The organism is Maribacter sp. 2-571, assembly GCF_050589625.1.
In the GTDB taxonomy this organism is placed as follows: domain Bacteria; phylum Bacteroidota; class Bacteroidia; order Flavobacteriales; family Flavobacteriaceae; genus Pelagihabitans.
In genome coordinates, this window is sequence record NZ_JBNGOP010000010.1 from 57,672 (window position 1) to 115,342 (window position 57,671).

A 57,671-nucleotide genomic window follows, 5' to 3' on the forward strand; every position below is an offset into this window, starting at 1 on the left:
AGCCATATTTTCTACAATCAGTCCAATTTCTATGCTTTCCCTCGCCAACGTTAACATAGTAAAGTCCGTTTTTAAAGTCAAAATGAGCTAAATCCAAATGCAAAGTGTCGTGTGGTCGAAATTTTTCGGCAAAATGACCAGACGATTGATTGGTCAGATTTTTTCCTAATTTCCAGATTAGGGTTTTTTCTATTAGGAAAGCTTCTCTTTCAGTCAGCTCTTTTGCAATTACTTTTATTATTGGGCTTAAGCCAGCTTTAAAAATGGCCTTAATTCGTTTTGATTTTTCAGAGTCCGAGTCGTCTTTCAGGTGAGCGTCTTTTCTGTTCGCCTTTCCTTTCCCATAATAAAATTCCTCAAAATTTCTCGGGTCAATATAAACGTAAACGTAATATTCGGCTGTACTTTCCTTCAATCGATAATGTTTCTTTAGGTTGCATATAACTTGTTTATATAGCTGTAAAATATATCCGTATACACCCATTTTGACACTAAACCAACAAAAACATATCTCCTTTATTTTTTCCTTTTCAACTAGGTATTGCAAAAGGCATGTTCCCGTACTTGTTGCAAGAGTTTCCAAAAGGGTACCCCACAGTCTTTTGCAATTACGCCGCCCTTCAATTGCCAGTTAGTTATAAAGCGTTGGTTTGAATTTCGTTTCGGCCTGTTTCATGTTAGCTACAATGGGTAAAAGGATACGCTTTGTACAAAGATGTAACGAATATAGCTTTTTGTTTGAAAACTTTATTAAGACCCTTCTTACGAATTCATTGAATTCCCCTTCTTGTTGTACTGTTAAGATTGGCTGTGGTCCGTTCAATGATCATATCCGTTTTTCAATCGCGCCAAGATTGTAAACATGTTTACCGTAAACTTGAAAGGAGCCTTAGTGTCCGTGGTATTCAAAAAAGGCCGGTTGTTTATGACCGTTTTGCAATCAAATATTCCGTATAAAGTGATGGCCTAAAGCAATATTTGTTCAAATACGAACCGTTTTGCGAAGCTGTTCTGCTAACGATCAAGTGCGTACAACACTATCCCTTTTCGGTACTTGGTTTCACCAGAATTCGGCCACTTGCACATTTTGATCGTTGAACTACACGAATATGCTGAAATGGCGTCATCTAAGACCGAATTTCCTCCCGTATATATCAGGAGTAGGAAAAAGATTATAGTCAATACGTTTTTTACGTTATCCATACGATGATGCGTACGGTTTGATCGACGATGCTTCGTTAAAGGGAAGCCCAACTGAAAACCAATACGCATCGGTTGTTAAGAAACCATTGACTGGTCCGATGCCAATAAACGATAAAGGAAACTTCTAAATTTAAATACATATTCCATGAAATCATCGAAACCGAATGAGCACAGTTTAAGGAAGGGGAACAGCTTTAATTTTGGCGTTGGCGACTGTAAAGGGGAAATACGTTTTGTACCCTCGGCCGACAATTTTGGCCGGTTCGAACTCACGTTTAACGGGGAACTGCTAAAGTCGACCAAAACACTTAGACCGGTAGAACGGAAAATGATTTTACTGTTGGAGGAACATAGGGTGCACCGTCCCATCGAAATTCCGATCAATTATAGTCCCGAAGATATCAAAACGATTCAGCTCGGGCATCAGAAAATTGTAATGGAACTGGAAAGGCTGCTCCAAACCAAAGAGATGGAAGAAGAAATGCTTTCCGTTTAAAACGTTTTTTATAGGGTAACCCATTTCAAAATTAAAACGGTATTTGTTCTGGTTTGACAGGACTATCTCCTTAGGTTTTTAAACGACGACCGGTCCGCCCGTTTGGCATGCGTTTATGCTTGCTCGGCAAGGCGTTTGAAATTTGCCATTACCTCGGGCAAAACGGCCTTAAAACCCCCGCCCAATAGCAGTCCGAATAGCCACTTTAAAGCCCCGGTAAATTTAATATCGTCCGTGAATGCTATTTGGTTTCCCTTGCGTTCAAGTGTCCGTTTTATTTCCAAGGTTCCCACCGGCATTTTTGTTTGGAAGGTGTACGATTCAAGAGGTGTTAACGCACTGATTTTAAATTCTAACTTAGGGCCTTTTTTTGGTGTAAGTATGCCCTTGGCGCCCAAGGCGAACGGTTCCGTAAGCGTTGCACTTTTAAGCTCGGTGTCCCAATCTTTCCATCGGTCTACATCGGTTAAAAAATCCCAAACCTTTTGGCGGGAGTTGTTTACCAAGATCGAATACTGAAAATGATGGTTCTTTTGTTTGTGTAATGGAATCATCCTGTGGTTTTAGCTGCAAAATTCCAAAACCACCTTTGGAATCCAATGAACCTATGGTAACTTCCGTGCTGTTTCATCCAAAAATTGTGGCACGACCTCAAAAAAATGTAAAATTCGAAATGCTTTGTCTGTCGTTTTGGTGTCCAACGTTTACACTTCTTTCTCGGCTTGAATCCCCGTCAACGATTGCGATCGGGCTATTTTAGTGATTCTTGGCTGTAGGTACCATATGTGAATGGGGCAATACCATTTCAACCTTTAAGTTACCCATTAAAAATTCCCCTTTTCTATTGATACTTCAAGTAGTTGTTTACACTTTTTGGATTGAAGCGATTCCGATGCTTGCGGACATGTTTTTTTGCCCTTTTAAAGCCTTTTTCGAGTTGTATAGCAGGGCTACGGAAGGGAAAAAAATCAAAAAAAGTGTGAAAAAGCATCATTTTTAGCCTCCCGATGGTTCGGGAGAAATAGTATAAACCATTCCAAAATAAAAAACGACCGTAGCTACTTACTATGCTTGGTTTTTCTTCACCATTTAAAGGGCTTCCGATTTTAAATTCTCCGAAAAAAGTGGGAAACCTTCAGGTATACGCTGAAGAACAAGGCTTATGGGTAGTGTTACAATAACGGTATCATTCACGAAGAGGTCGGCGTATCCTGTTTTTAAGATAGGGATCGATCAAGGAAGCGACCAACAGCCCCACCATAAACGATAGCAACAGGCATACGATTTGGTCGTCAAAATCGAAGCCGGGCACGCCCCAAAACCGAACGGTCATGACAAGGGCGCAAACAATCGTTAGCAATGACCAATACCACAGGTTGTTTTTCACTTTAGCTACCGGCCGGCCCGTGGGCAAGGATGCTATGTATTTTAGAATGCATAGGGCACCAACAAGACTAAAGGCATATTGGAGGATATCGTACAAGGGCAGGCCCCAAGCGTTCCTTTCCAATACGGGCCAATGGATGACAAAAAAACCGTCGAAATGGGTGAACGCGTCCCATAGCAAATGGGCAAGGTTTCCGATCAACACCGAAAGGACTACGGTCCAAAAATGTGCTTTAAAATAGGAAAGCCAGTCAAATTTTGTAAAGATCCGAAAACGACGTTCAAAATAGCTTGGCAGGTTCCGAATGAGCGCGTTCCGCACCATTAGGTGATAAAGACAGATAAAACCGAGCGCCAAGGGAATGTTTAGCCAAAACATGCCCCAAAAACCATGTCCGTACGGACCATGGGCCTCCATTCGTAGAAAAAATTCAAAATCGGGCACCATGCTGCCCATGATCAGACCGGAGGCGGAAACCCATCGCTTTTTCAGCAGGGGAAGTATCAGGGCCGGATGTGAGGCGGTGAACGGCATTGCGCGAGGATGGGTTTTTACAAGGACTACTCCTATCAAACGGAAAAAGTTGGTGCTTTGGTATTCCCTACAAGGCGCTTCTGGTGATTTTAAGCTTCCGTAATGGGTGTATTTTTCAAACAGTCCTAACCAATGGGCCGGACGTAATAGGGGCGCGCTTTTGTCCTACAGATCCATCAAGCGTATAAAGGGACCAAAAAAGAGGGCAACACAAGCAACTGTACAAGGGGTGTCCCGATGCCCTTTCCGTCTAAGGTTCTTTGCAGCGGTTTAGCGGTTATTCCAATGATTCCGACGATTGTTCGTGAAATGCGCCAAGGATACTGTTTTCCCTGCCATTTAATGCATATTTTTAATAGCTAAATGAATTTTATGCAGCGTGTTCGGGTAAAGGCAACACTTTTTTTGACGCTTCTCCTTTCAATAGTGTCGGGTGCCCTAAGGGGCCAAAAAAACGATACACCGATCATGCAGGTCGAAAAGGCGCTGGCGACTTCCAAACAATATGCGTTGACCGATCGGGATAGCGCCATGCATTATGCATTACAGGCCGAAAAACGGAATTTATCGCTTAACGATCATCGGCTTAAAATCGCGATAAAAAACCAAAAAGCGATCATCCACATTTATAAGGGAGCGTTTGACGAGGCCGAAAAACTATTACGGCAGAATATAGCCGAAACGGAGATCGATGGGGCCGCCCTGGCAACGGCATACCAAAATTTAGGAACCGTTTTCAACTACGGACAACGTTTTGAACAAGCCGTCGAATATTACCTGAAAGCCCTGGACCTTGGTGAAAAAAATAAGGATACCAGCAGTTTGGGCAAAATATACTCCAACCTGGGAGGCATTCATGCCCGCTTGGGAAATACCGATAAGGCCAGTCGTTTTTTGAATAGCGCGCTACTTTTCCTCAAGGACGAGGAACCGCAAAAAATGCAAGTTGTTACCAATTTGGCGGGAGTAGCCTTTAACAATGGTCAACTGGATGAAGCGATCTCCCTTACCCTGGAAGCGGAGCAATTGGCCGTCAACAATAAGATCCCTATTTTTTTGGGAACCATATATTCCAATCTCTGTAATTTTTATTTGGAGAAAAAGGAGTTCGATACCTCCATCGCCTATGGAGAAAAAGGACTTGAAAACAAAAAACGGTTTGGAAAAAATACCGATGTGGTCGTCAACAACATTGCATATGCCTATTTGCAACAGGGCAGGCCCGATGCCGCAATTGCCTATTTAGAGACCATACCCAAAAATGCACAGGCCGATGTACGCGTGTTGGCTTACAATAATTTACGAGAGGCCTATGAATTGCAAAACAAGCCTACAACGGCACTTCGCTATGCCAATTTGTATGCCAGCTTAAAGGATTCAATCGTGAACGCCTCGCAAGCAAAGCAAGTTGCAGAGCTGAGCGAAAAGTACGAATCCGAAAAAAAAGAACAACAAATAGAGGTGCTTCGTACAAAGGACGCTTTGAACAATAGCAAGATAAAGACCCAACGGGCGTATTTTTTGACTACCGCCATTCTAGGATTATTGCTCTTGATTTCCGTTTTTTTCTGGTATCGCGAGCAACGGACAAAACAGTCGTTGAAAACGGCCCAAATTCGCCACAGATTATTACAAACGCAGCTGAACCCACATTTTTTGTTCCATGCGCTGAATAGCATCCAGAGTTTTATTTTCAAGGGGAAGAAAGAAGAGTCGGTCGGTTATTTGGGAAGCTTTAGCAAGCTGATGCGATCAATTTTGGAAAGCTCCGATCAGGACTTTATAACCATTGAAGAAGACATAAAGGCCTTACGGGCCTATTTGGAACTACAAAAACTCAATACCAACGATGCATGGGGTTTTGAAATCGATGTTGCCGATAGTGTGAAGGACGAAATGCTGCTTATTCCCCCAATGTTTACCCAGCCCTATGTGGAAAATGCCGTTTTACATGGGTTGAAAGGTACCGCGGACGGTATGGTAACCGTGCGCTATGGATTGAAGCAAAACCGATTGGAGATCGAAGTTTCCGACAATGGTAAAGGCCCCCGACCGGAGCAGAAAAATGCCAATCAGCTGCATCGGTCCATGAGCACCAAAATCCTGGATAACCGTATCGAAAATCTTAAAAAAACACATCGCTTTCATTGCAAGGTGAAAACGACATATGCCGATAACGGAACCAAGGTGTATCTTAGTTTTCCAATGAAATACGACATCTAATGGCCGATCCACCGTACTTTTGAGTTATGGAGAAACCGCTTTCATGCATTATTATCGAGGACGATACCTTTGCGGCCGAAATGGCCGAGGACATCATTTTGGGCCATTTCAAAAATGTAGCGATTACCGATATCATTTCCGACGTAGCCACGGCACTGCTACGTTTACAGGAAAAGCAACCCGATTTTGTGATACTCGATGTCAACCTAAAGGACGGCAATGCCTTCGAGTTATTGAAGGGGTTGCCCCAAATTAACTTCAAGATTATTTTCACCACTTCTTTTGATAAGTATGCCGTATGGGCCTTTCGTTTCAGTGCATTGGATTATCTGCTCAAACCCTACCTGCCTTCCGATCTGGTGCAAGCCGTGGAAAAAGTGATTTCGGCTTTGGACCATGCCGTGTATACGGAACAATGGAGTGCTTTTTATCATAATCTCGACACTTCGGATGCCGACAGGAAACTGGTATTGAAAAATTTGGACGCTATTCATATCGTAGCGGTCAAAGACATCGTTTATATTGCATCGGACAATAACTATTCCCAGTTTTATTTGAAGGACGATAGAAAACTGCTCGCCTCAAAAACATTGAAAACGTATGAGGAGCAACTCAAGGACAGTGGTTTTTTGAGGGTACACCAACGTTTTTTGATCAACATGGACCATATCAGATCTTACCATAAAAAGAACGATATGTTGCTTCTTTCCGGAAACAGGGAAGTTCCGGTCTCCCAAAGCCGAAAAGCGGTTCTGACCCGTTTTCTCGATCGTCTTTAAAAAATTCTCGATCGGAATTATCAAATTCTAAACCATCGGTATCAAACGCTCATTGGGCACCGTAACGGCTTTGTTATGGCCTATATTTAGTATGGTTTTTGTACTACAATAAGAAAACGACAATGGGGAACGGCATATCAAAATTACTATTGGCACTACTGGTTTTAGGGGTTACACATACCTCTGAGGCACAGCTTTGGAAGAAGATCAAACAAAAAGCATCGGAAAAGGTTGAAGAACAGGTGGATCGAAAGATCGACGACGTATTGGAGGGTGAAAAGAAACCCCAAAAAAAGAAGGATACGGAAAAGGACACCGATAAAGAACGATCGGATTCCGATAGGCCCGAAAACGCAAAAACGGAAACGGGTACAACTAAAAATGAAGTTGAGGTTTGGCGCAACTATAAATTTGTTCCGGGCGAAAAGGTGGTGTTTTATGATGATTTAAAGCGGGAAGAAGTGGGTGAATTCCCCTCGAGATGGGATTTGGTCTCCGGAAGTGCGGAGGTGGTCCGTTTAAATGATGACAACACGATCATGGGGCTGGCAACGTATAACAACAGGGTAACCCCCTTGTTCGAAAAAAGCGGCTACCTATCGGATGAGTTCACTATTGAATTCGATGTCTTCATCGATGATTTGAGCAGGGAAAACAATAATTCATGGGCCTATTACAACTTGTATTTTGGTGAAGATAATTACCGGGAACCTAACGAATACCCGAATGTGAATTTGGCTTTTAGGAGTGGAAAAACGGAAGGGCATGTCGGGGATTATACATTCCCGCTAGAAGAAGTTTCCTTGGGAGAATTGAATGGGTGGCACCACATCTCCCTTTCCTATTACAAGGGAAAATTTAAACTCTATTATGACGAAAAAAGAATTGCCAACCTACCCAAGATCAATGTTGTGCCAAAAGCATTTGCTATTGATTTTGAAGGACATGCATCGGCCGGTTTGGATGACGTTAAAATCGCCATTAAAAATATACGCATCGCCCATGGTGGGGGCGAAATGTACAAACGTATCGTATCGGACGGCAGCTATGTGACCAATGGTATTTTGTTCGATTCGGGAAAGGCAACGTTGAAAAAAGAGTCACTGGGCGTGCTGAACAAACTGACCAGCCTGATGAAAGACAATAGCGATTGGAATTTTCTGGTAGTGGGCCATACCGACGCTGATGGCGATGAAGCGGACAACATGAAATTATCAAAGGCCAGGGCGGCCGCGGTAAAAGCGCAAATGATCCAAAATGGGGTCGCGGCGGAAAGGATTACCACCGAAGGCAAAGGAGAGGGCGAATTGTTGAACGGCAATACCACACCAGAGGAAAAGGCGACCAACCGCAGGGTGGAATTTATCCTAAAAAAATAATAAGATGACAAACAGTAAAATTCTGGTAGGTATCGCCTTGCTATGCGCGACAGTGGCCATAAGTGCCCAAGAATGCAAATCGGCCGTGTTTTTTAAGGAAGGTTCGGTACTTACCTATACCCAGTACACCAAAAAGGGCAAGGTGCAGGGGACCAACTCGCACGAAACCCTAAAAGTGGAGCAGATTGACGGCGGTATGGAAGCGGAGTTCAAGACCGTAGTGTACGACAAAAAGGGCAAGGAAACGTTCAGCGCAAATTATGGTGCCGGGTGCAAAAATGGGCTGTTTACAATTGATATGATGCGTTTTGTGGATATGGGAAAATTGTCCGAGCACAATGCCGATGACGTGGAACTAAAAGTAGATGGGTCCGTGCTATCCTTCCACACGAACGTAAGCCCGGGCGATATGCTGGAAGATGGGGACATTTCCATAAAAGTGAACAAGAGCGGTTTTACTTTGGTGACCATGACGTTCAATGTTTTTAATAGAAAGATACACGAGAAGGAGCAATTGACGACCCCGGCCGGAACCTTTGATTGCCAGGTGGTCACCTTTGATTTTGAATCTAAGATCGGGATCATAAAAATAAAGGGCACCGGTAAGGAATGGTATTTGGACGATAGGGCGGTGGTACGTTCCGAGTCATACAATAAAAATGGAAAGCTTATCGATTATTACGAACTGTCGGAAATCCGGTAACATGGCCTTCTCGGGTAACCTTCCGCGGGTAAAAGGTGTTTGGCCCTTTGTTGGCAAAGGAACGCTTAAATACCCCGTTCCAATGAAAATAGGTGCCAAAACCGCCCGCTAACCACAATAACTTCTTAAATTTGCGCCTTAAAATCGCACTGCCATGTACAGAAGCCATAATTGTGGGGAGTTAAGGGAATCGGACATTGAAAAAGAGGTGACCCTCTCCGGATGGGTACAAAAAACCAGGGACAAAGGTTTTGTCGCTTGGGTAGACCTCCGCGATCGTTACGGCATAACCCAATTGGTATTCGACCAGGACCGTACTTCCGAAACATTATTGGAGCAGGCCCGAAATTTGGGCAGGGAGTTTGTGATCCAAGTAAAAGGACAGGTCATTGAACGGGCATCAAAAAACCCGAATTTGCCCACTGGAAATATAGAAGTACTGGTCACGGCACTCACGGTACTGAACCAAAGCGAAACACCGCCCTTTACCATCGAAAACGAGACCGATGGGGGCGAAGATCTTCGAATGAAGTTCCGTTATTTGGACATCCGTAGAAATCCCGTAAAAGAGAACCTCATTTTTCGCAGTAAGGTGGCCATGGAGGTCCGAAAATACCTTTCCGATGCCGGTTTTATAGAAGTAGAGACCCCTTATTTGATCAAATCCACCCCGGAGGGCGCCCGCGATTTTGTAGTGCCGAGCCGTATGAACGAAGGACAGTTTTACGCGCTGCCACAATCGCCACAGACCTTCAAACAACTACTGATGGTCGGTGGTCTGGACAAGTATTTCCAGATCGTAAAGTGTTTTCGGGACGAAGATCTACGGGCCGATAGACAACCGGAATTTACCCAGATCGATTGCGAAATGGCCTTTGTGGAACAAGAAGATATTTTGGATGCCTTTGAAGGGCTTACCAAATACCTCTTAAAGGAAATCAACGGTGTGGACATCGAGAAATTTCCAAGAATGACCTACGATGCCGCCATGAAAAAATACGGTAACGACAAGCCGGACATTCGATTCGGAATGGAATTTGGCGAGCTCAACAGTGTTGCCCAACACAAAGCGTTCAACGTGTTCAACAACGCCGAGCTCGTGGTGGGTATTGCCGTTCCCGGTGCCAATAGCTATACCCGAAAAGAGATCGATAAACTTACCGATTGGGTAAAACGCCCGCAGGTAGGGGCTTTGGGCATGGTGTATTGCCGTTGTAATGACGACGGCGGTTACAAATCGTCCGTAGACAAGTTTTATGATCAGGACGATCTGGCGCAATGGGCACAGGTAACGGGAGCAAAACCCGGAGATTTGATCTGCGTGCTTTCTGGGGATACCAATAAAGTACGGGCACAATTGAGCGCCCTGCGTATGGAACTGGCCGAACGTTTGGGCCTTAGGGACCCAAAAGAGTTCGCCCCGTTATGGGTAATCGATTTTCCCCTGTTGGAATTGGACGAGGAAACCGGCCATTACCATGCCATGCACCACCCGTTTACCGCTCCAAAACCAGGGCAATTAAGCCTATTGGAAACGGATCCCGGTGCCGTACGGGCCAATGCCTATGATCTGGTATTGAACGGAAACGAGATCGGTGGGGGATCCATTCGTATCCACGACAAACAAATGCAGGCCGTAATGTTCAAGCACCTAGGGTTTACGCCCGAAGCCGCCAAGGCGCAGTTTGGGTTTTTAATGGATGCCTTTCAATATGGGGCGCCACCACACGGGGGCATTGCCTTTGGCTTGGATCGGTTGGTCGCCATTTTGGGCGGACAGGAAACCATCCGCGATTTTATCGCTTTCCCCAAGAACAACAGTGGTCGCGATGTGATGATCGATGCTCCGGCAACCATAGATGACGCGCAGTTGACAGAGCTCGGCCTTCGGTTGAACGTGCCGTTGGAATAGCCAAATGTACCGTTCGTACCTTTTTTGGTATGGAGTGCGGTAACGGGACGAAAAGCGTTTGGTTTTATGCTTATTTTTAAGCATGGGAAAAAAAAGAATCCTAAAACTGGGGCTGTTCATCGGTCTAGGGCTGTTGTTCATAGCCGTGTCCGGGTTTGGACTCCTGTACTATCAGGTGCAGGGAAAGTTTGATTTGGATACCGAAAAATATCCGCACCATATCGGGTATCTCTCTCCCGAAAACCCCGACTTTTCAAAGGATTTTAAGCGCTGTAGCGATCGGTTACCGATCGGTTTTTATCACAGTACCGCACCCCATATTTACAAGAACGGCAAGCCCACGTTTCGAAAGTACGTTCAAGAACGGTATAACAGCGAGGGTTTTACCGATAGCGGTTACCTAAACCTAAGGTTTTTGATCGATTGCGAAGGCGATTTGGGCGATTTGGAAGTGAACGAACTGGACAACGATATGCAAGTGATCGATCTGGACGATGCCATGGTGGAGCAGTTGGTCGGTTTGACGATGCAACCTGAAAATTGGGCAAACTTGGAAAGAAAAGAACCAAGGGACCTGTATATGTATATCATCTTCAAATTGGAACATGGAAAAGTTGTGGAAATATTGCCTTAGTATCGGTTTGGTCGTATGGGTCGTTTCCTGTGGCGAAAATAGTACGGTAAAAACCGCGGCCGTTCAGGACAAAGCGCTTGCCGAGCAGGTGTACGAGGAGGGATCCCACTTGTTGCAGGGCTCCCCGGAAAGCATGACCAGGATCGAAAAGGCGATCGCTTTGGATACCACCTATGCCGAGGCCATTCGGGAACTTTCCGTAGCCTATTTAAAACGGGGCATGCCCCATAAGTGGAAGCCTATTTTCGATAAGGCCGTGGAACATGATGCCGCAACCTGGCAACCATGGCGGGGTTATTTGTACCTCTGGTTTTATCGCGACTATAAAAAAGCCATTGCCGATTTTAATGCCTCCGATACCCTTACCCCTAATTTTATCGACCAACCACAAGGCCATAGTGTGGACTATTGGCGTGGTATCGCCTACCTTGGGCTTAAGGATTATAACAGTTCCATTGCGTATTGGAACAGGCACATCCAAAAAGAAACGGCCGAAACGGGGGAGGACTGGGTGGAGATCAACGCATTTCTCTATCGCGGCATCGCCCATTACGAATCCGGTGATACCCAAAAGGCCCTTTTGGATTTCGATAAGGTGATCGGCCTGTTCAAACAGTCTGCCGATGCCAAATACTATAAGGCCAAAGTGCTATTCGAAAGAGAGGACTACGATGCCGCGGAAGCCCTTGTAAACGACGCCATCACCGATTATAACGGTGGTTTTTACAACCAAAGGAACTATGTAGAGACCTTGCGGCAACTATATCCCGTTGATCTGAAAACGCTAAAAGAATCGATTCTTCGGCAGAAATAAATACCTTTACTTTAATTGAAAGTAACGTGTATGGCCGGCCGATACCATAAGCTATTTAGTGCTTTTCTGAAATGGAGGTACAAAAATATCTCCAATAAGACTTTTACACACATCCTTAGTGTGGCGGTCGGTTTTTTGGCGGGCCTGGTTTCGGTTACCTTAAAGAACACCACCTATTTTATCGCTTCGATTTTGGAAAAGGGTATCCTACGGTCGAACGGACTCTATTTTATCCTACCCATTTTGGGGCTTACCTTGGTGTATTTGTATGTAAAGTTTGTGCATAAGGAAAAGTTGCGCCATGCCATTTCGGCGATCCTGTTCGCGCTTTCCAAAAAAAAGGCGATCATTGCGCCAAAACAGATCTATGTGCAAATGATCGCTGCCCCATTGACCGTGGGGTTCGGCGGTTCCGTAGGGCTATTGGGTCCGGCCGTTGCCGGTGGGGCCACCTTAAGTTCCAACCTTGGGCGCTTGTTCCATATCAATGCCAAAACACGTTCGCTGTTGATCGCTTGTGCTTCGGCCGGTGCCATTGCCTCAATTTTTCAGTCGCCCATCGCCGCCATTATTTTTGCAGTGGAAGTGTTTAGTATGGACCTGACCCTGCTTTCGGTACTTCCCCTATTGCTCGCCTCGATTTCCGGAGTGTTGACCTCCTATTTCTTCTTGGGAAACGAGGTGCTTTTTAGTTTTACCATCAGTCGGGCGTTCGAAGTAAAGGATACCTTGTTCTACATTGTTTTGGGTGTTGGAACCGGTTTTGCCTCGATCTATTTTACAAAAATGTATTTTGGCATCTTACGCCTATTTAAACCGTTAAAAAGCCCCAAATACCGCCTGTTGGTCGGAGGTTTGGCCATAGGGGCCATGCTTTATTTTATTCCCCCGCTTTACGGGGAGGGATTTGGGTTCATCAATAAACTGCTCGATGGCGATCATGTGGCCGCCTTGGGAAAAACACCCTTCGATGCCTTTATCGGAAACAGTTGGGTGGTGATCGCCCTACTGACAGGCATAACCATTTTTAAGGCAGTGGCAATGACCCTTACCTTGGCAGCCGGAGGCGCGGGGGGAACCTTTATTCCCACAATGGTGATGGGCAGTGCCCTAGGCAACGTAGTGGCGAAAATTATCAACAACCTAGGTTTGGGGTTCGCGGTATCGGAGAGTAATTTTACGCTGATCGGAATGGCCGGTCTTATCGCCGGGGTGTTGCACGCGCCCTTGACCGCTATATTTTTGATTGCCGAGATTACCGGAGGATATGGGTTGTTCGTTCCCTTGATGATTACCGCTTCCATATCGTACCTGATCATGAAAAACGCCATGAACCATACCATTTACACCAAGGAATTGGCGGAAAGCGGTGCACTGTTGACGCATAATAAAGATCAATCGGTATTGACCTTGATGCAGCTTGACGACGTGATCGAACAGAATTTTAAAGTGGTCACCCCGGAAATGACCTTAGGGGAAATGTTGCACCAATCGGTGGCAAAGTCGGCCCGGAATATTTTTCCGGTAGTCGATGAAAAAGAAGCCTTGGTAGGCATTGTGCTTTTGGACGATATTCGGGAATTTATGTTCGACACTTCCCTATACCGGAATACCAAGGTAGAAACCTTTATGCACAACGCCCCCGAACATATCTTCTATGAAAAAGACGACATGAAAAGGGTAATGCACAAATTTCAAAGCAGTGGGGCTTGGAACCTTCCGGTGGTAAAGGGAGGAAAATATTATGGTTTTGTTTCAAAATCAAAATTATTAACCGCCTATCGAAAGGAGCTGGTGAGCTTTACCGCCTAGCGGGGAATAAACCGCGACAATAAAAAGAAAGGATGAAATATATTATTGTACTTATCGTTTTTGCCGCTTTCGGCTGTATCGGATATGGATTTTCCATCAAAGAGACCGCGGAGCTACTTTCCAACAGATTCATCGGCAGTGGGGTGGTACTGTTATTTTTGGTAGCCATGCCCTTGTTCCTCATAAAAGAGAGTAAGGGAAAAAAAATGAAGGACTATATGCTCAACGAGGAGAATATCCTAAAAATGAACAAAAGGGAGAAGGAAAAGTCTAAGCGTCAGGGTCTTAAATCCAAAAAATGACCAAATTATGGGCAAGCGATCCAAAAAATTTTTAACTTTAAAATGCTATTGATAAATCAAATGTTTTGGAGCACGGTTGAAACGCTTCCAATGGGTTGAAAACGTTTGGCCGGCCTACAATACCATTTCCAAGTTAAAATGGTATAACTTAAATTCTTAATTGGTATGACTGGAACTGTAAAATTTTTCAATGAATCCAAAGGATATGGGTTCATTACCAACGACGAGACCGGAAAGGACATTTTTGTGCACGCTACCGCCTTGAACGGCACGCAACTTCACGAAGGGGATAAGGTGGAGTATGTGGAGGAGGAAGGAAGAAAAGGAATGGTCGCCGCACAGGTCGTTGTCTTTGGTTGATGGTATCGCAATAGGTATTATACCATTTCTACCTTGAAATTGCCCATTAAAAATTGCCCTTTTCCGCTAATACTTCAAAATAAAAAACAACCGTAGCTACTGCTATGCTTGATTTTTCTTTTTCGTCCAAGCAAAAAATGGCGGCTTTTTGTTTGGGTAATTTCAAAGCAAAAATGGTATTAGTTCAGGTTTCTTTTTTGGATAAAGAACCGCTTTAACAATGCACTGGCCTCATGTTCAAGAATACCGCCCAGTACTTGGGTCTTGGGGTGTAAGGTGGTCCCGGAAACGGAGAACCCCCGATTTTTATCGGCCGCCGCAAAAACGATCTTATCGATTTGGCTCCAATAGAGGGCGCCGGCACACATTTGGCACGGTTCCAAGGTTACATAAAGCGTACATCCCTTTAAATACTTGCCTCCCAAAAAGTTCGCTGCTGCGGTAATGGCCTGCATTTCGGCATGTGCGGTTACATCGTTCAGTTGTTCCGTAAGGTTGTGGGCACGGGCGATAATACGGTCCTGCACCACAATGACCGCCCCAACGGGTACTTCGCCCTTTTCAAAAGCGGCTTCGGCCTCTTGCATGGCTTTGTTCATAAAATAGGCATCATCAAAAGGGAGCAGCATCACATCGGTTTTAAGGGAACAATAGTAAAGAATATTATGATCGGGCACAAAAAAACCCCGACGGTATTGCCGGGGTTTTTTTAAAAATGAACAATGGCTATTTTATAAATGTCGATGTCGTTTCTTCGAACGATGAAAGCACTAATTTTCCATCGATAAGTTTCAGCTCACCGTTAGCGTTTCCAGAACCATACCATAAATATGGCTCTTCGATGGGATAGATTTCAACTTCTCCATTATATTCGAAAGTCTCTTTCGCCATGAATTGAACAAACACAATTTTGTTTTCTTCAGCCAGGTACGACCATTTTCCACTTCCTTCATGTACATATAAATCAGAGCGCTCGTATGCATTTTCATTGCATAAAAGACCAATGTTTTCCAAAGTCATTTCCTCAGGTTCCGTAATGCTAAGCGGTTTGGATGTCGACGTTGAAGATTCATTTTCGCTGTAGGTCCCATCGGCATTTATAATGATGTTTTGATATTCGAATTCCTGACAAAATTCACGCATGAATGTTACTGTCAGACTTCCTTCAACACAAGATATACTTTTTTCATCCGTATCACATTTTTCAACACCGGCTTCGTATAAGTCTTCAGGATAGTTGTTGTCCACCCAAGTTTCCATCTTCCACTCCCCAACAACCGCTGTATTTCCACCCCAACTTTCTACGGTAACGCACACTTCCTGTGGATTACTAATATTTCCATTTGCATCGTAAACACAAATTTCATAGCAAAATTTACCAGGTTTAATGGTAGAATTAAAGCCAATCTGAAATTGGGCATCATCTGTTTTTGATTGCAAGGTTCTGTTTGGTTTTCCTAAACGAGATTGCAAAAGCGGTTTCTTTTTACTGAGGTTATCGGACAGGTCAATATTATAATAGGTATCTGCAAAAGCACCATCCACATCTTTAAACCTTAAATAGGCTCCCGCTAAAGAAGCATTTGAACTTACGTTAACAACAAAGCCGACATCTTGAAAAGCGCTTTTCCCGGTATTCGAGATATCCATAGTTATGGCATCATTTGGAGTGGGAGGAGTACCCTCTTCTTTCGTAGCACCCTGTATCACCACATTGTCCGCCACGGTGTTTGCCTCCAAAGGGGTCTGTTCCAATAGTTCGGCCTGTTCGTCCATTTCGCCGGCCGAACCACCATTATCATCTTTTCCACAGGAAGCCAATACTACCAAAGCTGCGATGGCAGCCGATCTTAAAATAATTTTCATACGTTTTTGTTGTTTGTTAAATAAACTCAAGATGAGTTCAATAAGAAAAATCTGAACGGATAATTCGTACAAATCATGTGCATGTTCCTTGTTTTGTTGTCAAACGAACGGAAACCGGAGTGAAAGGCGAGGAGAAAAGGCGCTATAGCGTAAGGGAGATGTCGGAAGGAGACAAAGGGCAAGTGGTTATATAACGCCCCTTTTTTTCAAAACCGGAGCACGAAAACCATGGTATAATACAAAAATCCCCGACGGAACTCCGACGGGGACTTGTTACTTATCATTGCACTCGCTTTGAGTTCAGTAGTACTGTTTACTTTTCAAAGTAAAACTTGGAAATATCTTCCACGGAACTGTCATAGTCGCTTACTTCGATCAGCACAAAACTGTTTCCGTTGACTTCCGCTTTGCCATCATACAAAAGCTCGGCCTCCCCGTTCTCAACGGAAGCTACTTCAGTTTCTCCATCTTCTTCCACGGTATAGCCATACTCGACCAAGGTGAGCCTGTTTTCGGCCGTAACATAGGCCCAGTTTCCTGTGCTTTGGTAGCGGTAGGTGCTGTCCTCCGTATAAACCAACTCGCATTCGCTTGCCGCGGCATCGTCGTAATCTTGGTCAGCTCCCTTAAAGTCGATGCTATAAGAACCGTCAGCTTTAATTTCTAAAGTTCCATATTCTTGGGTATAGCACACCGTAATTTCCAATTCTTGCTCATTGGCACAGCTGGTCGTCCAGGTATCGCAATCCGGTTCGCCAATGTTATAGGTTTCGGTTGTCCCGGCATAGGTATATTCTTCTTTTACCAAACTCCATTTGCCGACTACGGCCGCGTTTCCGCCCCAGCTCTCAACAGTGACGCATACTTCGCTCGGATCACTGATATTGCCCTCGGCATCATAAACACAAATTTCGTAGCAAAAGGTACCCGGCTCGATCTGCGCGCTGAAGTCGATGTCCAAATTGGCCTCGTCCACTTTGGACGCCAAGGTTCTGGCGGCTCTTTGGAAAACGGTCTTTCGCGCCGCCTTATCAAACACCTGATTGGCATTGATATCGATATCATAATAACTATCCGAAACGGTACCATCATTGGCTTTAAAACGCAAATAGGCCCCTGTAATATCCCCATCGGAACTTACGGGAATCGTAAATCCCTCGTTGAGAAAGGCCGTTTTTCCCGCCTCCGAAATATCCATGGAAATGGCTCCGTTCGGTGTCGGTGGGGCACCTTCTTCCTTTGTAGCGCCCTGTATCATTACATTATCGGCTATGGTATTTGCCTCCAACGGCGTTTGTTCCAATAATTCGGCCTGTTCCGCCATTTCGCCGGCCGAACCGCCATCATCATCTTTTCCGCAGGAAGCCATCATTACCAAAGCTGCTATAGCAGCCGATCTTAAAATAATTTTCATCTGTTTATATTTATTGTTTTTTAATGGTCAGATGTAATTCGCCAATAATCATTTCGGTTGGTATCAAGAATTGTTATGGCTCATTTCATATGCTTTATTGTTTGTTTATAGGAAAAACTTGAACGTAGAAGTGATGGAAATCATGCCCGTTTCCCCTAGTATGTTGTCAAACCGGGCAAAACCATGGTAAAATCTTTAAATAACGTAGTTTTGTGGTTTCAAATTTGAAACGGTGTCAACGATTCTGGAACATATCGATTCCCCTGCCGATCTACGTAAGCTTTCCGTGGCTAGGTTACCCGAACTCGCCAAGGAATTGAGGGCGTTTATCATTCAGATCGTGGCGACAAAGGAGGGGCATTTAGGGGCCAGCCTTGGAGTGGTAGAACTGACCATTGCCTTGCATTATGTGTTCGATACCCCGAACGACCTTCTTATCTGGGATGTGGGCCACCAAGCATACGGACATAAGATTTTGACGGGCAGAAAGGCGGTTTTTGGTACCAACCGGCAATGGGGCGGGATCAGCGGCTTTCCAAAAAGGGACGAAAGCGTTTACGATGCGTTTGGTACCGGCCACAGCTCAACCTCCATTTCCGCAATTTTGGGCATGGCAATCGCGTCACAGATAAAAGGGGATGCCGACCGCGAGCATATCGCCGTCATCGGCGACGCTTCCATTGCCAGTGGAATGGCCTTTGAAGGGCTCAACCACGCCGGGGTCACCAAGGCCAACGTGCTGATCATCCTGAACGACAATGCCATTGGAATAGATCCTAGTGTCGGTGCCCTAAAGAAATACCTGACCAATGTAAAAAAGGGGACCGCCAAGGACGAAAATATTTTTGAGTGCCTAAACTTTGCATATTCCGGACCAATTGACGGCCACGATTTTAAAGCGGTACTTGAGGCGTTGCAACAGCTTAAAAAACAAAAAGGGCCACGATTGCTGCATGTGATAACTACAAAGGGTAAAGGCCTAAAGCAAGCGGAAGAACAACAAGTGGTGTACCATGCCCCGGGAAAATTTGACCGGCATACCGGAGAGTTGCGGCCAAGTACAAGCGACCTTTTGCCCACAAAGTACCAGGATGTTTTTGGGCATACGTTGGTCGACCTTGCCCGGAAAAACGAAAAAATAATCGGTATTACCCCTGCCATGCCCACGGGAAGTTCCCTGAAGTTCATGATGGAGGAATTTCCCGAACGTGCTTTTGATGTAGGCATCGCGGAGCAGCATGCCGTTACCATGGCCGCCGGGCTCGCGGCCGAAAATATGGTGCCGTTCTGTACGGTGTATTCTACCTTTTTACAACGCGCCTATGACCAAGTGATCCATGATGTTGCGTTGCAAAGGCTTCCCGTGGTCTTTTGTTTGGATCGGGCGGGCATCGTTGGGCAAGACGGGGCCACCCACCATGGAGTTTTCGATATCGCCTATTTGCGGTGTATTCCCAACCTGATTATTTTTGCGCCAAGGAACGAAACCGAACTGCGCAACATCATGTACACCGCACAACTGGGACTTGATCTGCCTATTGCCATTCGATATCCTAGGGGCAGGGGCGTATTGGAAGAATGGAGGCTTCCCTTTGAAAAAATTGAGATCGGTTCGGCAAGGACCTTACACGAAGGGACCCAGGTTGCCGTACTGTCATTGGGGCACATTGGAAACGTAGTAGCCGATGCCATAGCCGAATTGAAAGAGGTTTCGCGGATCGGACATTATGCTATGCGCTTTGTAAAACCCTTGGATAAGCAGTTGCTTCAAAGGATCTTTGAACGCTATTCGTCCGTAGTTACGGTGGAAGACGGTTGCAGGTCCGGAGGTTTTGGAAGTGCCGTGTTGGAATTTGCCAATGAAAATGGCCATTCACGGCCGATCGAGATCTTGGGAGTGCCCGACACCTTTTTGGAGCATGGTACCACCGACGAACTGTACAAGGCAGTGCAATTGGATAAACAGGCTATACAAACAAGCCTAAAACGTATTTTAGATGCGAGCGATAACCGTTAAAAATTGGATGTGTCCCCTATTGTTGGGACTTTTTGTTTTTTCCCTTGGCAATGCGCAGGATTCGATACCGGCCCCGAAAAAGGCCGACTCCGTTATTGTTATACCACTTCCCCCGATTCGGAAGGCCGATACCATAAGCAGGGACAGCATGGCCCTCGATACCGTTATCGTAGATACCCTGGTCATTCGACGGGAACAGCAGCGCATCGAGAACCTGAAAAAGGGCGTTACCCTGAACACCACTATGATTTCGATCAAAAAAACGGAACCGCTGGACCAAGGATACAACAAATTTAAAGTGCCTTCCTTTTGGCAAGAGATCAATTTGTTGGGACTTACCCTAAGTGAAACGGCTTTTGTAAACTGGAATGCCGGTGGAACCACATCCATTTCCGCCTTGGCCAATGCACGTTTCGAAAGGAACTACAAGTTTCGATACATTTCTTGGGAGAACTTTTTGGAAATGCGCTATGGTGTAAACCTACAGGAGGGCCAAAAATTGCGAAAGACCGAGGATGCCCTGCGGGTAAGTTCTACCTTTGGGTACCGTCGCGATACGATCAGCAATTGGTACTACTCGGCAAAGGCCAAATTTAATACGCAATTCTCCGACGGTTTTAAATATCCCGATAGGGAGAATGCGGTGTCCAGACCATTGTCGCCCGGATACTTTTTTCTTGGTGCGGGGGCCAGCTATATTTCCAAGGAACGGCGGTTCAACCTATACATTTCGCCCATTACCCAAAAGGCCACCTTGGTCCTCGATCAGGAATTGGCCGATAAGGGGGCCTTTGGGGTACAAAGGGCGGTACTGGACGATGAGGGGAACGTTCTGGAAAAAGGGGAAAACCTGTTTCTGGAACTCGGCTTCCTGATTACGAATAGCTGGGAGTCCCAGTTGTATAAGAATATGGGCATCAAGCACCGATTGAACCTGTATACCGATTATTTGCAAAGCTTTGGGAACATCGATGTCGATTGGGAACTGAACGTAGAACTCCGCGTAAACGAATATATTGTTACCCAGATAGGGACCCACCTCATTTACGATGACGACATCCTGTTCAATGAGGTAAAAGCGGACGATGGTACCATTACCGATCCTGGAGAACCCCGTTTGCAATTTAAACAGCTGCTCGGGGTCGGCATATCGTATAATTTTTGAGTTGTTCTCACGAAAGCCCTTTACCCCATCAACGGTAGTTTTGTACGTGACCTCACCCGGTTGTTTCGGGTGAAGACCAATGATGGTCAAGGTCCTGATCGTAAACTGCTGGCCGTTATACCATTTTTGGTGTTAAATTACGCAAATAAAAACCAGGGATTTTTTTTGTAGGCGAAAAAGAAAATCCAAGCATAGCCTTAGCTATGGTTAGATTTTATTTTGAAGCATACACGGAAAAGAACAATTTTTAATGGGTAATTTAACACCAGAAATGGTATTACACCATTTGTTTATTGGAATTACAGCTGTTTTCCCATTATTTTGTTATGGATGTGTACCGCGGCACTATCCGAGAGGCTGGCCACATAGCAGCAGGTGTTCAACAATATTTCGGCATCCGGGAGTTCCGTTCTTTGGTAGAAGGCCGGAAGGGTGCGGAGCATCAACTTGTCATAGTTCGATGCCTTTCCCTGTTTGGAGCGCATCAGCGCCGTGGTATACACCTCCAAAATGTCGGAGATGATCTTATACCCGGCAATCTCCTTTTCGATCACTTCCTGCGATTGGTAGATGTTGTTGACGCTAAGATCGATAATATCCGTTATTTGGGCGTTATAACGGCTTTGGTCCAATAAGGACACCTCAAAATCGCCGGCAAGTATCGCTTCTTCGTTCTCGATAAAAATGCGAACGGCATCGTTGATCAAGGTATTGATGGCCAAGGCCCTCAAATAGCTCAGGCGGTCTTCCTTGTAGGCCAGGGAGTTGTACTTTTTGGTATTGATGCGGTCTTTTACCAGTTTGATCAGGTATTCCAGGGCATAGTCTTCAGAAATCAGTCCCAGGTTGATGCCGTCCTCAAAATCGATAATGGTGTAACAGATATCGTCGGCCGCTTCCACTAAAAAGGTCAAAGGGTGCCTTGAAAAGGAAAGGTCGTTCCCCGTTCGTGTCGCCCGTAGCCCCAAGGTTGTGGCAACGTCCCGAAAGGTTTCTTTTTCCGATTGAAAAAATCCGAATTTTTTGTCCGCGATATGTGGCGTCGGCTTTTTGGGCAAGGACTCCTTTGGGTATTTGGTAAAAGCGCCCAAGGTTGCATAGCTGAGCCGTAGTCCGCCCGCAACCCCTTCCTTTGAGGCCGTCAATAACTTGAACCCATTGGCATTTCCTTCAAAATCGATAATGTCCTGATATTCCTTTTCCGATAAAAGCCGCTGAAAACGTTTTCCGTTCCCGGTTTTAAAATACTCACCAATGGCTTTTTCCCCACTATGGCCAAAAGGCGGATTGCCGATATCGTGTGCCAAGGCCGCCGCGGCGACGATGGCGCCAAAATCGTTAAAGCGGTATCCATGCACCGTTTTCAAATGGGGATGCTTTTCCAATAGCTGTTTTCCGGCACTACGCCCGATACTGCGTCCTACTACGGAAACCTCCAAACTATGGGTCAAACGGGTATGTACAAAATCGGTCTTGGATAAGGGGATCACCTGCGTTTTGTCCTGTAGGCTTCTAAAAGCCGCGGAGAAGATAATACGATCATAATCTACTTCGAAACCCAAGCGGGTCTCATCCTGTTCTTTCCGGAGCCGTTTATGCGTATCGCCATGCCTTTTTAAGGAGAGTAGTGTTTCCCAGTCCATATGTTGTATTAAGGATTCGCAAGATACATTTTTTGGATTTTCCAATACCCGGAACTACGGGGCGGATTACGGAGAGGGAAGTAAGCAATACCGTTTGAACTTTGAAATGGTATGGGCATGATTGTCCGCACCCTGTTCGATGGCTGTTGAACCAGGTATTTCATGGTCTTCGGTGCCGACCAAAAACATAACCTTTTGAACATGGTATCGTAATCTCGACTTAACCATAACTTAACCTAATGCATTTTTCTTTGCAGAAAAATTAGAAAGGCATGAAGCATGTTCTGTTAATGGTGTTGTTGTTCGGTTCCTTTACGGTGTTTGCACAGCGCACGGGAATCGTAAAAGGCCATATCGGCGATGCCGCCGCAAATGGGGAAGCGCTTTTGTTCGCCGATGTACATGTAAAAGGCACCGATGCTGCCACGCAGACCAATTTCAACGGAAATTTTGAATTGCTTGCCGTGCCTACGGGAAAACAGGTGTTGGAAGTGACATTTTTAGGATACGAACCGCTGGAGGTAGAAGTGGAAGTGCTCGCGGACAATACGGTACGTATCGATACGAACATGAATCCGGAACAGCTACGTTTGAAGGATCTGGGAATTGCAACCGTAACGGCCTCCGAAACAACAATGAAGCCGCCCGTTACCGAGGAGCAAGAGGATTAATACCATTTCAACATGGTATTACAAAATAAGACATTGAACTCGTTTAAACTTTTTGCGTTTAAGCGAAAATCAGTCATTTTTTGGCCATTTGAAGGCTTTTTTGAGTTGCATAGCAGGGTTACGAAAGGAAAAAAAGGCAAAGAACGGACGAAAAAGGGCGATTTTTTAGCAAATGGAAAAAGTTTAAACGAGTTCATACAAAAAGCTCCACAACTTTAAAAAGTTATGGAGCTTTTTTGGTGGTAATTGGTACCGGCAATTAGTCTTTGGTAACTACGGGGGATTTCGTTTTCGTGTCTACGACACTTGCAATGGTATTGTTGTCAAAAGCGACCTCTTTTTGGTTTCCATTGTTCCAAAAGTACCAGGTTCCGGTACGGGCGCCTTTGTAATATGTTCCTAAGGATATTTTTTCACCTTTCTCGTTAAAGCTGGCCCACTCGCCATGCAGTTTTCCCGCCAAATCGAACGTGCCTTGTTGTCTTACACTACCATCTTCGTGGAAATAGGTCACCTCGATCAGGTTGGTTTCCTTGTTCAACTTCGCTTCTCTATCTTTTTGAGCGTACCCCATTGCTGCGCTAAGCATCAAAAGGGCGGTCATGAGTATTACTTTTTTCATCATTATAACTTTAGTCGATACTTCAAAGGTACTAAAATTTACGTTTAAAGAACCATTTGTTTACATTAAATTTACATTGAAAACGTTTTTAAGCGCTTTATATTGTGCGTATCCCCTGTTTTTGTGGCATTTTTTTGATTTTAGGCCTTTCATGCACGCAACTATTTTAAGGAAAATCAAATTATTGTCGTTTGCTCAAGTATTCTTTTGGCAAGCAGTCAAGAATAGCCCGTAAACCAAGGGTTTGAAGAATTTAATGGGTTTGAAGGGGATGATTGGGGTCGAATTTTCATAACCTTAATTTAACATCATTGCTAAATTATAATGGCACATTTGTGCTTATTTAAAATAAATGGGGGAGAACCTATATTTTTTTATGGTCGTCGCGCTGGCGGTCTTGGCGATAACCGACTTGGTGGTAGGGGTCAGTAACGATGCCGTTAATTTTTTGAATTCCGCAATAGGGTCAAAGGCAATTTCCTTTAAAACCATTATGATAGTGGCCAGTGTTGGTATTGCGTTCGGCGCAATGTCCTCCAGTGGTATGATGGAGGTGGCCCGAAAAGGTATTTTCAATCCCGGAGAATTTGTTTTTGCCGAGATCATTATCATTTTTATGGCGGTAATGATAACGGACATTCTACTATTGGACTTTTTCAATACCTTGGGAATGCCGACATCTACTACGGTTTCCATCGTTTTTGAACTGTTGGGCGCCGCCGTGGCCATTTCCCTGGTCAAGATTTTTGACAACGGGGGCGGTTTTCAAGAACTGTCGGGTTATATCAATACGGACAAGGCGACACAGATTATACTGGGGATCCTATTATCGGTAGTGGTCGCGTTCAGTGTGGGCGCGCTTATCCAGTTTATCACCAGGGTCCTGATCTCCTTTAAATTTACCGAAAAAGCAAAATGGGTAGGTGCCGTATTTGGCGGTTTCGCCATAACGGCGATCGTATACTTTATCTTGGTAAAAGGCCTTAAAAGTGCCGCAGTACTTCCGGAAGAGGTTACCGTTTGGGTGGCAACGAACCAGTTCTTGTTCCTATTGGGCAATTTTGTGCTCTGGACGCTGCTCTCATGGTCGGTGACCGTTTTCTTTAAAATTAATATTTATAAGGTCATTATCGTATTGGGCACTTTTGCCTTGGCTATGGCGTTCGCCGGCAACGATTTGGTCAACTTTATAGGGGTGCCCCTTGCCGCGATGGAATCGTTCAACGCATATACCGCATCCGGAAAACTTGCTCAGGATTTTACCATGGAAGGCTTGTCGGCAGCAGTGTATACGCCCAAATATTTATTGTTGGCCTCAGGGATGATCATGGTGGTCACCTTATGGTTTTCGTCCAAGGCAAAAGCGGTGGTCAAGACCAGTGTGGACCTTTCCCGACAAGATGAGGGAGATGAGCGGTTCAGCCCCAACTTTCTTTCCCGCCAAATAGTGAAGTACACCATAAAGGCCTCGGAAAATTTGGCCGGTATTATACCAATTTCCATTTCGAAGAAAATTGACGCCCAGTTCGAAAAACCATACGTGTATGTACCCAAGAGCAAGTCGCAGGACCTTCCCGCTTTTGATCTGGTGCGTGCCTCCGTAAACTTAATGGTCGCCAGCGTGCTGATATCGTTGGCCACCAGTATGAAACTTCCCTTGTCCACCACCTATGTCACCTTTATGGTGGCCATGGGCACCTCTTTGGCCGACAGGGCCTGGGGTCCCGAAAGTGCGGTTTATAGGGTCGCCGGGGTATTGAACGTTATCGGCGGGTGGTTTTTTACCGCATTTAGTGCGTTTGTGGCCGCCGCCATTATCGCTTACGTTATACACCTAATGGGTTTTGCGGCCATTGTGATATTGTTGATCCTAGCATTTTTATTGATCGGTAAAAATTACATTTCCCATAACAAAAAAGTAAAGGAGACCAAGTTGGAGGAGAAACTGCAAAAAGCGGAAAGCAACTCCATTAACGGTGTGATCGAAGAGAGTTCGGCAAACATTTCGATGGCCATCCGGCGCGCCAACAAAATATATACCCAAACCATCGACGGACTGGCAAAACACGATGCGGACAGGCTTAAAAAGAGTAGAAAGGGCATACAAAAGCTCAACAACGAGGTAGAAGGCCTACGGGACAATATTTTCTATTTTATTAAGAACTTGGACGATTCCAGTGTGGGCACCAGTAATTTTTACATTACCGTACTTGGCTATTTACAGGACATGACGCAGTCGGTAGAGAACATCTCTAAAGCCAGTTACAAGCATGTAAACAATAACCACAAGAAGTTGCGTTTCAACCAGATCAAAGATCTTAAGGAAACCGATGGCTTTATGGAACAATTTTTTGGGGATATCGAAGCCTTGTTCGGTGACAAATCATTCGCGGCGCTTACGCCGCTCATTGCCGACAATCAAAACCTTTTTGAAAAGGTAGAGCAGAAAATCCAGAAACAGGTCGAGCGTACCCGTTCGGACGAATCGAGCCCCAAGAATACCGCACTTTATTTTAGTTTGTTGCTCGAGACCAAAGACCTTCTGGTGGCTACAATGAACCTTTTGGAGATTTACAACGAATATGCGGAAGCATAACAAAATATTGTAATTGGACATAGCGGTCCGGGATTCAACCGGGTCACCCGAAAAAAACTACAAATGGCCCCTATCAAAAAAGGTTCTTTAAAAACCCTATACTTAGGCATGCTATTGTGCTACACGCTAACGATGGCACCTGCATTTGCGCAAACACCGGAACTTACGGCTGCCGAACTGTTGCAAAAAGCCATCGCGTTCCACGATCCGGAAGGGGCATGGCCCACGTTTTATGGAATGTTATCGATCAAGCTGATCACCCCAGATGGCAAGGAGCGTATGAGTACCGTTACCATAGACGCTCCAAAGGAATATTTCAAGCTTCGCACGGCAAAGGAGGGCAATTTTACGGAACATAGTTTGAACAAGGGTGTCTGTACGCTAAGCCTGAACGGTAGTACTAGCTTTTCGGAAGAAGAGGCCATAGCACATAAATTGGATTGCGAAAGGGCACAGCTTTTAAAAAATTACTATACCTACCTGTATGGGCTCCCGATGAAGTTGACCGATGCGGGAACGATAATCGATCCCGAGGTACGGACCCGTACTTTTAAAGGAAAGGAGTATTTGGTGTTGAAGGCCACTTACGATGAAACCGTAGGGAACGACACCTGGTACTTTTACTTCGACCCCGATACCTACGCTATGGAGGTATATCAATTTTTTCATGAAGAAGCGGCAAAGGATGGAGAATACATACTGCTCTCGGATTTTGAAAAGGTTTTGGAAATGAACCTCCCCAAAACAAGAAAATGGTACTATAACAAGGACGATACCCATTTGGGAACCGATGTGTTGACCCAAGTAGAAGCGCTGTCCTCCGCTGAAGGAAAGGATTAGCAGAAGCTTATACCATTTTTGCTTTTTATTTGGGGGATTTTAAGGTAGAAATGGTATTATTGTTCCGATTGCGAACGAACAAGATCAAGCGTAACGGCGTATAGGGATGCTCCCTGCATCTTGGCTTTGAGCCAGGCATAAAAACCCATTACAAAAATATCCTCACGATCCCTTCCCAACCAAACGAAGGAGTCACCTACTTCTTTTTCAAAGCCCTCGGAACGGATAAGTCGTGGGTTTTCATAGTAGCGGAGGGCCAATTGTACAAAGGTCAGTACCCGTTGCTCGCCCAGTTGCCGTAGCTTTTTGGAAAAAGTACGTTTAAAACGTTCGGCCCGTAGCAGCACCAGATCCAACTTATCCAATTCGATAAGTAACAACAGCTCAATTATGTTCTTTTTGATGACCCATTGCCAACCCACCTTTTTGGTATACCAATCATCGCTATGGCGAAAGGAGCGTAACAAGGCGTACGCTTTGTTAAAATGTTCGCCTTGGAAAAGGCAGGTCATGTGCAGCAGTTGAAGGTCCAACGAATGTTGTGGGTAGGCTTCCAATAACATCAGGGCATCGTCCAAGGCCCCGGTATAGGTCCGGTTCAACGCTTTTAAAACGGTCAGCTTTTCATGGAACCTTTTGTAAAACTCCCTATTGTTTTTCATCATCTCCGTTTCCATGTTTGCGGTCAGTTGTAGGGATTCGGAAAATTTCTTGTTTCTAAAGTGGGTAATGGCCATCAAGTTCAGGATATGGATATGGTAGTACCGATGCTTATCGGCAAGCAAACCTTTTTTGCCGATAAGGCCATAAAGCCGTTCCATAAAAGGAGCTATCGTATGGTAATTGCTCTGGAGTTTGGCCGCGGTCGATACGATTTCCATTAACTGATAAAGCGCCTTATAGCCCAAGGTATCGTTCAATTCAATATGGAACGTGGCAAAAGTATCCTCAATTATTTCGCGGAGCGATTTCCCTTCGGGCGTTTTAAGTTCGGCCTTGATGGTCGCATAGGCCAGGTTCAGTTGATACTCCTGTTGGAAAAGCCCGTGATTGGCCTCCGATTCTTGAATGATGGCGGTTAACGACCAACTAGGGTTCAAATGGGCATATTGGATCTTGGTGTGATAAACTTCGTTTAAAATAGGGTAAACAGCGATGCGCTTTGCCCTTTTTTCAGCCTTCAATAGACTTTTAAAAGCGATGTAATACTGTTTTTGTTCAAAAAAGATACGACTCGCCAAGAGCAGTTTTAGGATTTCAAGTTCTTCGGAATTCTCCTTAGAAAAACTTTTACCCGATATGAAATCCAATAGACTGTCCTGTAATCTTTTGCAGAGCGCGTGAAAAGCGTTTTTTGATGGGGTGCCGTATAGTTTACGGTCCAATGCATTGGTTTCCCCAGCAAGAATAAGCTTAAAGAGCAATACGTTTTTGGTGTCGCCCCTACGGTTCTTTCGCTTAAGGTAGGCCACAAATTCTTGGTGTTCTTCCTTTGAAAGCACTGCTATTAAGGCGATTAGTTGCTTCATTAAATCGTAAGTATTTATATAGATAAGTTCATAAAAATAAAGGTTAATGAATAATTTTATCATTTTTAATCATAAGTATTTTCATTTTTTTGATTTAACGGGGCACCGTTTTGATGCCATCTTTGTCACCGAATGAACCCGTTAAAACTAAAAACATGGAAAATTCAATTCAAAAGGAAAAGAAAGAATTTAAAAATAACCCGGACTTTAATTTTAAGCCCACCGATGCATTCGTGTCCGCATCGTGGATCGCCCTATTGGTGGGTATGGTATCATACTGTATCGGTCTATGGAACGCCGACATGTGGCTGAACGAAAAGGGATATTATTTTACCATTCTGCTCTTCGGTCTTTTCTCCGTAGTTTCCGTTCAAAAAAGCGTTCGGGACCGCCAAGAGGGTGTTCCCGTAAGTGATATGTACTATGGGATCAGTTGGTTTACCACCCTGGCCTCTATTACACTCCTGACCGTCGGCCTCTGGAACGCGGATCTGGAACTCAGCGAAAAAGGGTTTTATGGCATGTCGTTTATGTTGAGTCTCTTTGCCGCTATTGCGGTTCAAAAGAACACGCGCGATATTCAATTGATCGAAAAAAGGGAGGCCGCTTCTTAGGGCTTTTTATACCATTTCAAAGGTAGTACGTCGACAGGCATGTTTAAAACTGTTTTTTAGTTGGTATTCATGGCTGTCGGCCTTTTTGAGGTATACCGATCTGCTTTTCGATGAACTGCATGCCGTTGGTCGAATAATTACACGTTTTTATAAAGCATCCCGTTTTAAGGAAAACCCCAAATCTCGCAGTTATGAAAACAGAAAAGCATATGGTTCCGATGACCAGGGCGATTTTTTGTGCCGTTTTTATCCTATTGGCGGCATGTGAAAAGGACGCTACTACAGAAGACGAAAATGGTATTCTGGTTACGGAGGAAGCGCAGGATCCGAACGAAGAAACGAATACGCCCGTAGCGGAGGGCAATGCAAATCGAGACGAAGCAAAGGCTTTATATGAAACATTGTATGTCGCATCCAGAACAGAATCGGGAGATGTCGCTTGGACGGGAGACGAGCCTGCCTGTGATCCCGGAAGCGTACCACAAGCGACCGTTGATAAGATCATGAACCGTTTAAACTATTTTAGAAAAGCGGTAGGGCTCCATAACACCATTGCCCTAAGCGCTGTTAAAAGCGAAAAGGCGCAACGGGCAGCATTGATGATGGACGCCAACAATGCCTTGGAACATAACCCCCCGGAGTCGTGGAAATGCTATACCGCCGACGGTAACGAAGCTGCGGGAAAATCGCTGTTGACCACCGCAAGAAACTCGGAATCCATTGATTCCTACCTTCGCGACGCAGGGAGCAGCAATGGCCCGGTCGGGCATCGAAGATGGTTGCTATGGCCAAGACTTCAGGAAATCGGTATTGGAAACACCTCGGGAGCCAACGCCATATGGGTAATCGGTAATGCGGGTTCCGCTCCTGTCGACGCTCCGGAGTTCATTTCATGGCCCCCTTCAGGATATGCTCCAAAACAACTCATATACCCCAGGTGGTCATTCTCGCTAAGGAACGCCGATTTTAGCGGTGCCCAGGTAAGCATGCAGGATAGCAATGGAGGAAACATAGCGCTTACCGTAGAGGATTTGGCGGGCGGTTTCGGCGATGCTACCTTGGTTTGGGTCCCCGAAGGAATCAATACCAGCGCTACGGACGATGTTACGTACACCGTTCGTATAAGCAATGTGGATGTTTCAGGGGAAATAAAAAGTTTTGAATATGAAACCGTCCTGTTCGACGTCAGTAGATAAACGATTTTATTAGGGGTTATAGCTGTATTTTTAAACGTTTTCTTGCATTGGTCTTAGCTTTGCACCATTGATTTTTTGTCCCGATCTTTAAATCGATTATGGTGTAATTTTTGAACCCGTTCAACAGGAAGCGTATATGAAAAATATAGGGGGCGAACCACAAAAGCTGATAGCCGAAAAAGTATTGGAAATCGGGAAGTTTCAGTTCTTTTCCAATGTTATCGTAGGCGAGTTTAACGATGGGGTGCATGTGACGCATGAAAAACTGGCCCTCCCGCTTCAAATGGCACGTGAGGTCTATGGGGATTCTGTTCCCGTAGTATATCTTTCCCACCGCGTCCATTCCTATTCATCAAATCCTATAGGCCATAAAAAGTTGATCGCCCAGTTTCCGAATTTCGTCGGTTTTGGAGTCGTTTCCAATAACCGTTATCGTAGGGGGCTGATCCGCTTGGAAAAGCACTTTATTAAAGGGCCGGTGCAGGTGTTTTATGAACTTCAGGAAGCTTTTGATTGGGCAGAGCGCTTATTGGGAGATCGACTGATGGTGCCATCGGAACCGGAGCGATAGCTTTTAATACGGTCACGGTATCCGCGGACGCACATTCCTTCGCTTTAAATTTTTATAAATCTTGTATATGGATTACTGCGGGTATCCAGCAATTTTGTATCTTTTAGTACCGTAAGAAAAATAGGGTTATGAACTCGGAGCAGGCATATTTGGGAAAGCACCATTTGGATATCGGTACATTTACCTTTTATGGCAACTTTATGGTTGCCGAGGTGGCCGAAGGGGTTGCGTTCGCTTTTGAAAATGCGACGGAAATGCTCTCCCTTGCGAAACAATACTACGGGAACACCACACCTTTCGTTTATATCACCAATAGGGTAAACTCCTATTCTTTCAATCCTACCGCACATTTCAAGACAACGGCCATGTTCTCCAACCTCAAGGGCTATGCGGTCGTTACCTATGATGTGATGAACCAAGATATCGCCCAAATGGAACAATCTTTCATGAACAGGCCTTTTGGGATGTTCAAAAGTTTGGACGACGCGGTTGCCTGGGCCGAATCCCTTATCGTAAAGGATTAGTACCATTTAAACTTTTTAAGAATTTCAATACAGTGCGTTTATTAGCGGGAAATCGAACCTATTTCCGAATTGAGCGATCGGATTCAGGAGCGATAGAAGTTCATTTCATCCATGTACCGCCATACCGGATCGGGGAGTAGCGGGCGGATATTTTTTCCGGCCTTATGATGGTTTCGGATAAAAGTGGAGGAGATTTCCATTATGGGAGCGGCCACCCGGTGTATTTTGGGATGGTCCTTAAATTGATGTGTAATTTCCCCTTCGCCGATTCTGGGATATACATAAAGGTCGTACCGTTCGAGTATCAGCTCGTAGTTTTTCCATTTGTGAAACCCCTTTAAATTGTCCTCGCCCATAATAAGACAGAACTGATGTTCCGGTCCTTTCTTTTCCTCCAAGTGTACTAGGGTGTTTATGGTATAATTGGGTTGTGGAAGGTCGAATTCTATTTTAGAGGGACGCAGTTTTGGAAATTCCTTTGTCGCCTCGAAAACCATTTGATAACGGTGGTGGTTGTCCAGCAGGTTCTTTTTTACCTTGAAGGGACTTTGGGGCGTCACCACGAACCATACCTCGTCCAAATCCGAAAATTCGGCCATGTGGTTGGCAATGGCCATATGCCCGATATGGATAGGATTAAATGTACCGAAAAAAAGACCGACTCGTTTCAATTTTCTGCGGTGTTGGATGCCGGCTCAGGGCCGTCAACATAAGCTTTTACCATGGCATGTGCCTCTTTGAGGGCTACTTCCAGGTCATAATTTTTAATGATCTTATCAAATTGCGGGGCGGTAGCAAGTTCCACCGACGCTTTTGCCACACGCATGTTTATTTTGTCCTCACTTTCCGTGCTGCGCTTTTTTAATCGTATTTTCAATTCGTCCACACTCGGGGGTTTTACGAATACCGCCAAGGTCTGTTCTGGAAATTTCTTTTTGATCCGAAGTCCGCCGACCACATCAATATCAAAAATGACATTTTTGCCTTCCGCCCATAACCGTTCGACCTCACTTTTTAAGGTGCCATAAAAATTATCCCGATATACTTCTTCCCATTCTAAAAAAGCATCGTTTTTAATGTGTTTTTTAAATTCGGGTACGCTCATAAAATAATAGTGTTGCCCATCTTTTTCCTCACCTCGGGAGGGGCGTGAGGTGGCCGATACCGAAAACGCCAAGTTGAGGTCCGGTTGTTTGAGCAAGTGCCGTACAATAGTGGTCTTGCCACTTCCCGAGGGTGCTGAAAAAATAATCAATTTACCGCCTTTTGCCACTATGGTCTTTTTTTTGGTTTACAGATTGCTTTGCCGTTAGGGCCGTGATCATTACAGCACGTTCAACATTTGTTCCTTAATTTTTTCCAGTTCGTCCTTCATCTGAACGACCAATTGCTGCATGGGGGCATAGTTTGCCTTTGATCCTATGGTATTGATTTCCCTACCGATTTCCTGGGTGATGAAAGCCAGTTTTTTTCCGTTCGAATCCGTGGAGCCCAAGGTGCTTGAAAAATAATCCAAATGGTTCTGTAGCCGAACTTTTTCTTCGGTAATATCGTACTTTTCCAAGTAATAGATCAATTCCTGTTCAAAACGGTTGGCGTCTACCTCCGCCTGTATGTCGGCGACCGCTTTTTCCAAACGTTCCCGAACGTTCCCCAGTCGTTCGGGGTCCATTGCGGTAATCTCTTTTAAAAGAGCCTGTAGGTTTTGAAGGCGTTCCGAAAAATCGGTCTCCAGTACCTTTCCTTCGGCGGAGCGAAAATCGTTTGTTTCCGTTAAGGCTACACGCAGCGCTTCTCGAATGCCCTTGTACTCTTCCGGGTCAATGTCTTCCCGTTCGGTTTTCATGGCATCCGGCATGCGCAGGGCCATTTCGAGCAGGCGCAGTTCGTCCCCATCGGCAATGGTCCTCAGTTGTTGCATGTATTTCCGAATGGCCACCTCGTTTACCTGTGCCCCGGTTTCTTCACCGGTAAGTTCGATATAAAGGTTGAAATCGATTTTTCCCCTGACGAGGTCGGTGGCTATGATCTTTCGAAGCTCCAATTCCTTTTCCCTGTAAGCAGGTGGCATTCTGGCGTTCAGATCCAGGTTTTTACTGTTGAGGGATTTCAGTTCAACGGTAATTTTCTTGTTGGGCAATTGAACAACATGTTTCCCGAATCCGGTCATGGATTGAATCATAACTTTTTTTTTGGAATTGCGCAAAGGTAACCAATTTTGTACGTACGGCTCCATGCAAAAAAGGGTGGTGGGCGCTTCGGGAGTAGTGTTACGGAATTGGCTTTCGTATGGCCCGGATACCCGTGAACGCCGGAAAGGAATTCAATTCTTCAACGTGTTTCGGGTCCAGTGCTTTAAATTCGGGCAATGGTTTTGGCTCAAGTATCGTATCGATGTAAAAGCCGTTTTTGCAAATGGGCGCGATACAAGCCTCCAAGGGCCTCCATCCTTACAATTCCCTTACCCAAATATTGCGATAGCTTACGCGACTATTGTCCCCATGATCTTGCAGTAACAATGGGCCTTTCCCGTGCGCAGGATTTTTGGGCCATCCAATATACGGCGTCGTTCCCTTGATTTCTGTATGGTCCTGTACCAGAACGCCATTGTGCAAAACGGTAAGCGTCCCCGATTTTATTTTACCGCCCTCGGCATTAAATTCCGGGGCATGGTAAATGATATCATAGGTGTTCCATTCGCCCGAAGCTACCGACGCCATGGCGAGCGGTGGTGTTTGTTTGTAAATGGAGCCTACCTGGCCGTTAACATAGGTGTCATTATCATTATTGTCCAACACTTGAACTTCGTATAGGCCATTTAAAAATATACCGCTGTTTCCTCTGTTCTGTCCATCACGTTGCACATCGGCAGGGGATTTCCATTCGATATGCAGCTGTATGTCCCCAAAAACGCGTTCGGTCTGTATATTTCCCGTTTTGTCCGCCACCGTCATGCTGCCGTCATCGTTTAAATGCCATTTTGCGGCGGTGCTGTCCTTGGAATGTACCCATCCTTCCAAACTGCTGCCGTCAAAGAGCACCGTGGCGTCTTTTGGCGCCTTTCCGTTCAATGCCGGTCCCGTAACGGGTACTTTCGGTTCGTAATATTCGGTGCCTTCCGGTTCGGTAGGTTCCTCACCAGCGTATTCATCGTGTACGATAACTTCCGTTTTTTCGGTAGTTGGGTTAGTGGGTGGCGTTTCCTTATGTTGGCACGAAACTACGGTAAAGGAAAGCAATGTTACAAGGTGTAGATATTTCATAAAGGAGGTTAAGGTAAGCGAAGGTTAGGTGTTTAAAGTTCTTTTATTTTGATGTTTCGGAAAGCGACCTTGTCCCCATGGTCCTGCAGCCCGATACTTCCGGTAGTGTACTTTCCAAAGTGCTCCCAATCGGCAAATTTCGAACCGGATACCAAAGCGTTCCATGCGTCATTGTTAACGGGAAATGTAACGATTTTTTCGCCATTGAGTACAACACTACCCTGTTGCGTTTTGTGATCGATGGAAACGATACAGGTGTTCCATTCCCCCACTGCTTTGGTAACGTCCTTGGACGGTGCGATCATATCATACAGGGCACCGGCCTGATGCGTTGTCCCATTTTTCCCGTCGGGGTGGCCCGCATTGTCCAATACCTGTATTTCCGGGCCGCTTTCATAAGGTTGTTTTAATGATGGTTTTTCCATCACTCCCCAAAAAATACCACTATTCCCGGCTTCCGATATCTTCCATTCCAAAGAAAGCTCAAAATCGGTATATCGTTTTTCGGTAATAAGATTATACGTGGCTCCTTCTTCCCGGTTTTCCGGAGGATAAAACACCATGGCACCGTCTTCCAACTTCCAATGGTCCGGTACGTTTTCGCCGCCATATGCTTTCCATCCATCAAAAGAGCTACCATCGAACAATACGGTCCATTCTTGGTCGGTATCGGTACTGGCGACCTCTTGGGCCTCGGTTTCCGGCGCACTGGAAACGGCCTCTTTTTTTTGCTCCTTGCAGCTAACAAAAAGCAACATAATACTACAGGCAATCGAGAAAATAGTTTTCATTGTACGGTTTTTAACGAGGGGATATGCAATGGTATCAAGTACCTAAAATTCTTCGTAATTCGTCCTTGTCGATTTCGGCTCCGGCAAAATCGTCAAAGGTTTTTTCGGTGGCCTCGATGATGTGGTCCTGTATAAAGATGGCCCCTTCCCGTGCCCCCTGCTCCGGACTTTTTATACAACATTCCCATTCCATTACGGCCCAAACGTCGCAGCCATATTGGGTAAGCTTTGAGAAAATGGTCTTGAAATCGATTTGACCGTCCCCCAGCGAGCGGTATCTCCCTGCACGATCGCCCCAATCGTTATAGCCCCCGAAGGCACCTTTCTTCCCTGTTGGGTTGAATTCGGAATCCTTTACGTGAAACGATCTGATAAACTCATGGTAATGATCGATGTACTCGATGTAGTCCAGTTGCTGTAATACAAAATGGCTGGGATCGTATAGAATGTTGACTCTTTTGTGGTTTCCGGTCGCTTTCAGGAACCGTTCAAAGGTATCTCCGTCATGTAGGTCTTCCCCGGGATGTATTTCGTAACAAACGTCTACTCCTTCCTCGTCAAAATGATTCAGTATCGGCATCCAACGCTTGGCCAGTTCCTCAAACCCCATTTCTACAAGGCCTGCGGGGCGCTGCGGCCAGGGGTGCCAAGTGTGCCATAGCAATGCTCCGGAAAAGGTCGCATGGGCCTTAATGCCCAAACGTCTACTGGCGGTAGCGGCTTTTTTTACCACATCTACCGCCCATTCGGTCCGTGCCTTTGGGTTGTTCTTTACCGCATCGGGCGCAAAGTTGTCGAACATGAGGTCGTATGCGGGATGTACCGCCACCAATTGCCCTTGAAGGTGGGTAGAGAGCTCGGTAATCTCCAAACCATAGGAATTAACCTTTCCCTTGAGCTCGTCACAATAGGTCTGGCTCTCGGCCGCCTTGTCCAGATCGATAAGGAAATGCTCCCATGTAGGGATCTGAATCCCTTTATATCCCAAGTCGGCGGCCCATTTGCACATACCGTCCAAACTGTTGAAAGGTGCTTTGTTGTCTACGAATTGTGCCAAAAATACGGCAGGTCCTTTAATTGTCTTCATATCGTATTACGTCTATTATTTCGTATAAATTTTCGCTTCAAAGGAGGTATTAAGAATAAACGTTATATTTAAATTCTTAAAAGTTTCCGACCACTAGTAAGGTAAGGAAGGTCATAAATATAGGAAAACCGTCAGAATTAATACAAGAAATATATGAATCAGGAAGTGGAATACGATGCGATTGTCGTTGGAACGGGAATCAGTGGTGGTTGGGCCGCCAAAGAGCTTACCGAAAAAGGGTTGAAGACCTTGGTACTGGAAAGGGGTCGTATGGTAACGCACCTGGAGGATTACCCCACCATGCACGATGATCCTTGGGATTATGCCCTTAAAGGGGACCTTTCCGAAGCGGACAAGAAAAAGTATCATAAACAGCATCGCGTCGGATGGGCACCCCAGGAAGATGTGAAACATTTTTTTGTCAATGACCTGGAACATCCTTATGTGGAGATCAAACGCTTCGATTGGATCAGGGGCTATCAGGTGGGCGGTCGTTCGCTTACCTGGGGCCGGCAGAGCTACCGCTGGAGCGATATTGATTTTGAGGCCAATGGCAAAGATGGGCATGGTGTGGATTGGCCGGTACGGTATCATGATATTGCGCCTTGGTACGATAAAGTAGAAGAGTATATTGGTGTGAGCGGACAAAATTTAGGACTCAAACAATTGCCGGATGGTAAGTTTCAACCGCCTATGGAATTGAACTGTGCCGAATTGGAATTTCAGGAATCCCTTTCGGAAAAGTATGACGATGGTCGTTTACTTACCATAGGGAGGGTGGCCCATATTACCGATCCCGATGCCGATATTGAAGGTAGGGGCGTGTGCCAACACCGAAACCGTTGTTGGCGGGGATGCCCGTTCGGAGGCTATTTTTCAAGCAATTCCTCCACCTTGCCCGCTGCCGAACGCACTGGAAATATGACCCTCCGGGCCAATAGTATCGTTTACGAGGTAATGTACGACGATACCACTAAAAAGGCTACGGGTGTAAAGGTAATCGACGCGGAGACCAATGAAAAGTTGGAATTTAAGGCAAAGGTGATTTTCCTTTGTGCTTCCGCCATGGCCTCGGTCGGCATTTTGTTGCAGTCCAAATCGGAACGTTTTCCGAATGGTCTAGGGAACGATTCCGATGCTTTGGGGCGTAACATTATGGACCACCATTACAAACTGGGCGCTTCCGCAAAAATAAGCGGCCACATGAACAAATACTATAAGGGCCGAAGGGCCAACGGATTCTATATACCGCGTTTTGTCAATTTGGACGAAAATACCAAGCGCGAGGGCTATCTCCGTGGTTTTGGATATCAGGGCCGTGCCAGTAGGGAGGATTGGTCGGCCGCAGTAGCGGAATTAGGGTATGGCGCCGAACTTAAGAAAAAAGTGCTCGAACCCGGCGCATGGGAAATTGGCGTTACCGGTTTTGGCGAATTTTTACCTTACGATAGCAACAGGGTAACCCTAAGTGAAACCGAAAAGGATAAGTGGGGACTACCACAATTGGCATTCGACGTGGAGTTTAAGGAAAACGAATATCGTATGCGCGAGGATATCAAAAAAGAAATCATGGAAATGTTCAAAAAGGCAGGTTTTAATGATGTAAAACCGTACGAGGAAGAAACCGGTCCGGGGCTTGGGATCCACGAGATGGGCGGGGCCCGAATGGGACATGATGCCAAAACGTCCATTTTGAACAAGCACAATCAGGTACATTTGGTGCCCAACGTATATGTCACCGATGGGGCTTTTATGAGCTCTTCGGGTTGCGTGAACCCTTCGTTGACCTATATGGCCTTTACGGCGAGGGCCGCAAACCATGCCGCGGAAGAATTTAAGGCAGGAAAGTTTTCTTGATTTTCTGTATTATTGTCTTACCGAAAACACTGACCTAAAATGGAAAACGCATCAGCAAGAAATATGTGGGGCGATTATCTGGACAAACATCTGGAACACGCTTTTGAAGACGCCCCTACAACGGTTCATTTCTGTAATAATGAAATGGATGCCAATGAATGTGCCGCTCTGGTCAAAAAAGGCATCAAACGAGCTACCTCACCAAGTTTGTTAGGGCTTCAATACCGAAAGGAGCCCCTTCCTAAAATTGGCGATTTTATGGTGGTGACCGATTGGGAGGGTACCGCGCAGTGTATCGTACGGACGACAAAGGTGAGCTTGCGTCCCTTTTTTAGTATCGACGAGGCCTATGCCCGACAGGAAGGAGAAGGAGATCAAAGCTTGGCATATTGGAAACGTACCCACTGGGAATATTACAATAAAGAATTGGAACCCTTCGGCAGGGTACCTCGGGAAAGCATGATTATCGTGTGCCAGGAGTTCGAAAAGGTCTTCTAAAGGTACATTACGTTCCGGATTCCGGAACATAAAAAGGGTACACAATAAATACTAAATGCCCCGGACGGTAACGTTCGGGGCATTTTTTGTATCCGTACATTTATGTCAAAACAACAACGGAACTAGCTTAAAATAGTATGCGTATTGCCGTTACTTTTCAAGATTGACCCAAGTGTTCCCATTTTTATGGGATGCAACGGTGGCCTCTATGAAATTCATTCCGCGCACTCCGTCGACCATGGTCGGGAACTCAGCGTCGTCATACTTTTTTCCGCGGATGGCCTTGGCCGCCCCGAGATATATATTGGCCATAGAATCGAAAATACCTTCGGGATGTCCGGGAGGTAACTTTGTACCATTAAGGGATAGTTTGCTGTTGTAGGCATGCCCCGGTTTGTAAACCTGTGTGGGTTTGGTATCGCTCAAAACATAAAGGAAATTCGGATTTTCCTGTTCCCATTTAAATGCCGCTTTTTCTCCATAAATGGAAATGGCGAGGCCATTTTCTTCGCCTGTTGCCACCTGACTGCTGCGGATGACCCCCTTTACAGTATCGCTCATACGGATCAATACCGTTCCGTCGATATCCATTTTATTGTCTTTGTAGAGGTAGTTGAAATCACTGAGAATGGACTTCACCTTCATGCCGGTGGTATACTCTACCATATTGAAAGCGTGCACCCCAATATCACCGATACAAGAACTGATACCGGCTTTTTTGGGATCTAACCGCCACACCGAAGAACGTTTTTTCTTGTCGTGGATGATGGTGTTGATCCACCCTTGGTAGTATACCGCGTCAATTTTATGAATTTTTCCCAACGCACCTTTTTTGATCATTTCCCGCATTTGGCGAACCATAGGGTAGCCGGTATAGGTGTGGGTAAGGGCAAAAACGGTACCGGCCTTTTTGTGGGCTTTTTGCAATATCTTGGCCTCGTCCAAAGTAGTGGTCATCGGTTTTTCGCAAATCACATGAAAACCGTTTTCCAATAGTTTAAGGGCCATTGGAAAATGTAAAAAGTTCGGTGTTAGAACGGAAAATACCTGTATGCGCTTATTTTCCGGCAGCTTCAGCTCTTCTGCTACCATGGTATCAAAATCTTCATATATCCGATCTGTTGGAACATCGATCTCTTTTGCAAAGGCCATGTTGGCCTTAAAGTCCGGGTTGAATACGGCCCCAACGATTTCATAGTTGTCGTTTATCTGCGAAGCGACACGGTGCAATACCCCGATAAGGGAATCGCCTCCGCCCCCCAAAACTCCTAGTCTGATTTTTTTTGGCATTTGAATCTAAAATTTAAATTAACGTTGTTTATTTTTCAAGTGTGCTACGTTTCTTCATAACGCTCCTTTTTCAAAACAAAGGCAACGGACCGGAACGTACGCTTACGCCTTGGTGTTTTGCTTATTCCATTAGGTGATATATGCAAGCTTTCACAATTTATAAAAAAACTCGCTGTCAAAGGCAATCTTTTCATTTTTGGACAAAAGAGTGCTTAAATGAGTAAAGTGTCACGGACTTTTTGGTTTTAGCGAAAACTATGGGATGCCTATCCTCGACCAAGGTGTTTTGCAACGAAGACGGCGAAAGAAAGTTATACCCAACTGTTGTATTAAAGTGAGCCCGACCATAAATGGCTATTTTTTAAGATAAAGAGCGGATTTACAAGGTTCATACTATCATAAAGACCATTTTTAACGTAGAACTCACCTTAGCATTGAACATACCGATCGAACGATAACCACTTGGGCACTATTTCATTGGCCCTGTCCGTCACGTTTGCCCGGGGAAAAAGGCACCCTTATGAATACAGCCCTGCGCGGCCGGTCGAACTTCCAGAAATCGAAAATCCGAAGTATACTACGATAACAGGGGTTTGTTACTATTCGCAATCCGCTTCCTACCCAACTCACCGTTTGTAAAAGATATAGTCCAACGGTAAGGGTTCTTTGCCAGCCGTTCTAAAATCAATGGCCATCTGTCCCCGGTGATGGGTAGAATGGTTGATGATATGGAAAAGAATGTCCTGTAGGGTATTGGTGAAAAGTCGCCCTTCGGAATCCTCGTAATCGATACGTATTTCAAAATCGTCGGCATGGGTGGTGATGTCGAAAGAAGTTCGCTGGTTTTCGTAGTGGATGTCGGCCCATCCACTGACCGGGTGTACTTGAAACACCGAAAATTCGGAGGGTTTGCCCATTGCCCGGGCGTTCCAAATATGATGGGCATTCAAAATATGACTAAATCGCATGGCAAGCTGCTCCGGAACCTGTTCCATTTCTTGGCAGGTAGTGATCAGTTTTTTATTGCTTTGAAAGTTATAGTCGAACAATTGATTAAAAAAAGCTTTCACGATAAATAAGGTGATTAAGGTTTTGGGGAAACGTTATACCATATACCATTTCAAAGTTTAAATGGTACTATTCATGCATTTCTTTTACGGCCTTTAGCATAAGGTCCCTTGTAGCTGCTATTCCAGCTTCCTCGCTCAATTCCCTGCCTTCGTATTCAACGCCGATAAATCCGGTGTAACCGGCATCTTTCACGATTTGTAACATTTTCACATAATCGATTTCCGTTTCGTTGCCCTCCGCATCAAAATCATGGGATTTGGCACTTACCGCTTTCGCATGGGGCATCAACTCGGAAACTCCCTTGTAAATATCGTACATTTCGGCACATCCCTTGCTGTAATCTTCCGGGTCCATTCTTTTGATGCAGAAATTGCCAAAATCGGGCAGGGTACCGCAATTGTCCATGTCAACGGATTTCATGACCTCGGCCAACAGGGCTGCGTTGGAGGAAAGTCCGCCATGGTTTTCCACAATGATATTGATGTTTTTCGCAGCTCCGTAACTTGCCAACTTCCGAAGCCCGTCCACCGAATTCGATTTCCATTCCTCAGGTTCCGAGCTGCCGTTAAGGTTTACCCGAATGGCATGGCAGCCCATTGCCGCCGCGGCATCGACCCATTTTTTATGCTTCTCCACCGTTTCATTCCTTTCGGATTCGTCGTCGACCGCTAAATCGCCTTGGCGATCTACCATTATCAGCACGTTTTGGAGGCCGTGCTCTTTGGCCGCAGCATTTGATTTTTCTACAAAAGCGGCCATGGCCGCTTCCGAATAACCCAATGGTTTTAATTCCGCATCGTACAATTGGCTCACGTATTCCAGACCTGAGAATCCCCACGATTTTGCTTTTTCAGCAAAAGTGTACGGATCTACACCATCATCCTGTACCATCTTATGCATGCTCCATTGGGCCAAGGAAAGTTTGAAAAATGGGGCGGGGGTCTTCGTTGTGGTTTCCGCCACTTCCCCATTGGGCGCGCTTGCCGGTTGCTTGGTTTCTTTACAGGCATAGAGGAACATTACGCCCATGGCCAAGGCGGCCCTTGCGCCATTACGTATAAAATTTCTTCGTTTCATTGTTAGGTGTTTCAAGGTGAATTTTTTTCAAGTTGTTTTTAAAGGGGCCTGCCCTATTGCATATCTCGGTCCGGAAATTTCCGGAATGGCAATAACATAGGCTGTATTTTCTGAAAAAGCGTGAAAAAAGCCTACAAAGGCTATGTTTTTAGCAACATCCACGGTCTTTAAATGTAGAAAATTAAATTTATATTAATAAATTTAGCAACTAAACAATTTGGTACATGGGTAAATTTTATTACAACGAAGAACAGGAGTCGTATGATGCGATCGTGGTCGGTACTGGGATCAGCGGTGGATGGGCGGCAAAGGAACTCTGTGAGAACGGTCTGAAAACCTTGGTCTTGGAACGGGGTAGGATGGTCACGCACAGGGAAGATTACGAGACCGCCGATAAGGACGAGTGGGATTTTCCGCTTCGCGGCGAGCTTCCTTATGAAGAAAAACAGAAACAGTTAAAACAGGCACGAACGGGTTATACGACCCGTGCACAGCATAACATGTGGTTCGTGAACGATCTGGAGCACCCGTACAATGAAACAAAACGTTTTGATTGGATGCGGGGATACCATGTCGGGGGACGTTCCCTGCAATGGGGCCGCCACAGTTATCGTTGGAGCGATATCGATTTTAACGCGAATGCCAATGAGGGCGTGGCGGTCGATTGGCCGGTACGGTATAAGGATATTGCCCCTTGGTACGATAAAGTAGAGGCCTATATCGGGGTTTCCGGTGAAAACCTGGGGTTGCCCCAGCTTCCCGACGGGCAGTTCGAGCCCATGATGGAGCTCAACTGTGTGGAACAGCATGTTCGGGAAAAGGTGGCCGAAAATTTTGATGGTAGGGTGGTGACCGCCGGTCGTGTCGCACATATCACAAGTGATAAAAAATTTGAAGGGGACGGAAGGGTACGTTGCCAGTATAGGAACCGTTGTATACGGGGATGTCCTTTTGGGGCTTATTTCAGTAGTCTTTCATCCACCTTGCCGGCCGCGGAGGCTACCGGAAATATGACGCTACGCCCCGATTCTATTGTACACGAAATTATGTACGATGCGGATACCAAAAAGGCAACGGGTGTCAAAGTTATCGACCGGGTGACCAAGGAAACCTTTGAGTTTAAGGCCAAGGTGGTGTTTTTATGTGCTTCGGCAATAGCATCCACCTCCATTTTGATGCAGTCAAAATCCGACCGTTTCCCGAACGGAATGGGCAACGACTCCGATCAATTGGGGAGAAATATCATGGATCACCATTTAAAGGTCGGTGCAGAAGGAAAGTTCGATGGATTTGAGGACAAATATTACAAAGGACGAAAACCGAACGGTATTTATATTCCGCGTTTCCGAAATTTGGGCGGAAGCTCCGACCGTGCCGATTACAAGCGAGGCTTTGGTTACCAAGGTGGTGCGGGAAGAGGGAATTGGCAGGAAACCATAGCGGAACTTTCCCATGGTAAAGCGCTGAAGGACGCGCTCCTAAAACCGGGCGGATGGTCCTTTGGAATGGGCGGTTTTGGAGAGGTATTGCCGTATCAGGACAACCGTTTTACTTTGGACTATGACCAAAAGGACCAATGGGGACTTCCTACGGTGACCTTTGATGCAGAGCTGAGAGAAAATGAGTTGAACATGCGTAAGGATATGATGCAATCGGCCGTGGACATGTTGAAAAAAGCCGGCCTTAGGGATGTAAAGCCCTTTGATAGTCCGGGAGCGTTGGGCCTTGGTATCCACGAGATGGGTACCGCACGTATGGGGCGTGATAGAAAGACTTCCGTATTGAACGGAAACAACGCCCTGCACGATGTACCTAACGTTTATGTTACCGATGGTTCTTTTATGACCTCCGCGAGCTGCGTAAACCCATCACTTACCTATATGGCCTTTACGGCCAGAGCGGCAAACCATGCCGTGAGCGAACTAAAAAAAGGAAATATATAATGGATAGAAGAAAAGCACTCCGAAATATGGGTATGGCAATGGGATATACCGTTGCTACCCCAACACTGATCAGCCTAATGCAAGGTTGTAAGACCGAACCGGCAATGACCTGGGAACCAGATTTTTTCACCAAGGACCAAGGTGCCGCGTTGTTAAAATTGGTCGACATCGTATTACCGAAAACCGATACTCCCTCGGCATCGGAAATGCAGGTGCATTTGTTTTTGGACCGGTTTGCGGCAGAGGCAATGGAGCCAAAAAAGCGGGATTTTTTAAAGCTGACCACCGAAAAGTTTATGCAGAAGGCCTTGACCGAAAGTGGTAGCGAAACCTTGGCGGATGTTGACGCGGAAGCATTGGAGAAGGTGTTCGGCGGACTACTGAAAATTTCCAAAGAAGATAGGGAGGCGAATTTTGAGGCCCTTCAGAAATATGAGGAGGGCGTGGCAGCAGAGGACAGTAGCGTGCTATTGGACGATACCGTTGCCAGCTTCGCTTTTGCCAATACCGTACGCGACATGAGTATTTGGGGATACAAAACCTCGGAATACGTTGGGGAAGAAGTATTGGCGTATTTGCCCATTCCGGGGGAATATGTCGGATGTGGCGATGTACAAGAGCTTACCGGTGGAAAAGCATGGTCGTTGTAGCCGGTTGAAATGAAAAGAAGAAACTTTGTCCGGAACGCCGTATTGGGAAGTGGTGCCGTAACCCTTGGCATCCCTTCCCTATATGCCAAAAAGCGGCAACTACAGCATACGTACCGGTTAAAATATGCCCCACATTTGGGGATGTTCAAACACCACGCGGGAGAAGATCCCATTGACCAGCTCGGCTTTATGGCAGATCAAGGGTTTCGAGCCTTTGAGGATAATAATATGCGCAATCGTGAAATAGGCCTGCAGGAACGAATGGCGAAAACGATGCAGGAGCGCGGGATTGAAATGGGCGTTTTTGTGGCACATGAGATTTATTGGGACAAGCCCAACCTTGCCTCGGGCGATGCCGAAAAACGAACGGAGTTTTTAAACTACATCAAAGCATCCGTAGCTGTGGCCAAAAGGGTAAACGCCAAATGGATGACGGTAGTTCCGGGACATTTGGACCTACGGCAGGCAATGGGATATCAAACGGCGCATGTGGTAGAGTCCCTAAAGCAGGCATCGGCCATTTTGGAACCCCATGGCTTGGTTATGGTACTGGAACCACTCAACTTTTTAAACCATCCCGGTCTCTTTTTGACCGGTTCCGCGCAGGCATACGAAATTTGTAAAGCGGTCGATTCGCCGTCCTGTAAAATTTTGTTCGATATCTATCATCAGCAAATCCAAGAGGGAAACCTAATTGCGAATATTGACGCCTGTTGGGGTGAAATTGCCTATATCCAAATTGGGGACAATCCCGGCAGAAAAGAACCTACTACAGGGGAAATCAATTATACCAACGTCTTCAAACATATTCATTCCAAGGGGTTCAATGGTATTCTTGGTATGGAACATGGCAACTCAAGGCCGGACAAAGAGGGCGAAAAAGCGGTTATCGAGGCCTATAAAAAGGTAGATGCCTTTTAGGGATTAGTTACGCGTACTTTCCCGATCTGTTGTATTTCCGATATAGTAAAAAAACCGAACCATATGGCAAAAATTGCGCAGATGGTTCGGTTTTTACTATAAAGCGTCTTGCTTCAATCGACCAAAATTCTTTTGGTAGAGGTCCCGGAATCGTGGAAAATCTGTAAAAGATAGGTCCCAGTGGGGAGTATGCCGGTAGTCAATTTCATTTCCTTTACTTCTTTGGTCTGTTGCGCAGCCATCAATTTCCCGTTCATATCATAGATACGTGCGGAGATATTGGTTTGTATATCGGGAAACCTTAGAGTTGTTTCTTGCGTTTTTATGGGGTTGGGATATACCACAATTTCAGCTACGGAAGGTTCTTCCGCGATTTCAACAGGGTCTATTGCATCTGATTGCGATGCATTCGTATCGTTCGTTTCCGATGAGGCTTGCTGCGGCTCCGTGGCGCTTACGGGATCTATGCGCTCAACAAAGAGCAGGTCGTTCCAACCTTTTCCCTTCGGGGCAATAAAAACGGTCCACTTGTACCCATTGTTTTCGATAGGGGTTTCTTCCGCCACCTGTAATGATAGGGTAACCTCACCGCTACCTTTTGTTATCGCTTTGCGAACGTAGCCATAATTGGTCCAAGGCGCTCTGTTCTGTTGAAAAAGAATAACGATATCCCGTTCCCGGGCCGCTTCGTACGCTACCGATATGTTGTAGGTTTCTCCAGGGACTACGTTCGTAATTCTGGTCGCCACCGAAAGGGAATCGGTTTCGGCTCCGTCTTCGGTCGTACTACCGCGCTGGGTCCACCAAAAATCCCCAAAAGCTTCTAGTTTGGAATAGTCCTTTCTCCAAGTGGCGTACATATTTCCGATAATACCGGAAATACCGGTAGCTGCGGTCTGCCATCTGGAAAAATTGGTACCGACATCGGCATCATAAAATGCCCCGATTACCTGCTCAAATCCATTGTCGGAGAAGAATTTTAAGGAATTTGGTCCATTTTTAGTAATTTTTTCGCCTTCCCACCAAGTAGCAATGACCGTTTTATTGGGGTCCAAAGTGGTCCATGATTCCGAAAGGGTATTGTTTACCTGATAGTAATTGGCCTTGGCATTATGGTTGGGGTCCACCATATCGTTCCAGAAAAACCGTCGCGCATTGGGCGCTACCTCCCCTAGGTCCTTGAACACCCTGCCGATACTTTTTGCCAGGGCCTTTCCCGAAGTGCCTACCTCGGTATCGAGCGGTTCCCAACCACCGGTGCGTATTTCGGAATAGTTTACCAAGTAACCATCCGGACGGTAAGTGTTTTCCAAAGTTTGATGGATCTGTTTCATGCGTGCGTAGATTTCCGGGTGGTTCCAAGAGCAGGAAACCTGACCGTTGGCGGTGGGCAATGCGTGGTAACCGCTAATGGTAATGGTTTCGTTTTCGGCAATGCCGCTGTTTTGGCCCAATACAATTTTCGGCCCCCGGTGTTGGGTGTCATATTTTCCCTTAAAGCCCGAAACGCCAAGTTTGGGGTCCTCGGGCAACACTACGTCTTTCCCAAAGGAAAGATTGCTCCCATTTTCCCTTTTGATCGATACGGGGAGGTCGTCCCTATTGATCCAGTTGAGCGCCGGGGTATCCAATACTTGCACATCGTCCCACCAGATGCTGCCGTTTGTGCCTCCAAACACGGAAAGCCCCAAGTTTACTTGAGTGGCATTTAGGCTGTTAAAAGCGATCCGCATTTCGGTCCAGTCGATGGTCAAATTATCGGGTCTGTTAAAATAGTTGCGGGAGCCATCATCATTGGGAAGGGATAATCGAAGATTGGTCAGGTTTCGGTCTTTGTTGTTTTCATCGCGAACGACCGCCAAAAGGTTTTGGGCACTCAAGTTTTGGGTCTTTACCCAAAAACGCAGTGTGTACTGATGAAAGGGTTTTACATCAAAAGCGGTAATTATTCGTGACATGTTACCGCCTTTGGCTTCGGCACGGAACGAGGCGTTTCCCGACCGTTTTACGGAACGGTCTATAAACGTACGGCTACCGGGAGCATCTTGAAACGACCACCCTTCGGGCTCATTTCCCGAAAACCTTTCAAAGCCCCCATTGGGAATGGCAGCGGTACTGACCGGGCGGAGTTCGTTCCCCACCCGTTTTAAGGGCTGGTCTTTTATGGGGTAACCTGTAGTCAACTGGACTTCGTCCGAAATAACGGAAGAACAAAACCCCATGGTTATGGTCATCAGCAGCAGGTCCATATCGCGCTGTTTGACCCCTGTTATGAATTTCTGGGTTTCGGCGTTCCATCGATCTCCCAAGGAAGCTCCCAAACCAAAACGGTTGAGCTTTGAATCTCCGTAAAGTACGGTGTTCGCGCCTTTTGCTTTGGCACGGTCTACGAGTTCCAATAACTCGTCGGCAGTATCGACCACCATATTGGCCTGAATTTTCATAATACGAACGGTGTTGGAACCTACCACCGAATCGTACAGTAAGGGTTGTTTTTCGCTGGTTTTAAAAGCCTCTGAAGGGCCTGAAGTGTGGGTAAGGAGCCAGAAGGGCAGTGTGGTTAAAAAAATCAAAGCGCTTAAAAATAGTTTCATAGTCGATAATTTAGGGTATTTATGGAATGAGGAATTAAATTCACCTACTGCAGTGGATGCCACGCATTTTCGGGTGTACTGTTTGTTTTTGATGAATAATGGAACCGATAAACCGTTGTACGAAAGTTTTCATTACCGGCCCAACGACACCAATGTTTACTTAAAGTCGTTCAACAAAACAGAAAAAGTGGGGTTGACATACCAATGCGAAGTGTTCGTTGTCACCTTGACAGCTGGTGATGCATGGCCCATTGGGTTTCAAATAGGTTCCATACGGTCTTTTGTCGTCAGAAGCGGCTTTTAGAACCTTTTGAAATGACCAATGCTTCCTATGGGGAAGGAAGCATTAAAAATAGCAAAGTAGGTCGTTTACGGGGCAACCGGTTTTTGTACATGATAATCATTTTATATCGTATAAAACAAGTATCAAGTTGGTGTAGGCTTGGGGCCAAAAAGGTGGTCAATTGCAATTGCTTACGCACTTGCGGATTATGTACGTTAGAACGAGTCCAATTAGACGTTTAAAACCTTAAATAATCGATGAAATGCACGTTTTGAGCAAAAAAAGTGTGTTTTTATGGGTTTTATAGCACATTATCCGTGCCGTCTAGTAGGACAGCGGGACTATTTCCTTGAAATTAATTTGGAATTTCCGGGGTGTTCAAACGGGCTATGGAAGCGTCTATCTCTTTTTGTGAAAGTTCATGCCTTTTGATTCCTACCATTGGGTTTCATACCCCGATGGCTGCGTCGAAATGGTATCAAGACGCTTTCAAGATAAGAAAAAGCCGCTTTTGTAAAATGCGTTTTAGCGGTGAAAAGCGCTTTTTATCGGATTTTATGAGTTTTGTGGGACAGTTCATCGATTTTTTTGACACTTTTCGATGCAATGCACACTCGGCCCACACGATAGGACACTATCTGCCCGTTTTTAAGATATGCAAGCTTATATTATTCTCCTTATCGGTTATTTGTCCTTAGTGGTGCTTTCCAAGCTGGTGTACCGTTCCTATAAAAAGAAGCAAGTCGATTTTAGCGAGCTTTAGGGTTCATGAACGGATTGCTAAGGTATTCGGACAGTAGCGGAACAAATTGAGGACCGCGGTGGACGTCAACATTCTTTTCTGGACATCGGTATACGTATTTTAAAAATACTGCGTTAGAACAAACACGGGTTTCGTAATCTTTTTTTACGTTTATTACGTATCTACTTAAAGTTTTCTTTACAAAAGGGGCAAAATGGACAAACATCTCACGATTTTGATTATTTATATCGCAGCGTATGCTTTTGCGATTGCGTTAAAACCTTATTTGAACAAATAAGGGCGTTATACCATTTTAACGTTGAAATAGCATTAATAAATGGTTTCTTTTTCAGTTATTCTTCGTTAGAAAGCCTGTCCCCAGCTTGATTGGGAATCTAACCGTAGCTACGGCTATGCTTAGGTTTTTCGCCTTGAATACCTAAAAAATAATTCAATTTCTATACATACCATTTCAAAGTTAAAATGGTATTACTTTCTTTTTTTAAAAATTTGGGTCCTGTTCTTTTTGGGCCTTATCAAAAAACACCTTTTATTTTTTTATTCGTTACCGATTGGTTTTTTCGAATGAAATCTATAGCGGTGTTCGGCTTTATCGAACCATAGCAAATCGGTCGTATATCAAAAAAAGAGCGCTATTTCATTACAAAATAGCGCTCTTTTCTGTTTGATCCGGTTTACCGGTGTGTTAGGAACCACACATCAGACAGTCGTCATCGGCCTGTCCTTCTTTTGCCTTGGCGATCATTTCCTTCATTTCTTCGGGAGTCATCGGCTGTATGTCCAGTTCGGTCTGTGGTGATACCGGTGTCGTTTCTACCTGCATTGCCTGAGCTTCTGTCGCTGCGGGAGTTGCCGCGGCCACTTCGGCCTCTGCAGCTATGCTGATAGGCATTTCCTTCTTCTTGGTGTTGTCCAAAGTAAATTTAATGGCATCTACGGCAGCTTTTGTACGCAGATAGTACATTCCGGTTTTCAGGCCGCTCTTCCAGGCGTAAAAGTGCATGGAGGTCAACTTTGCGTAGTTGGCGTTTTCCATAAACAAGTTGAGCGACTGGCTTTGGTCGATAAAATAACCTCTATGGCGCGACATGTCGATGATGTCCTTCATGCTCAATTCCCAAACCGTTTTATAAAGGTCACGGATTTCCTGTGGTATGGTTTCAATATGTTGAATGGAGCCATTGGCACGCATCAACTCTTGCTTCATGTTTTCGTTCCAAAGGCCTAAGGATACCAAATCTTCCAAAAGGTGCTTGTTTACTACGATAAACTCACCGGAAAGTACCCGTCGGGTGTAAATATTGGACGTATAGGGTTCAAAACATTCGTTGTTCCCCAATATCTGTGAGGTGGAAGCGGTTGGCATCGGTGCTACCAACAAGGAGTTGCGAACACCGTTCTTTTGCACTTCTTTTCTTAGTTTGCCCCAATCCCATCTTCCGGAAAGTTCTTCATCTTTTATGTTCCATAGGTTGTGCTGAAACTCACCTTGTGAAATCGGGGAACCTTCGTAAGAAGAATAGGTTCCTTCTTCCTGTGCAAGTTCCATGGAAGCGGTTACCGCTGCAAAATATAGCGTCTCAAAAATTTCTTGGTTCAACTTTTTGGCATCGTCGCTGGTAAATGGCAAACGCAACAGGATAAAGGTGTCCGCCAAACCTTGGACACCGAGCCCAATGGGACGGTGGCGCATGTTGGAGTTTTCAGCTTCCTTTACCGGGTAATAATTGCGGTCGATTACCTTGTTCAGGTTTTTGGTGACCCTTTTGGTCACCTTGAACAGTTCTTTGTGATTGAACTCCCCGTTTTTAACGAACATCGGTAAGGCGATAGAAGCCAGGTTGCATACCGCAATTTCGTCGGGAGAGGTATACTCCATAATTTCGGTACACAGGTTGGAAGAACGTATGGTACCCAAGTTTTTTTGGTTGCTCTTGCGGTTTGCAGCATCCTTGTAGAGCATGTATGGTGTTCCGGTCTCGATCTGACTTTCCAATATTTTTTCCCATAGTTCCCGTGCTTTTACCGTTTTACGGCCTTTTCCTTCCGCTTCATATTTGGCGTAAAGGCTTTCGAAGGCATCACTATGGTTATTGAACAGGTCTGGGCATTCGTTGGGGCACATTAGGGTCCAACTCTCATTGGCCTCTACGCGTTTCATGAACAGGTCTGGAATCCACATGGCGTAGAACAGGTCGCGCGCACGCATTTCCTCTTTACCGTGGTTCTTTTTTAGATCTAAAAACTCATAGATGTCCGCATGCCATGGTTCCATGTAAATTGCGAAACTTCCTTTTCTTTTTCCACCACCTTGGTCTACGTAGCGGGCGGTATCGTTAAATACCCTTAGCATGGGAACTACGCCGTTAGAGGTGCCGTTAGTACCACCGATATAGGAGCCGGTTGCGCGAATGTTGTGTATGGATAGACCGATACCTCCCGCAGATTGGGAAATTTTGGCCGTATTTTTTAAGGTGTCGTATATGCCGTCGATACTATCGTCTTTCATCGCCAAAAGAAAACAGGACGACATTTGTGGTTTTGGCGTACCGGAATTGAAAAGTGTCGGGGTGGCGTGGGTAAAGTACTTTTTCGACATCAGCTCATAGGTTTCTATGGCGGCGTCCAGATCGTTGAGGTGGATGCCTACGGATACCCGCATGAGCATGTGTTGCGGTCGCTCGGCAATGTTACCGTTCAACTTCAACAGATAGGAACGTTCGAGGGTTTTGAAACCAAAGTAATCGTATCCGAAATCACGGTTGTAGATAATGGTAGAATCCAAACGCTCGGCGTTTTCGGAAATTACGGCAAACACTTCGTCGGACAAAAGCGGTGCTTTTTTACCGGTTCTCGGGTTCACGTACTCGTAAAGGTCCTTCATCGTTTCGGAAAACGATTTTTTGGTGTTTTTGTGTAGGTTCGATACGGATATGCGTGCGGCCAATTTGGCATAATCCGGATGCGTGGTGGTCATTGTAGCGGCAATTTCGGCGGCAAGGTTATCCAGTTCCGAGGTGGTCACCCCATCGTAGAGGCCTTCGATGACCCTCATGGCCACTTTTAAAGGATCTACTAGTCCGTTGAGGCCATAACAAAGCTTTCTTACGCGGGCCGTAATTTTGTCGAACATGACCTGTTCCTTTCTTCCGTCTCTTTTGAGTACAAACATGTGCTTACTTTAATTTAGGTGATACGTTGGTTGGGCCGATACGTTGGTTTGGTTCGGCAATTGTATGATGGTTGATCAAAACACCCGGTATGCTTTCCAAGAAGGAAAGAAGGTGGGTTATAAAAGTGTGTTCGGTATTTAGAAATCTGCGTCGAAACTGATTTTCTGGGCGTCCTCGTCCTTTTCCTTGTTCAATACGCCTGCTTTTTGGTATTCTGAGACCCGTTTTTCAAAGAAATTGGTTTTTCCTTGAAGGGAAATCATATCCATAAAGTCAAAAGGATTGGTGGCGTTATATACCTTGTCGCATTCCAATTCTACCAGCAACCGGTCGGTAACGAACTCTAGGTATTGGGTCATCAAATTGGAGTTCATCCCAATAAGGCTCACCGGTAAGGATTCGGTTATGAATTCTCTTTCGATTTCCAATGCGTTGGTCAAAATTTCGGTGATGCGCTCTTTTGGAACCTTGTTCATCAAGTGTTTGTTGTGGAGGTGTACCGCATAGTCGCAGTGCATGCCCTCGTCACGGGAAATCAACTCATTGGAAAAGGTAAGCCCGGGCATCAATCCTCTTTTCTTTAACCAGAAAATAGAACAGAACGCACCGGAAAAAAAGATGCCCTCTACCGCTGCAAAGGCGATAAGCCGTTCCGCAAAACTGGGCGAATCGATCCACTTGAGCGCCCAATCCGCTTTTTTTCGGATTGCCGGAAAGTTTTCAATGGCCCTAAAAAGCATTCCTTTTTCCTTTTCGTCCTTTACATAAGTATCGATCAAGAGCGAATAGGTTTCCGAATGGATGTTTTCCATCATAATCTGGAAACCATAGAAAAATTTGGCCTCCGTATATTGTACCTCACTAACAAAGTTTTCCGCTAGGTTTTCGTTTACGATACCGTCGGAAGCTGCGAAAAATGCTAGAATGTGTTTCACAAAATAGCGTTCGTCATCACTTAGTTTGTTGTTCCAATCGTTCAGGTCTTCGTGAAGGTCGATTTCCTCGGCCGTCCAAAAACATGCCTCACACTTTTTATACCATTCCCACAGATCGTGATGCTGTATGGGGAAGATAACAAATCGGTCGTCGTTGGGTTCCAAGATCGGCTCTAGGGCTGTGGACATATTTTTATGGTTTAAAAAGTTAGTGTGAACGGGAGGCAAAATACCCTTGTGTACGGGCTGACAAAGATTCAAAAAAAGAGGGGTTTTTTGATGGTTGTTTGAGATTTAAAACTACAAAGTTTTTAACATAGCATGTTGAAATCTAGGCTCGCAAGTGATATATGCTGACGTTGACGAAGAATAAGGGTTTACATAAAATTTACATTGAAGTTCAACAGTAAATTTTAAACCAAAAAGTATGTTTTGGAATATACTTTTTGGTTTGAAGGTGGTCCCCTTCAAAAATGGTTGGCTTTTATGAAAAACCTTATCGGATTTCATAAAAGGGCGACCCCAATTAAATTTAACCAAGGTCAAAAAAGCAACAAAGTCTAAAAATTAGTTACATCGCTGTCGGTAGGGGTAGTGTGCCAAGAGGTATGGATGTGTCCGTTATTTGAAATGTGCCGTGTTGTAGCGGGGGCAATGGCACAACAACTCCCTTTCGATCAAAGGAATTAGAACATATGATACCGCCAAACCTGTACGACCCTCCCGAAGTATCTAAATCGATGTTGCCTCACTAGAGTGTCGACTTAGGTAGTTCCCCCGAAACCTAATTATCGAACATTACACCGAACCGACGAATCGATTTGGCGCTCAGTGATGGCAAACTCATCGGATGGTTGTCTTGCGACACTTCATGTTCTTTGTTAAAACATGACCGTAGAGTCGTACCTAACGGCTGGCAGTCTCATAAATATGTTCTGGGGTGATTGAAGTCCCAAAATTTTTTATACCAATAGTACTCAAAACCATGTTAGGTTGGTAACTGATTTTTGAAACTAGCGGTCGACTTGGGGAATCGATTTGTAAAAATACACATTTTAAGTTCTAAGAGCCTTATAAATCAAAACTTTATGTTAAGTCAATGTTAATTCTTTTTTGTAGCAAGCCTACTGGTAATGTAGGAAAAACTTACAAAAATAAATCATATTTCTTTCTAAATCCCTTTGTCGTTAGCTTTGGTGCGATTTCTTGCAAAAACATAGACTAATTTTGCGCCTGTGTAATACCCGAAATATGTACGGAATTATCCGCTTTTTGGATCACGGTCGCCAGAAGTAATGCGCACACAAAAACCAGAAACATGATGAGACATTTTTTCATTTTGTTCACTTTTATTTTTCGAAGTGCCTTTTGGTATTATGGCAGCGCTAAAGTATGTAAAGGGTGGAATCGGCATACGATCCATGTATAAATGGCAGTTTTTTTTGTATAAATGGAAATCTCGCTATTTTTAGCACTTTGCAAGACGGTAAATTGTAGGTTTTTACAGTGTTTATTGTCTCTAAAAAGCGCAACATGGAATGTCTTCCTTGTACAAAAACGCTTCTTGAAATGATGTTCCTTCGTGCAAGGGTCCTCAAGAGTTTTCAGGGAAACGGCGAGAGCTGAAATATGTGGGAGCCCTTGGCGGAAGATAATTTTTACGGTTATGGGAATATGTTTTCCTTGTAGGTTTGCCGGCACCTTGACGAACCGTTTAAGTAGGATGAAATTCTTTTACGATAGCCCTATTTACGACCTAAATGGAGGATAGCCCGGTTTTGACCGATTATACTGGAAAAGCTTCCATTGACACATCTTTTTATAAAAACCTTACGCATAATACTATTTTTGATTATTTTAACCATTAACATATCCATTCGAAGATGATAGAGGCGGTACTTGTCGACGATGAAATCAAGGCGCTGCAAAGTTTGTCTTGGGAGTTGACCAATTTTAGTGACGAAATCAATATCGGTGCATCTTTTACCGATCCAAGGGAGGCGTTGGACTACTTGGAACGCAATACACCCGACTGTCTTTTTCTTGATATTGAAATGCCGACCATGGACGGTTTTCAGTTTATCCAGAAATTGACCAACAAAAACTTTCCAGTGGTCATTACCACGGCCTACAACCAATATGCCATCAAGGCCTTAAAGCACGAGGCGATCGACTATTTGTTAAAACCGATCGATACCGATGATCTCAAGGATACCATTTTTAAGATCAAAAAACACAATGCGAAGCATTTCTCCGCCGAACGTTTGGAGCGTATCTTGTTGAATTTCAATGCAAAGGCCAGTCATAAAAAAATTACCATCAATACCGATGGAAAGCTGCTTTTTTTGGAAAACGATGAAATATTGTATGCCGAGTCCGACGGAAACTATAGCACGCTCTACTTGTCCGATGGTCAAAAAATTGTACTGACCAAAAAATTGAAAGAGGTGAACGAACTGCTTCCGGACGATTCGTTTTTTAGAATACATAATTCCTATATCATCAACCTGCACAAAATAAAGGAGTTTTTGAAGACCGATGGCTACGTCATTCTAAAATCCAACCACAAGATACCCGTGTCGCGCCAGAAAAAATCCGATTTTCTGGACATGCTCTAGCGTTCCCTATGCAGTGTCCCAAACCTTACATATGTCTTGATGCTCAAGCGGTTATCACAGTGGTATTTGCCTTTTTGCTGTTTGGGTCGGTACGGCCCGCTCGGGCACAGGAAGTTCCACAATCTTTCGCAACAACGGTCGATAGTCTTATCGACGTGGCACCAAAAACATATCAGGAGCTGGATGCGGTACTTCGCCCAGTGCGAAAAGATACTTTTTTGATGTCCTTTTTTGCTTCCAAAGCACTGGAACGGAACTATTTGGACGGTCGTGCGTATGCATTGAACCAAATGGGCAGAAGTTATCGGGACGTTTCAGAATTTTCCCGTAGCCTTGCGTTGCACCAGCAAGCCCTTACGGCCGCGGTGGCCTGTAAAAATCTGGAATTTGAGGTATATAGCCTTAACATGATCAGTGTGATCTTCAGACGCACGGAGGTTATAAAATCGGCACTGGATTACAGTCAAAAAGCACTGGCGTTGGCCGAGTCCGTTAAAGAACCTTCCATAGGGCTTAAGCGCAGCATGAACGTGTCATCCAACAGTATCGGTAACATTTATCAGTTGTTGGAGCAGTACGACCTGGCCATTGGCCAGTTTCAAGAATCGGTGGCGCTGGACAAGGAGCTGGACAATAACCTGGGCCTGGCCATCAATTACCAAAATATCGGGGAGTGTTTTGAGGCGCAGGGCAAATTAAAGGAAGCGGAAGAGAGCTTTAAAGCTTCCTTGGTATACAATGAAAAGATAGATTCGGATCGTGGGCGGGTCATCTGTAACTATAGTTTGGCCCACGTATACGTACACCAAGGGCTTACCGAGCGGGCGTTGGCGTTGTTGGAACGTATGTTACCGACCGCGGAGGCCCTAGGGGACAAAGCGATCATTTCCTCGGTATACATTAATATGGGATGGAGCCTCATGCACCTAGATCGGTGCGGGGAAGCCAACCGATACCTGATGAAAGGAAAAGATTTGGCGGAACGTTTTGATTTGAAGAGCAACGTTTCCGAAGCCTATAAATTTTTATCCGATCTATGGGAGCGGCAAAA

48 protein-coding genes (2 of these 48 cut by a window edge) are annotated in these 57,671 nt (G+C 45.2%); 27 read left to right on the top strand and 21 right to left on the bottom strand.

All coding sequences use genetic code 11. The annotated features are described in order from the left end of the window. Window positions 1-415, bottom strand: partial view of an LEM-3-like GIY-YIG domain-containing protein gene (locus tag ACRD7P_RS09045; RefSeq protein WP_430907227.1) — the 5' portion only. It extends 404 nt beyond the left edge of the window; 415 of the gene's 819 nt are visible here — the first part of the coding sequence; its start codon is at window positions 413-415; its stop codon lies beyond the left edge, outside the window. A gap of 933 nt (window positions 416-1,348) precedes the next feature. Between ACRD7P_RS09045 and ACRD7P_RS09050 the strand changes: the two genes are divergently transcribed. After that, window positions 1,349-1,699, top strand: coding sequence for a hypothetical protein (locus ACRD7P_RS09050; RefSeq protein WP_430907228.1), 351 nt, complete (start codon window positions 1,349-1,351; stop codon window positions 1,697-1,699). Window positions 1,700-1,812: 113 nt separating this feature from the next. Here ACRD7P_RS09050 and ACRD7P_RS09055 read toward each other — a convergent pair whose 3' ends face one another. After that, window positions 1,813-2,253 carry an SRPBCC family protein gene (locus tag ACRD7P_RS09055; RefSeq protein ID WP_430907229.1) on the bottom strand — a complete coding sequence of 147 codons (441 nt, stop codon included), beginning with the start codon at window positions 2,251-2,253 and terminating at the stop codon, window positions 1,813-1,815. A 632-nt stretch (window positions 2,254-2,885) separates the two neighbouring features. Next, window positions 2,886-3,620 (bottom strand): DUF4184 family protein, encoded by a 735-nt coding sequence (locus ACRD7P_RS09060; RefSeq protein WP_430907230.1) that lies wholly within the window; start codon window positions 3,618-3,620, stop codon window positions 2,886-2,888. A 372-nt stretch (window positions 3,621-3,992) separates the two neighbouring features. On the opposite strand from ACRD7P_RS09060, the gene ACRD7P_RS09065 reads away from it, so the two are divergent. The 10 genes from ACRD7P_RS09065 to ACRD7P_RS09110 all read left to right on the top strand — a co-directional run bounded on the left by ACRD7P_RS09065 (window position 3,993) and on the right by ACRD7P_RS09110 (window position 14,538). Further along, a complete protein-coding gene (locus ACRD7P_RS09065) occupies window positions 3,993-5,843 on the top strand; it encodes a tetratricopeptide repeat-containing sensor histidine kinase (RefSeq protein ID WP_430907231.1) in 1,851 nt (616 codons plus the stop codon). A gap of 26 nt (window positions 5,844-5,869) precedes the next feature. Beyond that, a complete protein-coding gene (locus ACRD7P_RS09070) occupies window positions 5,870-6,622 on the top strand; it encodes a LytR/AlgR family response regulator transcription factor (RefSeq protein WP_430907232.1) in 753 nt (250 codons plus the stop codon). A 122-nt stretch (window positions 6,623-6,744) separates the two neighbouring features. After that, a complete protein-coding gene (locus tag ACRD7P_RS09075; protein ID WP_430907233.1) occupies window positions 6,745-8,001 on the top strand; it encodes an OmpA family protein in 1,257 nt (418 codons plus the stop codon). Window positions 8,002-8,005: 4 nt separating this feature from the next. Further along, on the top strand, window positions 8,006-8,704 hold the full coding sequence (locus ACRD7P_RS09080) for a TapB family protein (RefSeq protein WP_430907234.1): 699 nt from the start codon (window positions 8,006-8,008) through the stop codon (window positions 8,702-8,704). Window positions 8,705-8,858: 154 nt separating this feature from the next. Next, window positions 8,859-10,616, top strand: a complete 1,758-nt coding sequence (aspS, locus tag ACRD7P_RS09085; RefSeq protein ID WP_430907235.1) for an aspartate--tRNA ligase — start codon at window positions 8,859-8,861, stop codon at window positions 10,614-10,616. An 82-nt stretch (window positions 10,617-10,698) separates the two neighbouring features. Further along, window positions 10,699-11,250, top strand: a complete 552-nt coding sequence (locus tag ACRD7P_RS09090) for a hypothetical protein (protein ID WP_430907236.1) — start codon at window positions 10,699-10,701, stop codon at window positions 11,248-11,250. Then, entirely contained in the window at window positions 11,222-12,064 is an 843-nt protein-coding gene (locus tag ACRD7P_RS09095) for a tetratricopeptide repeat protein (RefSeq protein WP_430907237.1), read from the top strand. Before ACRD7P_RS09090 ends, ACRD7P_RS09095 begins: the two co-directional genes overlap by 29 nt. Window positions 12,065-12,094: 30 nt before the next feature. Further along, window positions 12,095-13,876, top strand: a complete 1,782-nt coding sequence (locus tag ACRD7P_RS09100) for a chloride channel protein (protein WP_430907312.1) — start codon at window positions 12,095-12,097, stop codon at window positions 13,874-13,876. Between the two features lie 32 nt (window positions 13,877-13,908). Then, window positions 13,909-14,178 (top strand): hypothetical protein, encoded by a 270-nt coding sequence (locus tag ACRD7P_RS09105; protein WP_430907238.1) that lies wholly within the window; start codon window positions 13,909-13,911, stop codon window positions 14,176-14,178. A 165-nt stretch (window positions 14,179-14,343) separates the two neighbouring features. Beyond that, window positions 14,344-14,538 (top strand): cold-shock protein, encoded by a 195-nt coding sequence (locus ACRD7P_RS09110; protein WP_430907239.1) that lies wholly within the window; start codon window positions 14,344-14,346, stop codon window positions 14,536-14,538. 179 nt (window positions 14,539-14,717) lie between these two features. Here ACRD7P_RS09110 and ACRD7P_RS09115 read toward each other — a convergent pair whose 3' ends face one another. From ACRD7P_RS09115 to ACRD7P_RS09125, 3 genes are all read right to left on the bottom strand, one after another. After that, complete coding sequence (locus ACRD7P_RS09115; protein WP_430907240.1) at window positions 14,718-15,167, bottom strand: nucleoside deaminase; 450 nt, start codon at window positions 15,165-15,167, stop codon at window positions 14,718-14,720. Window positions 15,168-15,264: 97 nt separating this feature from the next. Next, a complete protein-coding gene (locus tag ACRD7P_RS09120; protein WP_430907241.1) occupies window positions 15,265-16,404 on the bottom strand; it encodes a hypothetical protein in 1,140 nt (379 codons plus the stop codon). Between the two features lie 313 nt (window positions 16,405-16,717). After that, entirely contained in the window at window positions 16,718-17,818 is a 1,101-nt protein-coding gene (locus ACRD7P_RS09125) for a hypothetical protein (RefSeq protein WP_430907242.1), read from the bottom strand. Between the two features lie 232 nt (window positions 17,819-18,050). Here ACRD7P_RS09125 and dxs point away from each other — a divergent pair, with 232 nt between their 5' ends. Further along, complete coding sequence (gene dxs, locus ACRD7P_RS09130; protein ID WP_430907243.1) at window positions 18,051-19,835, top strand: 1-deoxy-D-xylulose-5-phosphate synthase; 1,785 nt, start codon at window positions 18,051-18,053, stop codon at window positions 19,833-19,835. Further along, window positions 19,816-21,000 (top strand): DUF3078 domain-containing protein, encoded by a 1,185-nt coding sequence (locus tag ACRD7P_RS09135; RefSeq protein WP_430907244.1) that lies wholly within the window; start codon window positions 19,816-19,818, stop codon window positions 20,998-21,000. The genes dxs and ACRD7P_RS09135 overlap by 20 nt, the downstream gene beginning before the upstream one ends. A 299-nt stretch (window positions 21,001-21,299) precedes the next feature. Here the strand turns inward: ACRD7P_RS09135 and dgt are convergent, their stop codons facing one another. Further along, window positions 21,300-22,643 (bottom strand): dGTP triphosphohydrolase, encoded by a 1,344-nt coding sequence (dgt, locus tag ACRD7P_RS09140; RefSeq protein ID WP_430907245.1) that lies wholly within the window; start codon window positions 22,641-22,643, stop codon window positions 21,300-21,302. Window positions 22,644-22,915: 272 nt separating this feature from the next. On the opposite strand from dgt, the gene ACRD7P_RS09145 reads away from it, so the two are divergent. Further along, the gene (locus ACRD7P_RS09145) at window positions 22,916-23,314 is read left to right on the top strand and encodes a carboxypeptidase-like regulatory domain-containing protein (RefSeq protein WP_430907246.1); all 399 of its coding nucleotides are present in this window, start codon (window positions 22,916-22,918) and stop codon (window positions 23,312-23,314) included. Window positions 23,315-23,573: 259 nt separating this feature from the next. Here ACRD7P_RS09145 and ACRD7P_RS09150 read toward each other — a convergent pair whose 3' ends face one another. Beyond that, entirely contained in the window at window positions 23,574-23,936 is a 363-nt protein-coding gene (locus ACRD7P_RS09150; protein WP_430907247.1) for a toxin-antitoxin system YwqK family antitoxin, read from the bottom strand. A 352-nt stretch (window positions 23,937-24,288) separates the two neighbouring features. Between ACRD7P_RS09150 and ACRD7P_RS09155 the strand changes: the two genes are divergently transcribed. Beyond that, window positions 24,289-26,532 (top strand): inorganic phosphate transporter, encoded by a 2,244-nt coding sequence (locus ACRD7P_RS09155; protein ID WP_430907248.1) that lies wholly within the window; start codon window positions 24,289-24,291, stop codon window positions 26,530-26,532. 63 nt (window positions 26,533-26,595) lie between these two features. Then, entirely contained in the window at window positions 26,596-27,372 is a 777-nt protein-coding gene (locus tag ACRD7P_RS09160) for a DUF6503 family protein (RefSeq protein ID WP_430907249.1), read from the top strand. Window positions 27,373-27,428: 56 nt separating this feature from the next. Here the strand turns inward: ACRD7P_RS09160 and ACRD7P_RS09165 are convergent, their stop codons facing one another. Next, a complete protein-coding gene (locus ACRD7P_RS09165; RefSeq protein ID WP_430907250.1) occupies window positions 27,429-28,901 on the bottom strand; it encodes a hypothetical protein in 1,473 nt (490 codons plus the stop codon). Window positions 28,902-29,056: 155 nt separating this feature from the next. On the opposite strand from ACRD7P_RS09165, the gene yiaA reads away from it, so the two are divergent. The 4 genes from yiaA to ACRD7P_RS09185 all read left to right on the top strand — a co-directional run bounded on the left by yiaA (window position 29,057) and on the right by ACRD7P_RS09185 (window position 31,806). Then, entirely contained in the window at window positions 29,057-29,515 is a 459-nt protein-coding gene (gene yiaA / locus ACRD7P_RS09170) for an inner membrane protein YiaA (protein ID WP_430907251.1), read from the top strand. Between the two features lie 191 nt (window positions 29,516-29,706). Continuing rightward, window positions 29,707-30,711, top strand: a complete 1,005-nt coding sequence (locus ACRD7P_RS09175; RefSeq protein ID WP_430907252.1) for a CAP domain-containing protein — start codon at window positions 29,707-29,709, stop codon at window positions 30,709-30,711. A gap of 136 nt (window positions 30,712-30,847) precedes the next feature. Then, window positions 30,848-31,282, top strand: coding sequence for a hypothetical protein (locus ACRD7P_RS09180; protein ID WP_430907253.1), 435 nt, complete (start codon window positions 30,848-30,850; stop codon window positions 31,280-31,282). Window positions 31,283-31,410: 128 nt separating this feature from the next. Further along, window positions 31,411-31,806, top strand: a complete 396-nt coding sequence (locus ACRD7P_RS09185) for a hypothetical protein (protein ID WP_430907254.1) — start codon at window positions 31,411-31,413, stop codon at window positions 31,804-31,806. Window positions 31,807-31,889: 83 nt separating this feature from the next. Here the strand turns inward: ACRD7P_RS09185 and nadD are convergent, their stop codons facing one another. The 6 genes from nadD to ACRD7P_RS09215 form a co-directional block, all read right to left on the bottom strand. Further along, window positions 31,890-32,477, bottom strand: a complete 588-nt coding sequence (gene nadD / locus ACRD7P_RS09190; protein WP_430907255.1) for a nicotinate (nicotinamide) nucleotide adenylyltransferase — start codon at window positions 32,475-32,477, stop codon at window positions 31,890-31,892. Beyond that, entirely contained in the window at window positions 32,474-33,079 is a 606-nt protein-coding gene (gmk, locus tag ACRD7P_RS09195) for a guanylate kinase (RefSeq protein ID WP_430907256.1), read from the bottom strand. Before gmk ends, nadD begins: the two co-directional genes overlap by 4 nt. Before the next feature lie 51 nt (window positions 33,080-33,130). Next, the gene (locus ACRD7P_RS09200) at window positions 33,131-33,988 is read right to left on the bottom strand and encodes a YicC/YloC family endoribonuclease (protein WP_430907257.1); all 858 of its coding nucleotides are present in this window, start codon (window positions 33,986-33,988) and stop codon (window positions 33,131-33,133) included. Between the two features lie 268 nt (window positions 33,989-34,256). Further along, window positions 34,257-35,069 (bottom strand): 3-keto-disaccharide hydrolase, encoded by an 813-nt coding sequence (locus ACRD7P_RS09205; protein WP_430907258.1) that lies wholly within the window; start codon window positions 35,067-35,069, stop codon window positions 34,257-34,259. A gap of 32 nt (window positions 35,070-35,101) precedes the next feature. Then, on the bottom strand, window positions 35,102-35,860 hold the full coding sequence (locus ACRD7P_RS09210; RefSeq protein ID WP_430907259.1) for a 3-keto-disaccharide hydrolase: 759 nt from the start codon (window positions 35,858-35,860) through the stop codon (window positions 35,102-35,104). Window positions 35,861-35,894: 34 nt separating this feature from the next. Continuing rightward, the gene (locus ACRD7P_RS09215; RefSeq protein ID WP_430907260.1) at window positions 35,895-36,947 is read right to left on the bottom strand and encodes a sugar phosphate isomerase/epimerase family protein; all 1,053 of its coding nucleotides are present in this window, start codon (window positions 36,945-36,947) and stop codon (window positions 35,895-35,897) included. 153 nt (window positions 36,948-37,100) lie between these two features. On the opposite strand from ACRD7P_RS09215, the gene ACRD7P_RS09220 reads away from it, so the two are divergent. Continuing rightward, window positions 37,101-38,804, top strand: coding sequence for a GMC oxidoreductase (locus ACRD7P_RS09220; protein WP_430907261.1), 1,704 nt, complete (start codon window positions 37,101-37,103; stop codon window positions 38,802-38,804). A 39-nt stretch (window positions 38,805-38,843) separates the two neighbouring features. Next, window positions 38,844-39,302, top strand: coding sequence for an ASCH domain-containing protein (locus ACRD7P_RS09225; protein WP_430907262.1), 459 nt, complete (start codon window positions 38,844-38,846; stop codon window positions 39,300-39,302). A 150-nt stretch (window positions 39,303-39,452) separates the two neighbouring features. On the opposite strand, the gene ACRD7P_RS09230 is transcribed toward ACRD7P_RS09225, so the two are convergent. The 3 genes from ACRD7P_RS09230 to ACRD7P_RS09240 form a co-directional block, all read right to left on the bottom strand. Continuing rightward, window positions 39,453-40,592 carry a Gfo/Idh/MocA family protein gene (locus ACRD7P_RS09230; RefSeq protein WP_430907263.1) on the bottom strand — a complete coding sequence of 380 codons (1,140 nt, stop codon included), beginning with the start codon at window positions 40,590-40,592 and terminating at the stop codon, window positions 39,453-39,455. Between the two features lie 626 nt (window positions 40,593-41,218). Further along, window positions 41,219-41,662, bottom strand: a complete 444-nt coding sequence (locus ACRD7P_RS09235) for a DinB family protein (RefSeq protein WP_430907264.1) — start codon at window positions 41,660-41,662, stop codon at window positions 41,219-41,221. A gap of 67 nt (window positions 41,663-41,729) precedes the next feature. Beyond that, the gene (locus tag ACRD7P_RS09240; protein WP_430907265.1) at window positions 41,730-42,740 is read right to left on the bottom strand and encodes a sugar phosphate isomerase/epimerase family protein; all 1,011 of its coding nucleotides are present in this window, start codon (window positions 42,738-42,740) and stop codon (window positions 41,730-41,732) included. A gap of 224 nt (window positions 42,741-42,964) precedes the next feature. Between ACRD7P_RS09240 and ACRD7P_RS09245 the strand changes: the two genes are divergently transcribed. The 3 genes from ACRD7P_RS09245 to ACRD7P_RS09255 are packed head-to-tail and all read left to right on the top strand — an operon-like array spanning window position 42,965 to window position 46,254. Then, on the top strand, window positions 42,965-44,683 hold the full coding sequence (locus tag ACRD7P_RS09245; protein WP_430907266.1) for a GMC oxidoreductase: 1,719 nt from the start codon (window positions 42,965-42,967) through the stop codon (window positions 44,681-44,683). Next, window positions 44,683-45,333, top strand: a complete 651-nt coding sequence (locus tag ACRD7P_RS09250) for a gluconate 2-dehydrogenase subunit 3 family protein (RefSeq protein WP_430907267.1) — start codon at window positions 44,683-44,685, stop codon at window positions 45,331-45,333. The genes ACRD7P_RS09245 and ACRD7P_RS09250 overlap by 1 nt, the downstream gene beginning before the upstream one ends. Window positions 45,334-45,342: 9 nt before the next feature. Further along, window positions 45,343-46,254 (top strand): hydroxypyruvate isomerase family protein, encoded by a 912-nt coding sequence (locus ACRD7P_RS09255; RefSeq protein ID WP_430907268.1) that lies wholly within the window; start codon window positions 45,343-45,345, stop codon window positions 46,252-46,254. 113 nt (window positions 46,255-46,367) lie between these two features. Here the strand turns inward: ACRD7P_RS09255 and ACRD7P_RS09260 are convergent, their stop codons facing one another. From ACRD7P_RS09260 to ACRD7P_RS09270, 3 genes are all read right to left on the bottom strand, one after another. Then, window positions 46,368-48,848, bottom strand: coding sequence for a T9SS type A sorting domain-containing protein (locus ACRD7P_RS09260; protein WP_430907269.1), 2,481 nt, complete (start codon window positions 48,846-48,848; stop codon window positions 46,368-46,370). Window positions 48,849-50,579: 1,731 nt separating this feature from the next. Further along, complete coding sequence (locus tag ACRD7P_RS09265) at window positions 50,580-53,066, bottom strand: ribonucleoside-diphosphate reductase subunit alpha (protein ID WP_430907270.1); 2,487 nt, start codon at window positions 53,064-53,066, stop codon at window positions 50,580-50,582. Window positions 53,067-53,204: 138 nt separating this feature from the next. Then, on the bottom strand, window positions 53,205-54,191 hold the full coding sequence (locus ACRD7P_RS09270) for a ribonucleotide-diphosphate reductase subunit beta (protein WP_430907271.1): 987 nt from the start codon (window positions 54,189-54,191) through the stop codon (window positions 53,205-53,207). A 1,694-nt stretch (window positions 54,192-55,885) separates the two neighbouring features. On the opposite strand from ACRD7P_RS09270, the gene ACRD7P_RS09275 reads away from it, so the two are divergent. Next, the gene (locus tag ACRD7P_RS09275) at window positions 55,886-56,620 is read left to right on the top strand and encodes a LytR/AlgR family response regulator transcription factor (protein ID WP_430907272.1); all 735 of its coding nucleotides are present in this window, start codon (window positions 55,886-55,888) and stop codon (window positions 56,618-56,620) included. 59 nt (window positions 56,621-56,679) lie between these two features. Then, window positions 56,680-57,671 carry the 5' portion of a tetratricopeptide repeat protein gene (locus ACRD7P_RS09280; protein ID WP_430907273.1) on the top strand. The gene runs 922 nt beyond the window's last position, so only the first 992 of its 1,914 coding nucleotides appear in the window; it begins with the start codon at window positions 56,680-56,682; its stop codon lies off the right edge, out of view.

Coding starts and splice junctions, on each gene's coding strand:
- ACRD7P_RS09060 (WP_430907230.1), bottom strand. CDS start 3,620: ATGCCGTTCACCGCCTCACATCCGGCCCTGATACTTCCCCTGCTGAAA.
- ACRD7P_RS09205 (WP_430907258.1), bottom strand. CDS start 35,069: ATGAAATATCTACACCTTGTAACATTGCTTTCCTTTACCGTAGTTTCG.
- ACRD7P_RS09125 (WP_430907242.1), bottom strand. CDS start 17,818: ATGAAAATTATTTTAAGATCGGCTGCTATAGCAGCTTTGGTAATGATG.
- ACRD7P_RS09165 (WP_430907250.1), bottom strand. CDS start 28,901: ATGAAGCAACTAATCGCCTTAATAGCAGTGCTTTCAAAGGAAGAACAC.
- ACRD7P_RS09120 (WP_430907241.1), bottom strand. CDS start 16,404: ATGAAAATTATTTTAAGATCGGCTGCCATCGCAGCTTTGGTAGTATTG.
- aspS (WP_430907235.1), top strand. CDS start 8,859: ATGTACAGAAGCCATAATTGTGGGGAGTTAAGGGAATCGGACATTGAA.
- ACRD7P_RS09055 (WP_430907229.1), bottom strand. CDS start 2,253: ATGATTCCATTACACAAACAAAAGAACCATCATTTTCAGTATTCGATC.
- ACRD7P_RS09250 (WP_430907267.1), top strand. CDS start 44,683: ATGGATAGAAGAAAAGCACTCCGAAATATGGGTATGGCAATGGGATAT.
- ACRD7P_RS09260 (WP_430907269.1), bottom strand. CDS start 48,848: ATGAAACTATTTTTAAGCGCTTTGATTTTTTTAACCACACTGCCCTTC.
- ACRD7P_RS09095 (WP_430907237.1), top strand. CDS start 11,222: ATGGAAAAGTTGTGGAAATATTGCCTTAGTATCGGTTTGGTCGTATGG.
- ACRD7P_RS09240 (WP_430907265.1), bottom strand. CDS start 42,740: ATGAAACGAAGAAATTTTATACGTAATGGCGCAAGGGCCGCCTTGGCC.
- ACRD7P_RS09090 (WP_430907236.1), top strand. CDS start 10,699: ATGGGAAAAAAAAGAATCCTAAAACTGGGGCTGTTCATCGGTCTAGGG.
- ACRD7P_RS09225 (WP_430907262.1), top strand. CDS start 38,844: ATGGAAAACGCATCAGCAAGAAATATGTGGGGCGATTATCTGGACAAA.
- ACRD7P_RS09210 (WP_430907259.1), bottom strand. CDS start 35,860: ATGAAAACTATTTTCTCGATTGCCTGTAGTATTATGTTGCTTTTTGTT.
- ACRD7P_RS09200 (WP_430907257.1), bottom strand. CDS start 33,988: ATGATTCAATCCATGACCGGATTCGGGAAACATGTTGTTCAATTGCCC.
- ACRD7P_RS09185 (WP_430907254.1), top strand. CDS start 31,411: ATGAACTCGGAGCAGGCATATTTGGGAAAGCACCATTTGGATATCGGT.
- ACRD7P_RS09105 (WP_430907238.1), top strand. CDS start 13,909: ATGAAATATATTATTGTACTTATCGTTTTTGCCGCTTTCGGCTGTATC.
- ACRD7P_RS09155 (WP_430907248.1), top strand. CDS start 24,289: ATGGGGGAGAACCTATATTTTTTTATGGTCGTCGCGCTGGCGGTCTTG.
- ACRD7P_RS09135 (WP_430907244.1), top strand. CDS start 19,816: ATGCGAGCGATAACCGTTAAAAATTGGATGTGTCCCCTATTGTTGGGA.
- ACRD7P_RS09115 (WP_430907240.1), bottom strand. CDS start 15,167: ATGCTGCTCCCTTTTGATGATGCCTATTTTATGAACAAAGCCATGCAA.
- ACRD7P_RS09075 (WP_430907233.1), top strand. CDS start 6,745: ATGGGGAACGGCATATCAAAATTACTATTGGCACTACTGGTTTTAGGG.
- ACRD7P_RS09265 (WP_430907270.1), bottom strand. CDS start 53,066: ATGTTTGTACTCAAAAGAGACGGAAGAAAGGAACAGGTCATGTTCGAC.
- ACRD7P_RS09270 (WP_430907271.1), bottom strand. CDS start 54,191: ATGTCCACAGCCCTAGAGCCGATCTTGGAACCCAACGACGACCGATTT.
- ACRD7P_RS09070 (WP_430907232.1), top strand. CDS start 5,870: ATGGAGAAACCGCTTTCATGCATTATTATCGAGGACGATACCTTTGCG.
- ACRD7P_RS09110 (WP_430907239.1), top strand. CDS start 14,344: ATGACTGGAACTGTAAAATTTTTCAATGAATCCAAAGGATATGGGTTC.
- ACRD7P_RS09230 (WP_430907263.1), bottom strand. CDS start 40,592: ATGCCAAAAAAAATCAGACTAGGAGTTTTGGGGGGCGGAGGCGATTCC.
- ACRD7P_RS09215 (WP_430907260.1), bottom strand. CDS start 36,947: ATGAAGACAATTAAAGGACCTGCCGTATTTTTGGCACAATTCGTAGAC.
- ACRD7P_RS09160 (WP_430907249.1), top strand. CDS start 26,596: ATGGCCCCTATCAAAAAAGGTTCTTTAAAAACCCTATACTTAGGCATG.
- ACRD7P_RS09100 (WP_430907312.1), top strand. CDS start 12,095: ATGGCCGGCCGATACCATAAGCTATTTAGTGCTTTTCTGAAATGGAGG.
- ACRD7P_RS09275 (WP_430907272.1), top strand. CDS start 55,886: ATGATAGAGGCGGTACTTGTCGACGATGAAATCAAGGCGCTGCAAAGT.
- yiaA (WP_430907251.1), top strand. CDS start 29,057: ATGGAAAATTCAATTCAAAAGGAAAAGAAAGAATTTAAAAATAACCCG.
- ACRD7P_RS09080 (WP_430907234.1), top strand. CDS start 8,006: ATGACAAACAGTAAAATTCTGGTAGGTATCGCCTTGCTATGCGCGACA.
- ACRD7P_RS09145 (WP_430907246.1), top strand. CDS start 22,916: ATGAAGCATGTTCTGTTAATGGTGTTGTTGTTCGGTTCCTTTACGGTG.
- ACRD7P_RS09220 (WP_430907261.1), top strand. CDS start 37,101: ATGAATCAGGAAGTGGAATACGATGCGATTGTCGTTGGAACGGGAATC.
- dgt (WP_430907245.1), bottom strand. CDS start 22,643: ATGGACTGGGAAACACTACTCTCCTTAAAAAGGCATGGCGATACGCAT.
- ACRD7P_RS09150 (WP_430907247.1), bottom strand. CDS start 23,936: ATGAAAAAAGTAATACTCATGACCGCCCTTTTGATGCTTAGCGCAGCA.
- ACRD7P_RS09255 (WP_430907268.1), top strand. CDS start 45,343: ATGAAAAGAAGAAACTTTGTCCGGAACGCCGTATTGGGAAGTGGTGCC.
- ACRD7P_RS09180 (WP_430907253.1), top strand. CDS start 30,848: ATGAAAAATATAGGGGGCGAACCACAAAAGCTGATAGCCGAAAAAGTA.
- ACRD7P_RS09050 (WP_430907228.1), top strand. CDS start 1,349: ATGAAATCATCGAAACCGAATGAGCACAGTTTAAGGAAGGGGAACAGC.
- ACRD7P_RS09175 (WP_430907252.1), top strand. CDS start 29,707: ATGAAAACAGAAAAGCATATGGTTCCGATGACCAGGGCGATTTTTTGT.
- ACRD7P_RS09065 (WP_430907231.1), top strand. CDS start 3,993: ATGCAGCGTGTTCGGGTAAAGGCAACACTTTTTTTGACGCTTCTCCTT.
- ACRD7P_RS09245 (WP_430907266.1), top strand. CDS start 42,965: ATGGGTAAATTTTATTACAACGAAGAACAGGAGTCGTATGATGCGATC.